Genomic DNA, 57671 nt, shown 5'->3' on the forward strand with positions numbered 1-57671 from the left:
CTTAGTGCTTAGTGCTTAGTGCTTAGTGCTTAGTGCTTAGTGCTTAGTGCTTAGTTTGGTTTGGTTTGGTTTGGTTTGGTTTGGTTTAGCGTCATTTTGGCCAGCAGCTATCGCGCGATATTTACCAGAACACACGACACAACTCCGACCAGTCCCCTCTCCCCTCCGGGGAGAGGGCTAGAGTGAGGGGACGGCGGTTTCGCCAAGCATCCAGATCGAGATACACAACCTAATCAACCTCTACTCCGCCTGCTCATCCAGCACCCACGCCACCACCGAATCCCCGATTTTCGTCCCGAACGACCCGTGCCCGCCGGCCATTTGCACGACGTACTGCTTGCCGGTCTTCTCCGACACATAGGTCATCGGCGTCGCCTGGCCGCCCGCCGGCAGCCGCGCTTTCCACAGCTCTTTACCGTTCTGCATGTCATAGGCGCGCAGGTAGTAATCCAGCGTGCCGCTCATGAAGGCCACACCACCGGCAGTGACGATCGGGCCGCCCAGCGCCGGCGCGCCGACCGGGAGCGGAATGCCCAGCGGTGCACTGTCGCGGCTGGTGCCGTTCTTGTGCATCCAGACTTTCTTCATGGTGCGCAGGTCGACAGCCGTGACATAGCCCCACGGCGGGGTCTGGCATGGCAGGCCCAGCACCGACAAGAGCGGCTCCAGCCTGACCATGTAGGGCGCACCGAGATTGGGCTGCAGGCCGGTTTCACCGCCGCCGGAACGCTCGTCGGGGTCGACTTCGCTGCGCTTGACCATGGTCGAAACGAACGCCAGATAGTTCGGCGCACCGAACAATAGCTGTCGGCTAGGATCGACCGCCACGGAGGGCCAGTTGAAGGTACCGACATTGCCCGGATAGATCAGCGAGCCCCGTTCGGACGGCGGCGTGAAATCCCCGTCGTAACGCAACTTGCGGAACTGGATCCGACACATCATCTGGTCCAGCGGCGTCCCGCCCCACATATCCTTCTCATGCAGCGGTTCGTCAGGCGCATAGCTGAGCGCCGACGCCGGCTGAGTCGGGGCGGTGAAATCACCGTAATCGGTGCCCTGCGGCACGGAAAATTCCTCGACCGGCACGATGGGCTCACCGGTGCGGCGGTCGAGCACATAGAGGTCACCGCGTTTGGTTGGTTGGATGATGGCCGGCACCTTGCCCTGCGGCCCGTCGATGTCGACCAGGGTTGGCTGGGACGGCAAGTCGCGGTCCCATAGATCGTGATGCACGGTCTGGAATTCCCAGCGCACCTTGCCGGTCGCGAGATCCAGTGCGACCAGTGTATCGGTGAAGCGCTCCGACTCGGGCGTACGCGGCTGCGCCCACTGGTCCGGCGTCTGGTTGCCGGTGGGGATGTAGACCAGACCCAGCGACTCGTCCGCTACCGACGTAGTCCACCAGTTCGGCGTGCTACGGGTGTAGTTTTCGTCCGGCGGCAACGGCTCGGTGGCGTCCGGGTTGCCAGGGTCGAAATTCCACAGCAGTCGGCCGTTGCGCACGTCGTAGGCGCGGATCACGCCGCCGGGGGAATCCACAGACCCGTTGTCGGTAATGGACCCGCCGACGATAACCAGTCTCTCGGTCACCACAGGCGGCGATGTCGGCAAATAGACGCCCAGCGCGCCCTCACCCAACCCGACTTTCAGATCCACCACGCCGGCGTTGCCGAAGTCTTCGCAGGGTTTGCCGTCTTCCACGTCGAGGGCGATCAGTGTGGCGTCATTGGTCGGCAGGAACAGCCGACGCTCGCAGCGTGCAGCGGGCTGGCTCGGCTGGCCAGTGGCCGAGGCCGCCGTGGCGTAGCGGGTCGCATCATGGAAGGCCAGGCCACGGCAGGTCATGTGCTGGTAATACTGGGCATCGCGGTTGATGTTCGGGTCGTAGCGCCAGCGCTCCTCACCGGTATCGGCATCCAGCGCAATGGCGATGCTGTGCGGTGTGCAGATGAACAGGCTGTTGCCGACCTTGAGCGGCGTCACTTCATACGTGAATTCGCCGGGATCGTTCGGACCGGGCAAGTCGCCTGTGTGGAACTCCCAGGCCTTCTCCAACTTGCCAACGTTTTCCGGGGTGATCAGATCGGCCGGTGAGTACCGGTCGCCGCGATCGGAGCCACCGTAGGCCGTCCATTCGTTAGCCTGTCGGCCCGCCTGCCCTTCAGGGTTCAAGCCCTGCATTTGCGCATCGCTGAATTGGCCCTGGATCGAGTGGTAATCCTGCGTCAGTGAGTAGCCCGCCATCAGCGCGCCAGCCACCAGCCCCAGCCCGAGCAGCCCGCTGGCGCCGTCACGCCAGACCAGCCGATCGCCGAGGTAACGGTTGACGAATGGCAGGATCAGCCACAACCCCAGGATGCACCAGAGGTCGATACGCGGCGCCAATTGCCACCAGTCGAAGCGCACCTCGTAGACCGTCCAGACCAGGGTCGCCAGCAGCAGCACGGCATACAACCAGATTGCCGCGCGGCGCCGCGCAAACAGCAAGCCGCCCACCACCAGCAAACCGATACCCGCGATCACGTAGTACCAGGACCCACCCAGTATCGCGAGGTAGCCACCGCCAATCGTCATCAACGCGCCCAGCACCAGCACGACAACGGCGGTCAGGGTGATACGCAAGGGTCGGGGCCCGTATTCGATACTCATCCAGACTCTCCTGCCAATTCGTTTTCAATTAACGGCGGGCGAAACCTTCTGAAACAAAATCTCGACCAGTTAGCAGTGGGATACGACAGCGAGGCCTTAGTTCAGCCCTTTGGCAGACGCGCTCAAGCGACGGCATCGATGGCCAGGGGCTGTACCTCGGGCCTTTTGATCACTGCGTAGATCACTCCAGTCAGCAGACTGCCCGCAAGAATTGCCAGCAGATACAGCAGCGCATAATTGATCGCATTGGGAATCAGCAGTACGAACAGCCCGCCATGGGGCGCCAGCAGCTTCGCACCGAAGGCCATCGACAGCGCGCCGGTCAGCGCGCCACCGGCGATGCTGGCGGGGATAACCCGCAGCGGGTCTTTCGCAGCGAAGGGAATCGCCCCTTCGGAGATGAAGCAGCAACCGAGCACCAGTGCGGCCTTGCCGGCTTCGCGCTCGCTCTGGGCGAATTTGCGACGGGCAAGAATACTGGCGATGCCCATGCCGATCGGCGGCACCATGCCGGCGGCCATGGTCGCGGCCATCGGTGCGTAACTCTGCGAGGCGAGCAGGCCGACGGAAAACGCATAGGCCGCCTTGTTCACCGGCCCGCCAAGATCGACGCACATCATGGTGCCGAGCAGCAGCCCGAGCAGAACGGCGTTGGAGGTGCCCATGGTGTCGAGAAATTCGGTCAGCCCGGCGAGCAGCTTCGCCACCGGTGTGCCCACCACATAGATCATCACCAGGCCTGTGAGCAGGCTGGCCAGCAGCGGGATGATCAGGATCGGCTTGAGCGACTCGACACTCGCTGGCAGCGGAATCCAGCGACTGACCGCCTTGGCCGCGTAGCCGGCAACGAAGCCCGCGATGATCCCACCGATAAAACCCGCGCCCAACGTGCCGGCCAGCAGCCCGCCGATCATCCCCGGTGCAAGACCGGGCCGGTCAGCGATGGAATAAGCGATATAGCCGGCCAGCAAGGGCACCATCAGTTGAAACGCCGTCTCGCCGCCGATCTTCATCAGCGCCGCCGCCAGGGTGCCCTCTTCCTTGAACGCCTCGATGCCGAAGACGAAGGACAACGCGATCAGCAAACCGCCCGCCACCACCATCGGCAGCATGTACGAAACCCCGGTGAGCAGGTGCTTGTAGACGCCGGTCTTCTCACCCTTTGGCTCGCCACTACCAGCACCGACCGCGGCGCCACCGCTGAGCATTGCGGCTTCCTCCAACGCCCGATCCAGCGTTGCATCGGGCTGCTTCAACGCCACACCCGTGCCGCAGCGGAACACTCGCTTGCCGGCGAAACGTGTGACATCCACCTCGATATCGGCAGCTAGCAGCACCGCGTCGGCTTCTTCGATGGCCTGGGCGTCGAGCACGTTGCGCGCACCCACCGAGCCGCGGGTTTCCACCTTCAGGTCGTAACCCTTGCGGATCGCCGCCTGCTGCAAGGCTTCGGCAGCCATGAAGGTATGCGCGACGCCAGTCGGGCAAGCCGTAATCGCGACCAGCTTGGGCTTACCAGCGACGGACGTGCTTGTCGGCTGACCATCCTGCTCCAGCACCGCCGCGGTGTCGGCGGCGCTGCGCAGAAAACCTTCAGGGTCGAGCAGGGCTTCGGAGGGTGTCGATTGCGCGACGCGCTTGCCGATGAAGCGCTGCAGCGACAACGGCCCGGTCTTGACCACGACCACCAAATCGGCGCCCGCGATCTGCGCAGCAGTAAGTGGCGAGCCGATGGCCTTGGGATCATGGACTTCCACGGCGGTCGACCAACCCAGACGATGCGCGGCGGCCTCGAGCAGGCGCGACGTGAGCACGCTGGTGACCATTCCGTTGGGGCAAGCCGTGACGATGAGAAGATTCATTCTTTCACCTCTTTATTGGAATTATGGGTTCAGCGGCTGGAGCCGGACCGCGGCTTCTAGCTCGGCGAGTTGTGCCGTGTCGGTAATGCCGAAGCCGATCTGCCCGACCGCCTGCGCAGCGATAGCGGTGGCATGGCTGAGGGTGCGTTCGGCGGGCCAGCTCTCCAGCAAGCCGTGAAGCATGCCGGCGAGCAGCGAGTCCCCAGCGCCGACGGTGCTGACCACCTGCACCTTGGGCGGATGTGCGTGCCAGGCGCTATCCGGGCCGAACCAACTCACGCCGTCGGCCCCTTGTGAGATGACCACGTGCTCAACGCCTTCGACCTGCAATCGCCAGGCTTCACGGGCAAGCGCCTGAGCATCGGCCGTTTTCATTCCGCGGGCGTCGGCCAGCTCCTCTTCGTTGGGCTTGATCAGCCAGGGCGCCGTCGCCAGTCCGGCGCGCAAAGCGGCACCGCTGGTATCCAGCGCGACCCGTGCGCCGAGCTGCCTGAGCGTGCGCAACAGCTCGATGAACCATTCCACCTGGAAACCGCGCGGCAGGCTGCCGGCCACCACCACCAGATCATGTGCAGGCGCGAGGCGCTTTAGCCTGGTCAGCAGCTCGACGCGCTCCGCCTCGGCAACCATCAACCCCGGACCGTTGATATCGGTAACTCGCCCGCCGGCCTCGGCCAGTTTGATATTGCTGCGGGTTTCTCCGGCGACGCGGACGAACTCATCGGCAAAGCCACGCGCGGCGAACAGTTGCTCGAACGCCTGCGGATTGTCCGCGCCGAGGAAGCCGGTCACGGTCAGCTGATGACCAAGATCGGCCAGCACCTGCGCCACGTTCAGCCCTTTACCGGCCGCATGAACCTGCAGATTTTCACTTCGGTTGACCTCACCGAGCCGCAAAGCAGGCAGCCGCACCGTGACATCCAGCGCCGGATTGAGCGTGACCGTCAGAACGCGAGCCATCAGCAATGCTCTCCGACGAAGGCGCGTACTTCATGCGCACCCGGCAACAGCAGAGCCTGCCGGGCCAACCGCTGGCAAACACCGAAATCCATCTCCCGCACCCGCGCTTTGACCAGCGCAATGCTGCGGGCGGATACGCTCAGTTCGTCGACACCAAGGCCCACCAGCATCGGCACCGCCAACGCATCGGCGGCCAGCTCGCCGCACACGCCCACCCATTTGCCCTGCGCATGCGCGGCTTCGACGGTCATATCGATCAGTCGCAACACCGCCGGATGCAAGCCATCGGCCTGGCCGGAAAGCGTCGGATGGCCGCGATCAATGGCCAGCGTGTACTGGGTGAGATCGTTGGTGCCGATGCTGAAGAAATCCACTTCATGCGCCAGTACCGGTGCGATCAGCGCGGCGGACGGAACCTCGATCATGATGCCGACTTGCAGATCCGCCACCGGCAGGTCCACGCGCAGGCGATCGACCATGATTTTGGCGGAGCGCCATTCGTCGATGTTGCCGACCATGGGGAACATGATCCGCAGCGGGCGGCCGTCGGCGCAGGCCAGCAGCGCGCGCAGCTGGGTTTCGAGAATGTCCGGGCGTTGCAGGCTCAGACGGATACCGCGCACACCGAGGAAGGGGTTTTCCTCGGCTGGCATCGGCCAGTACGGCAACGGCTTGTCACCGCCGACGTCCAGCGTACGCACCACCAAGGGCCGCCCTTCGAGCGCTTCCAGCACGCGGCGATACTCGGCTTCCTGGGTCGCCTGGTCCGGCGCCTGGGAATGGTTCATGAACACCAGCTCGGTGCGCAGCAGGCCGATGCCTTCCGCGCCGAGGACAACGGCTTCGGCTGTCTCCCCGGCTGCGCCGATATTGGCGGCGATCTCCACGGGATGACCGTCGCGGGTGATCGCCGGCTCCATTCGTCTCTCATCGGCCAGACGCTTGCGTTCCTCACGCTCGGCGCGGTCGCTTCTGGCCTCTGCCAGCTGCGCCTCGCTCGGCGCGACCAGCAGTTCGCCGCGCTCGCCGTCCAGCAGCAATAGCGTGTTCGCCGCCAACCCCAGCACGCCGGGCCCGGCGCCGACGATGGCCGGGATGCCCAACGCACGGGCGATGATCGCGCTGTGCGAGGTCGCGCCGCCGCCTGCGGTAAGAATGCCAGCGACGCGCTGGCAGTTGAGCGTGGCAACGTCCGACGGTGCCACTTCGTCCATCACCAGAATGTAGGGCTCTTCCGGCGCCTGCTCGGCCTCGACACCAGTCAGGCAGGCCAACACGCGACGACCGACGTCACGCAGATCCGCCGCGCGCTCGGCCAACAGCTTGTCGTGCAGCGACTCCTGCTGCTGCGCGGCGTTTTCGATTTCCTCGACCCAGGCGGCTTCGGCGCTCAGGCCTTTTTTCAGCCGTATCTGCACGTCCTCGCGTAGCGCCGGATCGCGCAGCATCGCCTGATGGGTGGTGAAGATATCGCGAATACTGGCGACCTCACTTTCACCGATCAGCACGCCGATTTCGCTGAACACGGTATCGAGCGCGGCATCCAGGCGCTGCAGCTCGACCGCTGGGGAATCGCCGTGATTGGGGTAGTCGATCACCTGCGGCTTGCGCACCAGCACCGGGCCGATGGCGATGCCGGGCGAGGCAGCAATGGCCACCACTCGTTCGCCGTCAAGAAACGCCGCTTGTTCGACAGCCTCTCGATCAGGCGGCGCGGCGAGCGACGGACCGGTGTTGTCCATCAGTTGGCCTGGCGCGGGCAAAGGTTCGACCTCCTCGCCCAAACCCTCTTCCACCGCTCGCAACAGCGCTGGCAACACATCGCCCGCTATCGAAGGCTCGGCAATGAATTCCAACACCTGGCCACGATGCGCACCCATCGCCAGCAGTTTGCTCAGGCTTTTGGCCGACACGCCGGCATTCTCGCTATTAGCCAGCCGCACGCGGATGTCGCCATCGAAGGCTTGGGCAATTTCGGTCAGCACCTTGGCCGGGCGCGCATGCAGACCGTGGGCGTTGGCCAACGGCACCTGAGCGCTCGGCCAGTCGGCGGGCACTTCGCCTCCAAGCGCTTCCAACACCACGCGGCTGGATGTCGCCTGACTCAGTTCCTGCCCACGGCCTTCGATCAGAAGATTGCACAAGCGTTCGAGCATCGCCCGATGCGCCTCGCCAAGGCTGGCGAGCACGAACAGGCCGTTAAGCGGCTGTCCCTGGTGAACCAGCGAATTGATTGGCGTGACGAAGGCCAGCCCGGGACGCTGCACCGACTGTTCGCTGCTCAGCCACCACAAACCGTCGCCCAACGGCAGCGCCTGGTTCAGCGCCAGCCCGGCATTGAAACCGGGTTCCACGCACTGGGCACGCTTGAGCAATTTGACGCCCTGCCAGGCCAGCTCGTCGAAATCATCGGCGGCCACACCGAGCGCCACCAACTTACCGTCCAGCGCCAATTCCTGCGGCGCGCCCTGCAGCAGATCGATGATCGCCTCGGGGTTTTTGGCTTTTTGCAGCGCTTCACTCAGATCGCCCTCGCCAAGCGCTCGGGTCAACAACTGCAGCAAACGCAGATGCTCATCCGAACGCGCGGCGATGCCGATGGCGAGGTAGACCTGCTGGCCGTTGCCCCAGTCCACGCCGCCGGGAAAGTGCAGCAGGCGGACGCCGGTGGTGAACACCTGATCGCGGGTTTCCGGCGTGCCGTGCGGAATAGCGATGCCCTGGCCAAGAAAGGTCGAGCCCTGCGCTTCGCGCGCACGGAGCCCGTCGAGATAACCGGGCGCCACCAGCCCGTCAGCCACCAGCACCTCGGCCAGCAAGGCCAGGGCGGCGGGTTTGTCGGTCGCCGTCTGATGCATGTGGATATGCTGGGCATTCAACTCAAGCATGGAGAACTCCTGTGCGGGCTCACGATTGTTTCTTCTGCCGGCCGGGCCGGCAGGAGGCGCTGGCATCGATGGGCTGGCGCTTATGACCGAACGGCTGCTGAAACGTTTCATCTAAGGCTGGCACATTACGCAATATTGGGTAACTCTAGAAGCCCAAGTTCATACCACCCGTCCTTCGCCCAGGATCATCGAGTTGAAACTGACCGACATCGCCCGCCTCGCCAACGTCTCGGTGACCACCGCCAGCTACGTACTCAACGGCAAGGCCGTACAGCGGCGGATCAGCCAGGCCACGGCGGACCGGGTGATGGCAGTGGCTGAGCAACAGGGTTTTCAGCTCGATCAACAGGCCGCCGGGTTGCGACGCGGGCAGTCGCGCACCCTGGGCTTCATCGTTCCCGATCTGGAAAACCCCAGCTATGCGCGGCTGGCGAAATTGCTCGAACAGCGCGCCCGTTTACGCGGCTATCAGTTATTGATCGTCGGCTCCGATGACGAGCCGGAAACTGAGCGCCAGGTTATCCAAGTGCTGCGTTCGCGCCGCTGCGATGCGCTGATCGTGGCCAGCTGTCTGCCGGCTGACGACCCCAGTTACCGCACGCTGCTCGCCAGCGGCACGCCGATCATTGCCCTCGACAGGGCGTTGGACCCGGAACAGTTCTGCTCGGTGGTCAGCGACGATCACCAGGCCGCCGCGCAGCTGACGCACTCACTGCATGTGCCGGCCGATGCGCATATCGCGCTGATCAGCGCTCGGCCCGGATTGCGCATCAGCCAGCAGCGCGAAGAGGGTTTCCGCCAAGCACTCGCTCAGCATCATGGAAAAATCAGCGTGATGCAGGCCGAGCAGTTCAGCCGCGCCTGCGGCCGTGAGCAGATGCTGGCGCTGCTCCATCGCGGCGCGATGCCCGACGCGTTGATCACCACCGCCTACGTTCTGCTCGAAGGCGTCTTCGATGCCCTGAGCGAACGCGGCCTGCTATGGCCTGCGCAGCTGCGGCTGGCGACCTTTGGTGACGCGCAGCTGTTGGATTTTCTGCCGATACGGGTCAACGCCATCTCGCAGCAACATGAGCAGATCGCGGAATTGGCATTGGATCAGGCGATTCGCGCCATCGAGCAGAACGACTATCGCCCCGGCGTGCTCGCCGTGGAGCGTGTGCTCAAGGTACGCCGCACCGCCGCGACCCTTTGAACCGGCGCTGCCCCTTGCGAGCATCGGCGCGCTGACGGAAGCTAGCCGCCTCCCAACGAGCCGCCCTCTGATGAACATCGAACAGATCACCAAACGCCTGCACGCGATCCGCGATCGCAACGACTGGCAACGCTTTCACAGCCCGAAGAATTTGGCCATGGCCGCCAGCGTGGAAATGTCCGAGCTGGTGGAAATCTTCCAATGGCTGACCGAGGACGAATCGCGCCAGCTGCCGGCCGACAAGCTGGAACATGCCGGTCAGGAAGTCGGCGACATCCTTATGTACCTGCTGCTGATGTGCAGCGAGCTGGGCGTCGACATGGAACAAGCGCTGCTGGCCAAGCTGGCGGATAACGAGCGGCGGTTCGCCCAATGACCGATCGCCATTTCGACGAGCTGGCCACACGTTTCGCCGAGAAAATCTACGGCGGTGCCAAAGGCGCGATCCGCCTTGCGGTGCTGCAGGCGGACCTCGCCGAAGTGCTGCCGCAACACCCGCTGCGCGTGCTCGATATTGGCGCCGGGCTTGGCCATATGAGCCTCTGGCTAGCTCAGCAGGGTCACGACGTCACGCTCGCCGAACCGGCCGAACCGATGCTCGAAGGTGCTCGCGAGCGCTTCGCCGCTGCCGGTCAATCAGCCACCTTTATCCAGGCGCCGTGGCAGGACATCGAAAGCCAGGTCGAGGGCCGTTTCGATCTGGTCATCTGCCACGCGGTACTGGAATGGCTGGCCGAGCCCCAGGCGATCCTGCCGGTGCTGCATCGACTGGTTGCCAACGATGGCTGGCTGTCGCTGGCCTTCTACAACCGCGACGCGCTGATCTACCGCAACCTGCTCAAGGGCCATTTCAAAAAGCTGCGCAGCCAGAGCTATGCCGGTGAACGCCAGAGCCTGACGCCGCAACAGCCGCTCGACCCGCGCGAGCTGGGTGCGCAACTCGCGCCGCACTGGCGGGTCGAATCAACCAGCGGCGTGCGCGTATTCCATGACTACATGCCCGCCGATTTCCAGGCCCGCACCGAGCCTGCCGATCTGATCGAGATGGAATTGGCCTACCGCCGCCATCCCGCCTTTGCCGGTCTCGGGCGCTACCTGCACTGGTTGTGCCGGCCTCGCTGAGTGCCGGTCGGGAGGTATTCGATGTTGACCCGTGCTGCATTGACATTGCTCTGCCTGAGCCTTGCGGCTTGCAAGGGCGGCAATCCGTACACGAGCGAATCCGCGCCGATTCCCCCCGCGCCACCCGTCGAGCAGATCCAGTCTCCGATCTACCCGGCGGCGCCGCGGGATTTTTCCAGTTATCAGAGCTGGAGTTGGCGCAACCCGCCGCCTGGTACCGCCTCGCTCGCCGGAGCGGAACTGCAGGAAATGGTCGCCGGCGCCCTCGACCAACGCGGCCTACGTCCTGCCCCGAATGATGCCAAGGGCGATGTGCAGATCAGCGCCAGAGCCAACATGGAAACGCGCGTGCGTCAGGCCTATGACGATTACGGCCCCCATATCGGGGCAGGCCGTTACGGCGGCTTCGGCAGCGGTTATGGCAGCGGTTATGGAATTGGAACCAGCGTCCCCGTGATGCGCACCTACGAAGAAGAAGTGGTCTCGGTATACATCGAAATGTATGACAGCAGTTCAGGCCAGGCCATCTGGAGCAACCGCGCCGAGTCGCGCAGCGGCGGCAGCCAGGCCGAACGCAAGGACGCCGCACGCGATGCAGTCAATGACGCCCTTGCCGACTATCCGCCGCGCTGACACCGGTTTCGAATACCCAAGGAGAATCGACATGTTCCGGCAACTGATAATGCTTCCCCTGCTGTTGCTGTTAGTCGCCTGCCAGAGCACTCAGGTGCAACGCGACTTCGATCCGCAGCGGGACTTTTCCACGTATCGCAGCTGGAGCTGGAAGGAACCAGCGTTGCAGTACCGCCCGGACGATCCACGCATCAAGAGCGACCTAACCGAGCAGCGCATCCGTAGCGCGATCAGCGAACAGCTCGACCAGCGTGGTCTGCGCCAGGCTCAGTCCGGCAGCCAGCCGGATGTGCTGATACAGGCCTGGTTCATCGTCGACCAACGCAGCCAGCAATACACCTCGTCGTCGATGGGGGCTTGGGGCAGCCCGTGGCATGGTTTCTGGGGCGGACCGATGATCACCGACACCCGCACCATTAACTATCAGGTCGGCACTCTGCAGGTGGATTTTTATGATGCAGATGATGGCAAGCTGGTCTGGCGTGGCAGCGCTGAGCAGATCCTGAGCGACGATCCTGGCAGTCCGCAAGAGCGCGCCGGGATGTTCCGCGAGACCGTCGCCAAGGTGCTTTCGCAGTACCCACCGCAGTAAACTGCGCTCCGTTCCGAATCCGGCCTGCTGCCGTGGCGGGCTTCGGACTGCCGGCTAAGGCAAATGCTTCGCCCCGAGGGCGGGATTCCTACACAAACCTTGAAACCGTGCCGAACCGTGGGAGGCGCACCCCGCGGCGAATACTGACTCAACAGCCCGTCATGACCACGGGCTCGCCAAAAGGTGGAGCGCAGTAACGAAACACCTGCAAATAGCCCCGAGAGCTGGGGTTCATCATCGATCTCCGGCCTGCCGCCCTGGTGGGCCGTCTTTGTAATCACCGGAGTAAATTCGCATGCCTGTCGTAGCCTGGTGGCTTCTCGTTCTGCCTTTGATTGCCGGGGCGTTTCTGCCGCTGCAGGCCGGTATCAACGGACAAGCGGCCAAACACCTGACCAGCGTCATGAGCGCGGCGATGCTTTCATTTGCCGTAGGCACCGTGGCGTTGATCTTTGTCGTTCTGGTCCAGCGCGATATGCCCTCGATTCAAGCACTGAAGGGTTTGAACTGGTACCACTGGTGCGCCGGCCTCCTCGGCATGTTTTTCATCGCGACTGCAGCGTTCGCCGGCCCACGCATTGGGGCGTTATTGTTCATGGCGTTGGTGCTGGCCGGGCAACTGGGCATGGCGCTGCTGCTCGATCACTTCGGCTGGGCGGGGTTTCGTCAGTCATCGATCAGCGTCGGCAAGGTTGCCGGGCTGCTGCTGATCTTAGGTGGTGTGTGGATGATCCGCCGCGGCTGATGGCGGCGAATCCAGAAACGGCTATTGGCGCTCGAAGGCGTAGAACAGGTTTGGTTCGCTGACCAGATAAAGATCGCCTTTGGCATCGAAAGTCATGCCCTCTGCCTGGGGCACGCTCTTTTCCAGCCCGGCAAAGCCGCTCCATAGCGAGCGGAAGCTGACCATCCCGCCTTCACTGTCGAGCTCCAGCATCATCTTCGCTTCGTCGCTGAGCAGCACCAGATGCCCAGTGCGCTCATCGAAGTGCACGGAGGCGAGATCGGTCGCCATGTCCTTGTCTTCGATCCAGGACTCGCGATCGATGATCTTCAGATTCAACTGGCCGTTCAGGCTGGCCTTGATGCCTTGAATTTCATACAGCTTGCGTGGCGAATTTTCTTTCACCACGAACAACCGATCACCGGCCCGATCGTAGCCAACGCCTTCGAAACCGGCATTGTCCGCCTCGCCCAGTGCCAGCGAGACCGACGCATAATCCTCACGCTGCAACGCACCGGGACGGTCCGGCACCGGGATTATCACCACCGATTGGCTGCGCTCCTCGACAACCGCCAACAGGTTGTCGCCCAGGTAGGTGATGCCCTCGACGTCGGTGAAGCCCTGCAAGGGGTAACGTTCAAGAAAATTGCCATCCTGATCCAGCGCGACCAGTGACTCGGGGTTGTTCACCACCGCCCAGAGATGGTTGCGCCGATCATCGAAGGTCAGCCCGGACAGGTTGTTGGAAACCGACGCCACCGGCTGCGCCTCGACGCGCACCTTGTACTCGGGAAGCCACAAGCTGCGTGCTTCCCAGCTGTTTTCGTGCCAGGCGGATTTCAGCCCATAAAACACTCGCTCATCCAGATGAAAGGAAGCGGCAGAATAGAGCAGGCCGGCAGCCAGTAAACCCAAGGCCCAGACCTTTGGGCGCGCGCGCGGCAACCACTGCGACTGCGCATCGGTAAGTATCGGCATCGTCTTTTCTCGTCAGAGCACTGGCGGACAGCCTACTCGGGAAGGGTTGCAATTGCATGACGACACGCAACGCAGGTGCCGATCAGCCTTGTACTGACACGCCGGCTATACGCCGGTTCAATCCAAGCCGTGGGAACTGCCAGGCTGATTGATAGCCCAATGCCCCAAGGAACGGCTGCGCTTGCAGCTACGGATCGAACGGCAGGAGAGAGACATGCGGGTGGAAAGCTTTTTCGAATGGTTGGGTCAGGCGCTCGGCACGGTAATCCGCTACATCGTCGACGCACTCAGCGGCCTCTTCGGGCTGTTCGCCGATGCCGGGGCGAACTTTCTGGAGGGCCTTTCGCGAACCTTGGGCATGGACCGCTCGCTGATCAGCCTGATCGCCCTGGCGATCGGCCTGATGTTTCTGGTGGCTGCCGCTCGCGCCTTCTTCCGACGTTCGATCATCGCCGGCGTGATTTACCTGTTTCTCGGTCTCTGGCTGCTGAGCTGGTTGATTCATTAAGCGGCAGCAGGCGGCAGGCGGCAGGCAAAAGCCTCAAGCCTCAAGCCTCAAGCAGTGACCTGTAGCCTGTAGCCTGTAGCCTGTAGCCTGTAGCCTGTAGCCTGTAGCCTGTAGCCTGCCGCCTGCCGCCTGCTGCCGCCTGCTGTATCATGCCGGGCTGTTCTGGAGCCCCGTCATGTCACGGCTGTTGACCGCCTGGCAGCACGCCCCTACCCATAAGCGGGTCTGGGCGCTGGCTGCACCGATGATCCTGTCCAACCTTTCCGTGCCGCTGGTGGCGCTGGTCGACAGCGCCGTGATCGGCCATTTGCCGCATGCGCATCAACTGGCTTCGGTTGCGGTGGGCGGCAGCCTTTATACGCTGCTGGTCTGGGTCATGGGCTTCCTGCGCATGGGCACCACCGGCTTCGCTGCCCAGGCGGCCGGGCGTGAAGATGGCGGTGCGCTGCGACAGGTATTGCTGCAAGGCCTGCTGCTCGCGCTCGGTTTCGCCTTGTTACTGAGCCTCGTCGCGCTGCCGCTCAAAGAGTACGCGCTGCAGCTGATGCAGCCGTCCGCCGAGCTCGACAACCTGACACAGGCCTACTTTCTTACTCGCCTGTTGGGCCTGCCCGCGGCCCTGGCGAGTCTGGCCCTGATCGGCTGGTTTCTCGGCACCCAGAACGCTCGCGCACCACTGGCGATCCTGCTCACCACCAACCTGATCAACGTCGCCCTGGACCTCTGGTTCGTTATCGGCCTGGACTGGGGCGTGGCCGGTGCCGCACGCGCATCGGTAATCGCCGAGTGGAGTGGCGTGCTGGTCGGCCTGGCCCTGACCCGCGGCGCCCTGTTGCGCTACCGCGGTCGTCTGGACAGCAAGGCCATGCGCCGCTGGGCGAGCTGGAAACCGCTGATGTCGGTGAACCGCGATATTTTCCTGCGCTCGCTGGCCCTGCAGCTGGTGTTCTTTCTCGTCACCGTGCAGGGCACCCGCCTGGGTGATGCGACGGTTGCAGCCAACGCGCTGCTGCTCAACGGCCTGATGCTCACCGCCCATGCGCTCGACGGGCTGGCTCATGCGGTAGAGGCTCTCACTGGCCATGCCATCGGTGCGCAGAACCGTACCGAGCTGCGCCGTATCCTGACTGTTGCGGGCGGCTGGTCACTGCTGGCGAGCATCGCCTTTGGCCTGTTTTTCCTGCTCGGCGGCGAACTGTTCATCGGCCTGCAAACTGACATTCCTGCAGTACGCGAAACGGCAATCACTTTTTTGCCGTATCTGGCGGCGCTGCCGCTGGTAGCCGTCTGGAGTTACCTGCTCGATGGCCTCTTCATCGGCGCCACCCGTGCACGTGAAATGCGCAACGCGATGCTCTTGGCCGTTGCGATTTCGCTACCATTGGGCTGGCTGTTACGGGGGATGGGCAATCACGGATTGTGGTTGGCCTTTCTCGCCTTCATGCTGCTGCGTGGTATTTGCCTGGGCAGCATCGCCCGCCGCCTGCAACGCCAGCAGCAATGGTTTACCTCGACTCATGCCGCACCCGCTGCAGCACCCTCGAAAGGACACTGAAAATGGCCTACGCCGTCGCCGCCTACCTGCACTTCGTGGCGATCTTCCTGCTCTTCGCCCTGCTAGTACTCGAGCACCAGCTGTTTAGCCAGCCACTGAACTTCAAGCGTGCGCGCAGCCTGTTCCGCGCCGATACCGCGTTCGGCATCGTCGCCGGCCTGGTGCTGGTGACCGGTGCGATGCGCGCCATGCGCTACGGCAAGGGATTCGATTACTACCTGAACAACAGTTTTTTTCACGCCAAGATCGGCGTGTTCGTAATCGTGGCCCTGCTGTCGATCTATCCCACCGTCACCTTCCTCAAATGGCGCCCGGCGCTCAAAGCCGGTCAGGTCCCGCAGCTCACCTCAACCTCGACGCGCTGGGTGAAGCTGATCATCCGCATCGAATTGCTCGCCTTACTGCTGATCCCATTGCTGGCCGCCCTGATGGCGCGAGGGTTTGGGGTAATGCCGCTGTAACGGTCCGGACGCCCGTCGACCGACGGAAACGATCAAGGCGATCGGCAGTCGACTGACAGTGCCGCGACGGCACCATAACCCCGGAGCCGACCCCATGACCGATGCCCTCAGCGTACGTCCCCTGCCTTTCGATCCCGCCTTCGAGCAGATGCCAGACGACGAAGCCCAGACCACCCAAGCGCTGACCGAAGCCTTGCGCGGCATCATGGAGACCACCTACGCCGATGGTGGCCATGCGATTCGCAGCGTGCATGCCAAGAGCCACGGCCTGTTGCAGGGCGAAATCGAAATTCTGCCGAACCTGCCAGCGGAACTGGCCCAGGGTGCGTTCGCCAGGCCGGGGCGTATGCCGGTGGTGCTGCGTTTTTCCACTAACCCCGGTGACATTCTCGACGACAAGGTTTCGACACCGCGCGGGCTGGCGCTCAAACTGATCGGCGTCGAAGGCGAGCGCTTGTCCGGAAGTGAAACTCAGGTAACCCAGGATTTCGTCATGGTCAATGCGCCGAGTTTTATCGCCGCCACACCGAAGGACTTTCTCCGCTCGCTGAAATTGCTCGCCAAGACCACCGACAAGGCACCGCGGGCCAAGCAGGCGCTCTCGGCAACACTGCGCGGAGCGGAAACCGCGCTGGAAGCCCTCGGCGGAGAAAGCAAAATGCTCAAGAGCATGGGCGGACATCCGACTACTCATATACTCGGCGAAACCTTCTATAGCGTGGTGCCACTGCTTTATGGTCCTTACTTCGCCAAGCTGAATGTTGTGCCCGTGTCGCCGGAGTTGACCGCCCTGACCGATCAGAAAGTCGATTTGAAAAACAATCCCGACGGCCTGCGCGAGGCCGTCAACCAGCACTTCGCGAAACACGGCGGTATTTGGGAGATGCGCGTTCAGCTGGCTACCGATATCGATAAGATGCCGGTCGAGGACGCCACCGTGATCTGGCCGGAAGCACTCAGTCCCTACGTCACCGTCGCTCGTATCGAGGTCCCGGCACAACCGGCCTGGACCGAAGCCCGGGCCGCGGTGGTTGACGACGACATGTCCTTCAGCCCCTGGCATGGCCTCGCCGCGCATCGTCCGCTCGGGGGCATCATGCGCTCGCGCAAACCGGCCTACGAAATGTCCGCCGGCTTTCGCGCCCGCCACAACGGCTGCCCGATGCACGAACCACAATCCCTGAGCAAGCTACCGAGCTGATCCGGCACTGATATTTTCCGAGCGCAGCGTGGATGCACATTGCGGCCTTGCTGCATTCACATCCACGTCGATGCAGAGGGCAAATTGCCTATGGTCGGAGGCTCGACAAGAGCGTTAAGGTCGACGTAAACCTTCCAGGGAAGACTCCATGGCCGCCAAGCCCAACACGACCCACCAACAGACCCACCTCGCCGTGCTCATCGACGCCGACAACGCGCCCGCCGCCATCGTCGAGGGCCTGTTCGAAGAAATCGCCAAGTACGGCGTCGCCAGCGTCAAACGCATCTACGGCGACTGGACCAAGCCCAACCTCGGCAGCTGGAAAAAGGTGCTGCTCGACTATTCCATCCAGCCGATCCAGCAATTCGCCTACACCTCCGGCAAGAACGCCACCGACAGTTCACTGATCATCGACGCCATGGACCTGCTCTACACCCGGCGCTTCGACGGCTTCTGCCTGGTTTCCAGCGACAGCGACTTCACCCGCCTGGCCGCGCGCATCCGCGAAGAAGGCCTGACCGTCTATGGCTTCGGCGAGCAGAAGACACCCGCGCCCTTCGTCTCCGCCTGCGACAAGTTCATCTACACCGAAATCCTCCGCGCCGACGCGCCCAAGAGCTCGCAGGAGCCGACAAACAACGGCGACAAATCACTTACGCCGGCATCGATTGAGAAAACCGAAGAGGAAGCCAAGACCGCCGACAAGAGCGCCCAAGTCAAATCGCAGAAAGTACCGGTGGATTTCATCGCCAAGGTGCTCAGTGACATTGCCGACGATGAAGATGACTGGGTCCATCTGGGTGCGTTAGGCGCCAACATCGGCAAGCTCCGCCCTGCGTTCGACCCGCGCCTCTATGGGTTCAAGAAACTAAGCGATCTGATCAAATCCCAACCCAAGCGCTTCGAGCTGGAATCACGCGAAACCACTTCAACTGGCGGAAAAGCGCTCTATGCGCGCAATCTCAAAGCACCCAAATAACCCAGCATGCGCCGACACCCATGGCGCATCGACGCGACATCGTCGCGCTGCCATCACCGCCAATGCCTACGGCAGCGCCCGGGCCTGACGAAGCGTGCTTTCGCGAATATATGGATGTCGATCCAATCTTTTGCAATCAATCCGTGCGGGAAGAACCGAACCCTTACCCATCGAACCCTTCTAAGCAGGCATCGACTCAAGGAGGTTCTATGACCAAGCCATTGCTCACCGCCCTTGGCATTGCGCTCTGCGCGCAGCCTGCATTCGCCCAGACGCCGAAGCCCGAAGTGATCACGCACCTGAACGGCCTGGATATCGAGGTCAGCGCCATGGGCGTGCCGACCGAAACAACCGAGGCTGGCGGTGAACTGGTGGGGATTCGGGCGGTGAAAGTCATGAACAAGACCGGCGAGACAGTGACCTGCGAGTTCCACGTGCCCGCCGATGCACGGGCAGACACCTCTGCCCCACCCGTATTCACCGTGACGCCAAACACTCAACGGGTCGAGCGGGTACCCGGCGACTATTCCCCTGATGAGCCGTTCGCCGAACTGACCTGCCGTGCCGCCAACGAGAGCATCGGCACACCAACAGCGGCGCCATCCAGCGAGCCTTCCGCCGAACCCGCCGAAGCCGAGCCAGAAGTACCGACGCGTTCTCGATAAGACGTCAACCGCGCTCGTTGAGGTTTCTCCTGCGCCACACTTTCGTGGGCGCTCAGGATTCGCTCAAGCCGTATCCGGATGCCTTGCCCTACACCGCCCTTTCGTCGCCAGAAAGCGGTAACCGCGGGCGGCGCGCAGTTCGGAAAGCTCAACGCGCCTCGGCCGCTGAGGCCACGCTTTCGCGAACTACAACAACTACAACCGCAGCGCGCCTGCCATTCATCCCGTAGCAGTGTTTTCCCGGAACACCCACGCCCAAGCATGGCCGAACGGAGACGATCCATCGCACCGGCCTCCCAGCCGCCAATACCACCCAGTCTTGGAGCTGCCATGACACGTTCGTTATCAAGCTCCCCGCGCCGCCTGGATGGGCACGCCAAGGTCACCGGTAAGGCGCGCTATGCCGCCGATCTCGCCGACAATCCTTCCGGCGACCGACCAGGGTATGGCGCGGTGGTGCAGAGTACTCAGGCCGGTGGCCGTGTGCTCGCCATCGACACGACCGCCGCCTGCGCCATACCGGGCGTGCAATTGGTGATGACCCATCTCGACGCCCCGCGACTCAAGCCGATCCAGACGCTGCCTGGCGGTGAACTCGGCCGTTTCCTGCCCATGCAGGATGACCGTCTGCATTACAACGGCCAGCCGCTGGCCATCGTCGTTGCCGACACATCGGTGGTGGCGCGGTATGCGGCGGCACGGGTCGAAGTGCGCTATGAGCCGGCCGGACGCGAGCCGTTGTTCGTACTCGACGAAAACCGCGCCGAACAACCGGAGAAGGTAGGCGCCGGCGAACCAGCGGTCACCGAGCGTGGCGATCCGGACACTGCCTTTGCAGCTACGGCAGAGCAGCTGGACGAAACCTACGAGACCGTGCCACAGCATCACAATGCGCTGGAACCGGGCGCCGCGATCGCCGCCTGGGATGCCGAGGGCAGGCTCACCGTGCACACCGCCACCCAGTATTCCTATGGCGATGCCTATGCGCTCGGCCAGGCCTTCGATCTTGGGTTGCAAAAGCCTTTTACCGAGGTGATGAAGAGCGGCGAGGCCGAACCCGATCTCGACGACAAGGTCCGACTGATCGTGCCCTTCACCGGCGGCGCCTTCGGCGGCAAGAAAGGCAACCTGCATCCCTTGCTGGCGGCGATGGCGGCCAGGCGCGCCGGCCGTCCGGTGTCGCTCGAATTGACCCGCCGTCAGACCTTCTCGCTGATGCCGTTTCGCGGCGGCACACGCCAGCGCATTCGCCTGGGCGGTGATGCCGACGGACGCCTCTCGGTGCTCATGCAGGACGCTCTGATCCAGAACTCGACGCTATCGAACTTCATCGAACCGGTCGGCGAGATGACGCCCAAGCTGTATGCCTGCGAGCACCTGCGCACCCGCCACCGTGCGGTGGAGATGGACATCAATGCGCCGAGCTGGATGCGTGCACCGGGCGTCGCGGTCAGCCAGTTCGCCATCGAGAGTGCCATGGACGAATGGGCGCATTGCCTGGGCCTCGACCCGCTGGAGATACGCCTGCGCAACTACGCTGAAGTCGAGCCGCAGGGCGGCCAGCCGTGGTCGAGCAAGTCGTTGCGCCAGTGCTATCGGCAGGCCGCCGAGCGTATCGGTTGGGCCCGGCGTGATCCGGTCATCGGTTCGATGCGCGAGGACGGTCACTGCATCGGTTACGGCATGGCCACCGCCATCTATCACGTCGCGCAAATGCCCGCATCGGCACGCGTGCGGCTGAATGCCGATGGCAGCGCAGTGGCTGCTTCTTCGACTCACGAGATCGGCCAGGGCGGCCTGACCGCCCTCACCCAGATCGCCGCCGAGGCGCTCGGCCTGCCGCTGGAGCGGGTGACGCTGGAATGGGGCGACACGCGCCTGCCCTACAGTTCCCTGACTGCCGGTTCGTCGACCACCCTGAGCCTGGGCGCGGCGATCACCGCAGCGGCCGACCAGGTGCGCCAGCAACTCGCCGAGCGGGCGGTGGAGGATGTGGCGTCGCCGTTGCACGGCCTGCCGGCCGAGGCGTTGAGGTTCGAAGACGGGGCGTTGCGCGCCGCCGATGGCCGGCGGGAGCTGGTCACCGAACTGCTGCGCCGCCATGGGCTCGACGGTGTGGAAGCCGAGGCCAGCACCGCCTCGCAGATGAAGAAACCGGTGCTCGGCCGTGGCACCTTCGGCGCGCAATTCGCCAAGGTCGCGGTCGAGCCGCTGACCGGCGAAATCCGCGTTCAACGTCTGGTCGGCGCCTTCGCCTGCGGACGCATCGTCAACCCGCTGCTCGCGCATAGCCAGTTGATGGGAGGAATGGTCTGGGGGCTCGGCCAGGCCTTGTTCGAACAGAGCCGGCTCGACTGCCGCAATGGCCGCTGGATGAACGCCGACCTCGCCGAAGCGATGGTCGCCACGCAGGCCGACGTGCCAGATATCGAGGTGCTGACGATCGAGGAAGACGATCGCCGAGGCCATCCGCTGGGCGTGAAAGGCCTCGGTGAAATCGGCGTGGTCGGTGTTGCCGCGGCGATCGCCAACGCGGTGTTTCACGCGACCGGGCAGCGCATCCGGTCGCTGCCGCTGACGTCGGACAAGCTGCTCGAGAGGCCCCCGCGCGCAGCACACTGAGCGCTGCCGCTGGCTGTGCAACGTCCGAAGCCGAGGACGCCGCTACTGCCAGAGGTTCGGCCCCCCGATTACGCGATGAGTCTCAAAGCGATGAGTCTCAAAAAAGGCGTCGAATCTGCACGCTGCGTCTGGGTGACGATGGATGCCGGGCGCTGCATCCTGGCCGAAGTCAGTGGCTGGCCGGCTGCCCTTTGCCGTCTTCGGACGAGGCATCCGCTTCGGCCTCTTCGTCTTTTTCCGTGTCCCCGCCGCTACGCAGGAGCAGCCAGCCGGCCAAGCCTGCGATCAGCGAGGCCACCATTGCGCTCGCCTTGGCCAGCGCCAGATCACCGTCCTGCTGGAAGGCCGAGCTGGCAATGAAGATCGACATGGTGAAGCCAATGCCGCACAGCGTCGCGCCGCCGATCAGTTGCCGCCAGCTGTAACCTTCTGGACCGCCGGCGAGGCCGGCCCGTGTCGCCAGCCAGGCACCGGCGGTGATGCCAATCGGCTTGCCGATGACCAGCGCGAGGATGATGCCATGCACTCGTAATCGCCGTATTCGAGCAGGGTGACTTCGGCATCCTGCGGGCCGCTGATGTGATCGCTTTGCGGATCGACCGCCGGCCACAACTGGCTTTGCGAGAGCTTCATCGGCACCGCCCCCCGATCGGTTGGGGCGGAAAAGGCGGGTCGAGGAAAAGCGCGGACATCATGGATCCTTGTGTCAGGCGGTGACGGATCGGGAACGGCGTGCAGCCACGCCGGCGTGGCACGAGGCTCTCAGAGCGCCCGGTCGAAAAAAGTGTCGAGTCCGCAGCGCTGCGCCTGGGTGACGGTGTAGGCACGCACCTCTTCGGGCCATTCGATGGCTTTCACCACACTCAAGCTGCGCAGCATGGGAAATAGCGTGACGTCGTCCCAGCGCGGGTGCTGATGGGTCGGCGTCAGGTCGACGATCTCTGTCAATCGCCTCAGCTGCGCTGAGACCTCGCGCGCCTTGGCCTCGGTGTTGGCGAGCGCTTCGTCGAAGTCGCCGATGGTTTCGGTTTTCTTTTTGCGGAAATGCTCGTAGGCCGAAGGGCTGGCGAACTCCTCCAGACCGATCTGCGTCCAGCGCGGATAACCGAGGTATTGCAGGTTCGGTACAAAAGACTCGAGACACTCGTCCAGCGCGGCGGTATCCGGCTCCTGGATCATGGGTTGGCCGTCGAGATAATCGAGGTATTTGACGATGCCCATGCTGTCGGCCATCGGCGTATCGTCATCGCGAACCAGCACCGGTATCTGGTGCTTGCCGATCAGATGGGTGATGGTCTGCTCGTCATCGGCGGGCAACACCACGCGCTCGGCCTCGATGCCTTTCAGATTCAATGCCATGCGTACTCGGGCACTAAAGGGGCAGTGGTCGTAGTAGTAGAGCTTCATCGTTCACCTCCGCACAGGGTTCAAGGAGATGACCGGAACAATCCTTTACGGTTTTGCCTTTCAGCCCACGAACCGACGAGAGGGGACGGCCCGAGAGAATCGGTACCGAATTGCTCTTCGCCTGCAATGGAACCCGACATCAGTTCAAGCGCCCGGCCATCCGAGCGGGGGAACGATAACTTTGCCCGGCGCGTCTACCTACACGTCCTCCCAAGAGCCAATGGGCATGGCTCAACTTCCCTTCCAGCCACCATCGGTAATGGAGTGCCGGATGCAGCACAGCCCCTGACAGGAGCCTCCATGCGCTCGGACGATCATGACGATTCACGCCGCAAACTCATTCAAGGCGCCGCCGCCACGTTGGCAGCTGGGATGGTCTTGCCGACATTCGCCCAGTCAACCCATTCGGGTACCACATCGCAGCCCGCTCCGGCTCCGATGAGCGACCCTAAGGCCAAGTACCCGCAGCCGCCATTCGACAAGCAGTCGCAGCCCTGGCCAGGGCTCGCCCAAGACATGCAACCGCAACCCGATCATGGCGAGACCAGCTATCGAGGGTCCAATCGCCTGGCCGGTCGCAAGGCTTTGATCACGGGCGGCGACTCGGGCATCGGGCGTGCCGCGGCAATTGCTTTCGCGCGCGAAGGCGCTGACGTGGCCATTGGTTATCTCCCCGAAGAAGAGCCGGACGCCCAGGCGGTCGTCGAGCTGATTCGCGAAGCCGGACGCAAGGCGGTCGCCCTGCCCGGCGATATTCGTAACGAAGCCTTCTGCCGCGAACTGGTGCAGCGGGCCGTCGAAGGACTGGGCGGGCTCGATATTCTGGTCAACAACGCAGCGCGGCAGAACAGCGAACAATCGATTCTCGACATCACCACCGAGCAGTTCGACTGGACGCTCAAGACCAATCTCTACGCCATATTCTGGATCACCAAGGCCGCCGTGCCGCATATGCCGGCCGGGTCATCGATCATCAATACTTCGTCGGTCACCACCTATGATCCGCCGGCCAATCTGCTGGACTACTCGCTGACCAAAGCCGGCATCGCCAACTTCAGCAAAGGGCTGGCGAAACAGTTGATCGCGAAAGGCATCCGCGTGAATGCCGTGGCACCGGGGCCGTTCTGGACGCCGCTGCAGGTCAGCGGCGGCCAGACCATGGAAAACCTGAAAACCTTCGGGGCCGACACCCCCATCGGTCGCCCGGGCCAACCGGCGGAGATCGCGCCGCTCTATGTGTTGCTGGCATCGACCGAAGCCAGTTATGTCACCGGCCAGGTCTACGGTGCCTCCGGCGGCAACGGCCAGCCGTAAGGCTGAAATGGAAGGTTTCGCCCGGCGAGTGCCGAGCGGGTTAGGTCAGCTGATAACGGGCCGACCCCATGGCCAGCAGTACCATGTTTTGCCCTTTATTTAATTCCCGCACGACGGCATTCGTAGGTCCTGCCGGATCGCAGCCACCGCTGCGCGGGGCAACGTGCGGTTTGATCGAGGCGAAACGCTGGTTCCTTCCCTACGCTTGGACCTACGCCAGGTAGCGCCTGAACCACGCCAACGTGCGATCCCATGCCAATTCGGCTGCTGCTTCATCGTAGCGGGGGGTTGAGTCGTTGTGAAAACCATGGTTCGCGCCAGGGTAAATGTATGCCTCATAGGTCTTGCCCGCCGCCTTCAACGCCTGTTCGTAGGCCGGCCAGCCTTCGTTGATGCGCGTGTCGAGCTCGGCGTAGTGGAGCAACAATGGCGCCTCGATCTTGCTTACGTCGTCCGCGTCGGCCTGGCGTCCATAGAAGGGGACCGCAGCGCCGAGTTCGGGATAGGCAACGGCGGCGGCATTGGCAACGCCGCCGCCATAGCAAAAACCGGTAATCCCCACCTTTCCGGTTGTGAGTCGATGATCCATCAGCCATTCGACGGCAGCAAAAAAGTCATTCATGAGTTTTTCTGGATCGATTGTCTGCTGCAGCTCTCGGCCTTTATCGTCGTTCCCCGGATAACCTCCCACAGAGCTCAGGCCGTCCGGGGCGAGCGCGACGAAGCCTGCCTTCGCCACTCGCCGGGCGACATCCTCGATGTAAGGGTTGAGCCCGCGGTTTTCATGAACGACCACCACGGCCGGCAGCCTACCGGTGGCATTGGCGGGACGAACCAGATACCCGCGGACCTGCCCGTGACCTTTGGGTGATGGATAGGAAACGTACTCTGGGATGATATCCGGATCGGTGAATTCCACTTGCTGGGCAAGCGCGTAATTCGGACTTAGCGCGGACAGAATGGTGGTTGCGGTCAGACCACAGAGGGTGAAAGCCCCTGCGCGGTCGAGGAACTCTCGTCTGCTAATCCTGCCGTGGGCATAGTAGTCGTACAGCTCCAGCAATTCGGGGGAAAAATCTTTAGCGGTAAGACGAACCATTTTGTTCTCCTTCTGCATCAGGTCGGCTGGCGTACAGAAGCCTAGTACCGAAACGCTTTGCGGGCCGACTCAAAAGCAAAGACCGGCCAGCTTTGCAATTTTCCCTTCCGCCTTGGCAGGACCACATCGATCCCGAACGACATGCTCACTGATGGGCTTTCAAGCCAAGGCCGGCCTCTTCGTTTGTCGATTTGCCGGCCGGACCGTCTTCGCAGCGCATCTTGGGCGGCCGCACGGGCAGGTGCATGCCGAACGTATTCATGCCGTCGGCACTGCATACGAAAACGTCGCCGCCATGCATCAGCGCAATGGCCTTGACGATGGCCAGACCAAGTCCGTGGTTGGCGCCACTGTTGCTGCGCGAAGGGTCGATTCTGAAGAACCGCTCGAACAGTCTCGGCAAGTGTTCGCTGGCGATGCCTTCGCCCGGGTTGGCGACGCCAATGCTGACTTCATCCTCCCGCTCAGTGATCCACACCCGAATGCTCTGCCCTGCGGCGGTGTGTTGCACCGCGTTGTTAAGCAGGTTGATCAACGCACGTCGCATGTGAGCCTTCTCGATCTGCACCGTTGCGTCACCGATGACCTGTACCTTCACCTGAGCGTCTTCGAGAATGAAATCCAGATAGTCCAGGGTGGTGGCGACCTCATCGGCGAGCGAAGCCGATGTCAGCTCGGTCGCCTTGCTACCCTGGTCAGCGCTCGCCAGGAACAACATGTCGAGAATGATGGAGCGCAGCCGCTCGAGTTCCTCGAGGTTCGATTGCAGGACTTCGGAATAGTCCTCCACTGATCGTCCCCGACTCAAGGCGACCTGCGTTTGCCCAATGAGGTTCGTCAGCGGCGAGCGCAGCTCGTGGGCGACGTCGGCATTGAACGACTCAAGCCGCCCATAGGCCTGCTCGACCCGTTCGAGCGTGGTGTTGAACGCGCTGGCGAACTGCTTCAACTCGGGCGGGAGCGACGAGAGTTGCAGGCGCCCGGAGAGTCGTGGCGGCGTCAGTTTCTGGGCTTCCTCGGATAGCGTGATCAGAGGTTTCAGGCCGATGCGAGCGACCCAGTAGCCCAGAGCCGCTGCCAGCAGGACGCCGGCGATGGCAAGGCTGACGAGTACCAATAACAGGTGGCGCTGGGTTTGCCAGAACGCCTCGGTGTCAATGGCGATCAAAAAACGCAAGGGTGGGCGCTGATCCTTGGCAGGCAATTCGCGTATCAGGACTTTGATCGGATAACCATAGCCATCGAGCATCAGGTCGCGCATGCCTTCCGGTCCCTGGGCGAAACTACGCAGTCGTTCGTCCGGGTCGCCAAATTCGAAACGAGGATCGTCACTGACCGCCCAGAAACGGATGCGGCTGTCTTCCTCGCGCAGGAGCGTGAGCTTGGCGCTTATCTTGTCCCAGTGCTCGAGCGTTCCATAGCGATTCAGGGCGGATTCGAGAACGCTATAACGCGCATCCAATTCTGCTTCTGGCAGCAGCCCCAGGCCTTTGCCGACCTGATGGTAAAGCGTCCAGCCGATCAGCAGGAAAATCACCGTCGCCACGAGCGTGAACAGGCCGCTCAGGCGCAGCGCGATGGAGTCAGTAGACACGACGGTCTTCCAATACGTACCCCATGCCACGGATGGTGTGCAGGAGCTTGTGCTCGAAGGGCCCGTCGAGTTTGGCACGCAGACGCTTGATCGCGACTTCGACGACGTTGGCGTCGCTGTCGAAATTGATGTCCCACACCGTTTCGGCGATCGCAGTTTTCGACAAGATTTCCCCGTGGCGCCGCGCCAGTACGCTGAGTAGCGAAAACTCCTTGGCGGTGAGTTCAAGGCGAACGTCAGCTCGAGTGGCCTTGCGGCTGATCAGGTCGATCCAGAGGTCGGCAATGCTGATCTGTACCGGCTCGTGGCCGCCGCCGCGCCGCGTCAAGGCTTGCAAGCGGGCAACCAGTTCGAGGAAGGAGAAGGGCTTGCCGAGATAGTCATCGGCTCCTTCGCGCAGGCCCCGAACGCGATCTTCCACCCGTTCGCGGGCTGTGAGCATGATCACCGGCGTCTGCTTGCGTGCACGCAAGCTGCGAAGCACGCCAAAACCGTCGAGCCCGGGCAACATGACGTCAAGGATGATTACCGCGTAATCGCGCTCAAGCGCCAGATGCAGCCCTTCGATACCGTCACCCGCGCAGTCCACCGTGTAGCCTTGCTCGGTCAAGCCCCGGTGCAGGTAACCAGCGGTTTTCTCTTCGTCTTCGATAACCAGAACACGCATGGCCCAGCCTCAATGATTTGTCGCTGGCTGCAAGATCGTCTTGCGCCGATGGAATAGCCGCTCGAGCCACAAGTATATGACCGGCGTGGTGAACAGCGTCAGCGCCTGACTGACCAACAGGCCGCCCACCACCGCCATGCCCAGCGGCTGGCGCAACTCGGCTCCGGGACCGGAGCCGAGAATCAGCGGGACCGCGCCGAGCATTGCTGCAAGCGTCGTCATGATGATGGGCCGGAAGCGGGTAACGCATGCCTCGTAAATGGCATCCTGTGGCGACAGACCACGGCTGCGTTGCGCGTCCAGGGCGAAGTCGATCAGCAGAATGCCGTTCTTCTTGACGATGCCGATCAGCAACACCAGCCCGATCAGCGCCATGATCGTGAAGTCCTGACCGAACAACCAGAGCATCACCAACGCGCCGAGCCCGGCCGAAGGCAGCGTGGAAATGATGGTCAAGGGATGGACGAAACTTTCGTACAGCACGCCGAGGATGATGTAGACCGCCACCAGCGCAGCGAGAATCAGCCAGGGCTGGCTCGCCAGCGAACTCTGAAAGGCCTGCGCCGCGCCCTGAAAGCTGCCACTGATCTCGGCTGGCATGCCAATTTCGTTCTTGGTTCGGTCAAGCATGCTCACCGCATCGCCAAGCGCCACCCCGGGGGCGAGATTGAATGACAGGTTGGACGCCGGAAACATGCCGTCATGGCTGATCGACAGCGGGCCGCTGACGGGCGCATCGACCCTCGCTACCGCGGACAGCGGCACCATTTCGCTGCTCAACGGGGACCGCATATAGAAATAATCGAGGCTTTCAGCCCTGCCACGCTGATGCCGGCTAAGTTCGAGAATGACGTTGTACTGGTTCGTCTCGGTCTGGTATTCGCTGATCTGCCGCTGACCGAAAGCGTCGTACAGGGCCTGATCGACGTCGTTGGTGGTCAGGCCGAAGCGTGCCGCAGCGGCGCGGTCGATGCTGATGTGCGTGGTGCTGCCCCCCAGTTGCAAGTCGTTAGAGATGTCACGAAATGCCGGATTTCCCCGCAGCTTTTCGGTCAAGAGCTGCGTCCAGGTATTGAGCGTGGGCCCGTCGTTGCCCTTGAGCACATACTGATACTGGCTGCGACTGGGACCCGCACTGAGATTGATGTCCTGCCCGGCACGCAGATACAAGACGACACCCGGCACCGCCCTCAGTTTGCCCCTTACTCGATCGATGAAGGCGCTGGCGGAGACGTCGCGCTGGCGGCGATCCTTCAGCGCTATCCAGAAGCGTCCGTTGGCAATGGTCTGGTTGCTACCGGTCACGCCCACCGCATGGGTAAACGCTCTGACCGCCGGGTCTTCGCTGAGGATTTTCGCCAACGCCAGATGTTTTTCGACCATGTCCGGGTAGGAGATGTCGGCTGCCGCCTCGGTAGTGCCCAGGATGAATCCGGTGTCCTGCACGGGAAAGAACCCCTTGGGGATGAAAACATAGCCCGCGATTGCCAATACCAGCGTCAGGCTGAACAGCCCGAGCATGATCCTCTGATGCGCAAGCGCACGGCGCAACCCGTTTGCATAGCGGCCCAGCAGCCGCTCGCCGAAACCGGGACGCCGCTGCGCGTCATGATCAGGAGCGCGCATGAACAGCGCGGCGAGAGTCGGCGCCAGGGTCAGGGAAACCACCACGGAAATGAGGATGGTGGAGGTGGCGGTCAGCGCGAATTCTTTGAACAGCCGCCCTACCACACCGCCCATGAACAACAGCGGAATGAACGCCGCGATCAGCGAGACACTGATCGAAATGACGGTGAAACCGATTTCGTTGGCCCCCTTGATCGCCGCCTCGCGCCTGCCTTCCCCAGCCTCCAGGTGGCGGTGGATGTTTTCCACCACCACGATCGCATCGTCCACTACGAAACCCACCGCGATCACGATGGCGACCAGGGTCAGGTTGTTCAGGCTGAAACCGAGCACATACATCAACGCGAGTGAGGCGATCAGCGACACGCCAAGCACGCTGGATACGATCAGGGTTGCCGACCATTGCCGCAGAAACAGCGCCATCACGCCGATGACCAGCACCACCGCGATCAGCAGCGTGATTTCCACCTCGTGCAAGGAGGCGCGAATAGTCTCGGTACGGTCGTTGAGAACAGTCACTTCGATCGACGCGGGCAGAAGGGCCTGCAAGCGCGGCAGCTCGCCCATAATGCGATCCACGGTCTCGACGATGTTGGCGCCGGGCTGACGCCTGATCACGAGGTTGAGGCCTGGTTCATCGCCCGACCAGGCTCGCACGTAGTCGTTTTCCGATCCGCTCGTAACCTGCGCCACATCATTCAGGTGCACCGGAGCACCGTCGACGTAGGAGACGATCAGCTGCTCGTATTCCTCGGCCTGGAACAGCTGGTCATTGGTCGAGATCGTGGAGATGCTCGACTCGCCATAGAGGGCGCCCTTGGCCAGGTTGAGGTTGGTGTTCTGAATCGTCTGGCGAATGTCGGCCAGAGTGAGGCCGACCGCCGCCAGTTTGTCCGGCGATGCCTGCACGCGAATGGCCGGGCGGCGCTGGCCGGTGATATTGATCAGCCCCACCCCTTCGATCTGACTGAGCTGCCTTGCCAGCACGGTTTCGACCTGATCGCTCAATTCCGTCGCAGGCATCAAGGCGGAACTGACGGTGAGAATCAGCACCGGGCTATCGGCGGGATTCACCTTTCTCCAGGTCGGCAGGCTCGGCATGTCCTGTGGCAGCTTGCCGGCCGCACTGCTGATTGCGGCCTGCACCTCCTGCGCAGCGGTATCGATGCTCTTGTCGAGGGAAAATTGCAGTATCAGGTTGGTCGAGCCCAGTGCGCTGCTCGAGGTCATCTGCGTCAGGCCGGAAATCGCGCTGAACTGCACTTCCAGCGGTGTCGCCACCGATGACGCCATGGTTTCCGGGCTGGCACCCGGTAACTGCGCGGTCACCTGAATGGTCGGAAACTCCGCCTCTGGCAAGGGGGCCACCGCCAGCTGGGGATAGGCGATCAAGCCCATCAGCAGCATGGCGAAGGTCAGCAACAAGGTCGCGACCGGATGATGGACGCACCACGTCGAAACCGAACCCCTGTTCATTGCTGCGCCTGTATGGCGAGTGTCTGCCCCGAAGGCTCTCCGAGCACTTCGACTTTCGTGCCCGGCTTCAGTCGTGATTGACCATCGCTGACCAATACATCGCCGGCTTGCGCGCCCTCGATGATGACGGTCTCGCTGTCGCGGTAGACCACCTTCACCGGCAGCACTTCGGCGACATCACCGTTGAGCCGATAGACGAAGTGATTGTTCAGGCCGCGCAGCACTACGTTGGGCGGTACGACCAATGCATCGCGGTAGAGCGCGGTCTGCACCTTGACGTTTACCAGCTGACCCGGCCAGAGGTTCTGGTCGTCATTAGCGAACTCAGCCTTGGCCCGCAGCGTGGCGGTGTTGGCGGAGATCTGATTGTCGATCAGGGTGAGGCGGCCTTCCCCGAGCATGTTCTGCGCCGACTTTTCATCACTGATGAAAGCCTGGACGATTGCTGATTCCGGCGCATCGAGCAGCCGCCTCAAGGTGGGCAACATTCCTTGCGGCAGCGAAAACTCTACGGCGATGGGGACGATTTGCGTGACCGAAAACAACCCATTGGCATCGCTCATCCGCAGAAAGTTGCCCTCGTCCACGTTGCGAATGCCCACCCGGCCTGCAACCGGCGATCGAATCTGGGTGTGGGACAGTTGCACCTCGGCTGCGGCAATCGCGGCCTTGTGCCCCGAAACCGTAGCCTTGAGTTGATTGAACAGCGCCTGCTGTTGATCGAAGGTCTGCCGTGATACGCCGTTGTCGGCAATCAACAAGCGGTATCGCTTGAGATCGATTTCCGCCCCATTCAATTGCGCTTGGCTTTGCCCCAATTGAGCCTTGGCCTCGGCGAGGCTGGCGCGGATCGAACGGTCATCCAGGGTGGCAAGCAATTCGCCCGTTTTCACCCACTGCCCTTCCCGGACGTGGAGGCGCGTCAGCATGCCATCGACCTGCGGACGGATCACCACGCTGTGCAGCGAAGCCACTCGGCCGATGCCGCTTGCATAGGCCGCTACATCCTGTTTCTCGACGGCCACCACCCGCACTGGAACCGCGACGGGGATGAGCGCCCTGGTAACGGCAGGTCCGCTCGATAGCCAACTGCCTGCGATAGCCAGGGCGATCAATCCGCCTAAGGCTGCAATTGCTTTGGTTCGGGTACGCATCAATAGGACGCCAGGCAAGACCAATGGATTTTTTATGGCTCTCTTATAACCTGCCGGACCGGTCAGCAGAATGACCACCAACTGACAGCGCTGTCAGCAAAGCGGCCGGCCCGCGCGAGCGGACAAGACCACCTTGGAGTGTCATCGATGCGCCGCTAGCGGCTGCGGACGCACTGGAAGCTTGCACCAGCAAGGCCACACCGTCGGCCATCAGATCTAAAACTGCGCTTATCCAGATGCTCGCCGTTCGCTGGCATCGCATTACATGCCGCTAAATCAGACTCAAAGGTAAATCCAGCAACTGAGGGGCAAAACACCATAGCCGGCGGCAAGGCAACGTGGTCGGGCTCTGCCAAATACTCGGGACACAAACAGAACAAGAGTCCCGCAATGAACATGTACCAACCCACCGAACGGAACGAGGCCGGGCAGATCGGACGTTCCCAGGCTCGCGTCGAAGATGCGGCGCTGCTGCGCGGGCTGGGCCGCTATGCCGATGATATGGCCACCCCGCCCGGCACCCTGCACGCTGCCATCGTTCGTTCACCCCATGCGCACGCTCGCATCATCTCGGTCAATGCCTCGCCTGCACTGGCCATGAAGGGCGTGCATGCCGTGCTCACTGGAGAGGACGTCAAGCGTTGGGCCAACCCTTTTCCGGTAGGCGTTCGTGCGCCCATGGAACATTGGTGCCTGGCGGTGGACAAGGCCCGCTATGTGGGCGAGCCCATCTGCGTGGTCATCGCAGACGACCGTTATCTGGCCGAAGATGCGCTAGACGCGGTTCAGGTCGAATATGAGCCGCTGCCACCGATCATCGATCCAGAAAAGGCCACCCACTCTGATGCGCCCGTGCTCCACGAGGCGGTGGGTAGCAATGTGGTCAACGAGCGCAACTTCCGCTACGGCGATCCGGAACACGCGTTCGAACATGCGCCTCACCGGGTGTCGATCAAGGTTCACTACCCACGAAACTCCTGCACCCCGATCGAGTGCTACGTGGTGCTGGGACATTACCAGGCCGCCACCGGCACCTATGACGTCCTTTCCAATTTCCAAGGCCCCTATGCGCTGCACTCGGTAATGGCCCGCGCGCTGAACGTGGCAGGGAACCGTCTACGCCTGCGCACGCCGCCGGATTCAGGCGGCAGCTTCGGCATCAAACAGGGAGTGTTCCCCTATGTAGTGCTCATGGGTCTGGCGTCACGCAAAGTTGGCGCCCCGGTCAAGTGGGTCGAAGACCGGCTGGAGCACTTGCAGGCCTCATCCAGCGCCACCAACCGCGTATGCGAGATCCAGGCAGCAGTCGAAAGCGATGGACGCGTGGTCGCCTTGCACTACGACCAGATCGACGATTGCGGTGGCTACCTGCGCGCGCCGGAGCCCGCCACCTTCTACCGTATGCACGGCAACCTGTCCGGCGCCTATGCCATTCGCAACCTGTCGGTGCGCAACCGCGTGGTGCTCACCAACAAGGTGCCAAGTGGGCTCAACCGCGGCTTCGGCGGCGGCCAGGTGTACTTCGCACTGGAGCGCCTGATGCATGAGGTCGCGGTCCAGCTTGGTCTGGACCCGCTGCAGGTCATTCGGCGCAACCTGGTTCCAGCCGGCGTCTTTCCCTATCGAGCTGCCGCCGGAGCGCTACTCGATTCAGGTGACTATCCCGCAACCGTCGACCTCGCCATTCGGGAGGGTGGACTCGACGAACTGCTGCGCCGCCAGCAACAGGCACGTGCCGAGGGCCGCCTCTATGGCATCGGCTACACCGCCGCAGTCGAGCCGTCGATTTCCAACATGGGCTACATCACCACCGCGATGACGCCCGAAGAACGGCGCAAAAGCGGTCCCAAGAACGGTGCGGTCAGCACGGCCACCGTCAGCGTTGATCCGCTTGGTGGCGTGACCGTGCATGTTTCTTCGACGCCCCAGGGCCAGGGCCACCAGACCGTCGTTGCCCAGATCGTGGCGGAGGTGCTGGGTGTGGCGCTCGACAGCATTAACGTCAATGTTGAACTAGATACCGGCAAAGACGCCTGGTCGATCGCATCGGGTAATTACTCCAGCCGCTTCGCCGGCGCTGTCGCGGGCTCTGTGTACAACGCCGCGGTAAAGATCCGCGAGCGCATGGCTGGCATTGCGGCCGCGATGTGGGATGTATCGGCCGATCAGGTGCGCTTCGCCGGTGGCAAGGTATTCGTCACGGACGGCCCCAGCCAGGCTTTCCATCGTATTGCCGGCTCGACCCATTGGTCGCCAGGTCTGCTCCCCGAAAATGAAGGTGGTGGGCTACGCGAAACCGCCTTCTGGACGCCGCCTCAGCTGACCGCTCCAGACGACAACGACTGCATCAACAGCTCGCTGTGCTACGGCTTCATATTCGATTACTGCGGTCTGGAAATCGACCGAATCACCGGCGAGGTCCATATCGATCGGTACGTCACCTGCCACGACGCCGGTCGAATCCTCAACCCGATGCTGATGGACGGGCAGATCCGCGGCGGATTCACCCAGGCCCTCGGCGTCGCACTGATGGAAGAGTTCGCCTATGGCGAAGACGGCAGCTTTCTTTCGGGCACCTTCGCCGACTACCTGGTGCCGACGGCGCCAGAGGCGGTGGAACCCCTGATTCTGCATATGGAGACGCCCTCGCCTTTCACCCCGCTCGGCGCCAAAGGGGTGGGCGAAGGCAACAACATGAGCACCCCCGTGTGCATCGCCAACGCCGTCGCCGACGCGCTCGGCCGCTCGGATATCAAGCTACCGCTGACACCCTCGCGCGTGCGCAGCATGATCGGCATCGACGAGCCGCCGCCGCCCGAAGGCGTCGCGCTCGAAGCACCACGGGTGGCCGGGGGCTCGGCGCTGCAAGCACGGGACTCAGTGGAAATCCCAGCGCCACCGCAACAGGTTTTCGATGCCTTGCTCGATCCGGAGACGCTGCAGTCGATCATTCCTGGTTGCCACGCGCTCGAGTTGGAAAGCACGAACCATTACCGCGCCGATGTCACCGTCGGCGTTGGAATGATCCGCGCTCGCTTCGCAGCGCGCGTCGGGCTCACCGACCTGGACCCTCCGCACTCGCTACGCCTGTCCGGCTCGGGCAACAGCCCGATGGGCTCGGCGACCGGCAGCGCCAAGGTCACTTTCATCGAGCTGGAAAACGGCCATACGCGACTGGAATACGCCTACGACGCAGCCGTCAGCGGCAAGGTCGCTGCCGTGGGCGGACGCATGCTGCAGAGCGCCTCGAAAGTAATCATCGGCCAGATATTCACCCGCCTGGCTGCACGCCTGACCGGCAAGCCGGCAAATACCAGCCCGTGGCAACGGTTGCTCGCTCTGCTGGGCATGGGAGGTGCGAAATGAAGCCTGCTGCATTCGATTACGTCCGCGCCGACAACAAGCGCGAAGTGCTGCAGTTGCTCGCCGAGCATGGCGAACAGGCCCGAATCATCGCTGGCGGCCAGTCGCTCATGGCTGTGCTGAACATGCGCCTGGCACAGCCGAAAGTGCTAATCGACATCAACCATGCGAGCGACTTGCATTACCTGAATCTGGAAAAAGATCGCCTGGTGGTCGGCGCCGCGGTGCGCCAGGTCGAGCTGATGGATCGTCCAAGCCTGGGCGATGAAGTTCCTCTGCTGGCCCAGGCCATGCCTTGGATCGGCCATTTCCAGACGCGTAATCGCGGCACCGTCTGCGGCTCGGTCGCCCACGCCGACCCCAGCGCCGAACTCCCCCTGTGCCTGGTCACGCTTGGCGGCACCGTGGTGCTGGAGTCACTCAAGGGCAAGCGCCGAGAAATCCCGGCTGCCCAGTTTTTTCAAGGCGTATTGACCACCGAGAAACGCCCCGACGAGCTGGTCGTAGAAGTGCATTTCCCGCTTCGTGAGCCAGAGGTTAGCTACCGCTTTCGTGAGATTGCCATGCGCCACGGCGACTTCGCATTGGTCGCGTTGGCCGCCTGTATTCGCCAAGACCATGTGGATTTGGGCATCGGCGGCGTTGCCGACCGCGCCGTCCTGCGTCGGCTGCCACTGGGCACGGAACTCAAGGACGCACTCAACGCTTTTGCCTGGTCGCTCGGCGCACAGGACGACGTACATGCCAGCGCCGCCTACCGGCGTCAGCTGGTCCGCGAACTGGGCCAGCAACTGATCGAGGAAAAATCCCATGCACGCGCCAGCTGATCAACGTTTCGCCATCAGTCTCGAGCTCAACGGCCGGCAGCGCGAAGGCCGCGCCGAACCACGTATGCAACTGTGCGATTTCCTGCGCCACGAGCTAGGCGCCACAGGTGTGCATGTGGGCTGCGAGCACGGCGTATGTGGCGCCTGCACGGTGCTCGTCGACGGCGTTGCCTCACGCTCCTGCCTGATGCTCGCGGTGCAGGCCCACGGGCAGCGCATCGACACCGTCGAATCGCTGGCCAAAGACGATGTGATGAATGACCTGCAACAAGCATTCAGCCGTCATCACGCCCTGCAATGCGGCTTTTGCACGGCAGGCATCCTCATGTCATGCGTCGAGTTCCTAGAGCGCGTCCCAAGCCCTGACGAAACCCAGGTACGCGACATGCTCTCCGGCCACCTGTGCCGCTGCACCGGTTACACCGGCATCGTCAAGGCGGTGCTGGAGGTCGCGCAGCAGCGGCAGACCCCACAACCACAACAACAAAACGTGGAGACCTCCGACAATGTTTGATCTTGGACGCAGCTTCCTTGCCGCGGTCGAGCGCCGGCCGAAGACGGTGGCGATCAGCGACGGCGAGTTGAAGAAAACCTACGAGACCTGGTTCGTCGATATCCAGAACGCCGCCCACGGCCTTGAGCGACTGGGCCTGAAAAAAGGCGATCACCTGGTTGCCGTCATGCAAAACCGCTGGGAGTTGGCGACTTTGCATTGGGCCTGTCAGTTCGCCGGCATCATCATGACGCCTCTGAACTGGCGTTGCAGCGCCGACGACTTGAGCTGGTGCATCAGCGATGCCGAAGCACGCGTGGTGATTCATGACGACTCGGCACACGAAGCTGTCAGCGCCTGCGATTTCAAGGGTGTTCAATGCATCAGCACCGGCCTGCCAACCAACGGCAACGTCATGAGCTTCGAGCAACTGATTGCCGACGCCCCAAGCGAAACAATCCTGCGTGCCGGCCCCGAAGACTGGTCGCTGATGCTCTACACATCCGGCACCACCAGCCGCCCCAAAGGCGTACCCCGTAGTCACCGTGCCGAACGCGCCTCCGCCGTCGCGCACGTGGCGCAGAATCTGTATGGCCATGAAGAGCGCACATTGGGCGTGATGCCGCTGTATCACACCATGGGCGTGCGCTCATTGCTGTCGATGGCATTGCTGGACGGCCATTTCGTCTGCGTGCCGAAGTTCGATGTCGAAGCCACGCTGAACGCCATCGAGCGCGAGAAGATCACCAACCTGTACTTGGTACCGACGCTTTATCACATGCTTATCGAGCACCCTGCGTTCAGTCCGCAGCGTGTCGCCAGCGTGACCAAGCTCGGCTTCGCCGGCGCGCCGATGAGCGATGGATTGATGCAACGGGTCGAGGCGGCATTCAAGCCCGAACTGTTCGTCAATCACTACGGCAGTTCCGAGATCTATACCTTTACCATCGACCAGAAAGCCAGCAGCAAGCCTGGCTCGTCGGGCCGTAGCGCGCTCAACCAGCGCATCCGTGTCGTGGCGCTGGACGCGCAGTCGGCTGACGACCTGTGCAAACCCAACGAGGAAGGCCAGATCATCGCCGACCTCGCCAGCGACGAAGCCTTCGATGGCTACTGGAAGCGGCCAGAGGCGGATGCCAAATCCATTCGCGACGGCTGGTACTACACCAGCGACACGGGCTATTTCGATGAAGATGGCGACCTGTTCGTCACCGGCCGTGTCGATGACTTGATCATCACTGGTGGCGAAAACGTCAGCCCCGCCGAGATCGAGAATGCGCTGTCCCTCCACCCCGCAGTCGAGGAAGTGGCCGTGGTCGGCTTGCCGGATGAACAGTGGGGCAAGCTGGTGGCTGCCTTCATCAAGCTCCGCCATCCGGTTACCGAGCAGGAACTGGACGCCCATTGCGTCTCGTCCGGCCTGGCGCGCTTCAAGCGCCCACGTCGTTACGAATTCATTGACCAGATCCCCAAATCTCCCGTCGGCAAGGTCTTGCGCCGCGTACTCGTCGCAGAGTACGGCCAGCCCGTAACCGCCAACTGAACCCCCTTTCGCACGTAGGAACATCAGAAATGAACAGCCAGCAGATCGCAAAATTCTTGGAAACCCCTTTTGACGGCTTCACCGTCGAGCTCAATACCGACCACGAGCGCGCCGACATCATCCTGGGGCGCCCACCGTTCAACGTCATCGCCATGAGCCAGCGCGATACGCTGCGAGAAGTGTTTGAAGCACTGGATGCTCACCCCGATGTGCGCGTCATCGTCCTGCGCGCCGAGGGCGAGCACTTCTCCAGCGGCGGTGACATCAGGGGCTTCCTCGAAGCATCTCCCGAGCATGTCTCCAAACTGGCCTGGAACGTTGCCGCGCCGGTCCGTTGCACCAAGCCGGTCATCGTAGCCAACCGCGGCTACACCTTTGGCGTTGGCTTTGAGCTGTCACTGGCGTGCGATTTCCGTATCGCATCGGAGACAACCCGTTACGCCCTGCCTGAGCAGAATCTCGGCCAGATTCCGGGTTCAGGTGGTTCCGCGCGGCTTCAGAAAATCATCGGCATCACCCGCACCAAGCACATGGTCATGCGCGCCAAGCGCATCACCGGACAGCAAGCCTACGACTGGGGCATCGCCACCGAGTGCGTACCGGATAACGAATTGGAAAGCACCGTGGACGCGCTGGTTGATGAGCTGCGCCGGTTCTCGCCGCTGGCCCAGCGCACCGCGAAGAAGCTGATCAACGACAACGAAGATTCGCCGTTGACCGTCGCCATCGAGATGGAAGGCCACTGCTACAGCCGTCTGCGCAGCTCAGCTGACTTCAAGGAAGGCGTCGAAGCCTTCCACAGCAAGCGTCCGGCGGTGTTCCGCGGCGAGTAAGCGACACCCAAAAGCAAAACGTAACCGAGCGTTGCGTGCCGCCTGGCCAATGCATTTTTGATCAAAGGAATGCGTGCCACGCAACAGCCGGCGCAGGTTTCTCCGCCGGCTGCATGCGTTTGGCCTGGATGCGCGGCTAAGCGAATGGGTCCCGGCAGCAGCTGCAGATAACAACAAACAGAGGCACCACGATGCTCAACGATACGACTCCTTTGGTGAATGATCTGCCAGACGCCAAACCCGGCAAACCATCGCTGCGCCAGATACTGAACAGCAAAACCATCAGCGTCGGCCTGGTCGCGGCTGTTTTTGGCTGCACCGGCCCCGCATTGGTGGTGATCAAGGCCGCCGAGGCCGGGCAACTGAGCGCTGGTCAGACGGTCGCCTGGTTGTTCTCGATCTACGTGCTGGGCGGGCTGCTCAGCCTGTTCCTTGCGCTGCGGTATCGCCAGCCAATCTGCGGCGCCTACACCATTCCCGGCGCTGCGATCCTCGCTACATCGCTTGTGGGTATTAACTTCAGCGATGCTGTGGGCGCTTTTATCATGAGCGGCCTGCTGGTCCTGCTGCTCGGCGTGTCCGGCCTGATCGGCAAGCTGATGCGGTGGCTGCCGATGCCTATCGTGATGGCAATGATCGTGGGGGCCATGATTCGTTTCGCCACCGGGGCCGTCGATTCGGTTGCCGCCATGCCCTTGATCGCAGGCTCCGCGGCGCTGAGCTTCTTTCTGGTCACGCGGTTCGTCAAATCGGTGCCGCCGGTAATGGTGGCCGGCATCATTGGATTCGGCCTTGCGCTGGCGATGGGTCAAATACAGCCCGCTGATGTCGATGTTGCTTTCGTGATGCCCGTCTTTACCGCACCCACCTTTTCGCTGGATGCCTTTCTGGCCATTACCATTCCGTTGACCGCACTGGTCATCGGCGCCGAAAACGCCCAGGCCGCGGGCGTGCTGATGGCCGAGGGCTACCGTCCGCCCATCAACGCGATGACAGTGCTCAGCGGCATCGGCGGCATACTCGCCGGCCTGCTGGGCGGCCACAACGCGAATATCGCCGGACCAATGACCGCGATCTGCTCATCCGAGCAAGCGGGCGAAGACCCGCAGCACCGCTACGGCGCGGCACTGGTCAACGGCGTGCTGTTCGCTCTATTCGGATTATTCGCCGGCCTCGCCGTACCTTTCATTCTGGCGCTGCCAAAGGCGCTGATCATGATCGTCGCCGGGTTGGCGATGATCGGCGTGCTGCTTAGCGCTCTACAACAGGCCTTCCGAAAAGGCGGCGCTTGCCAGATTGGCGCCTTCGTCGCCCTTGCGGTGGCCATGAGCAACTTTTCACTGATGGGCATCAGCGCGCCTTTCTGGGCGTTGCTTTTCGGCGTGCTGGTGTCCTGGCTACTGGGCGAAATCAAACCTTGAATGGGCGCGCCGAGCACCCATGCGGCGCGCAAACAGCCGGGCCAGCGCGGCGCGCTGCTCACCAAAGCGTGCGCTGATGGCCCGTATCAGAATTCATTAATATTCACCCATTTAGCGCTGAACCTAAGATGGAGTCAGCCACAGAGCCAGCTACTACCGCAGCATCCATAACAATAAGTAGAGGCGGACATGAACGACCCCGAGCTTTTTCAGCATTTCCTGACAGACCCTGCGTGTTCACTCCGACGGCCTCTGTTCGATATAGCCAACCCCGTCTCCACGGCGAAGGCATCCCAAAAAAATAACAAGCGTCTCGCCAAGCCCGTTGAGCCTGCCACCAGGCTAGCCGCTGCGTATCGGCATCCCGTCAGCCAACGTTCGGCATTAGCCGACCACGGAGATGGCAGAACATCATGAAAAGCCTTCTGAATCCTGCATCGATCGTTGCGCTCTGCTGGGCGGCCTTCCAGATTCACATGGTTTACGGCGAGCCTCTGGAGCTGATAGTCGCCGTACCCATTCATGTCATGTTTGGCGTGGTGCTGACCTTCATCACCCATCCGCTGCGCCAAGACAGCCGGGGCAAGCTGTCGCTTGCCCGTGCCTCGGATTACCTGCTGGCGGCGGTCGCGGCGGCGATCGCCGCGTACTATCTGGTTAACGCGGAGCGGCTAGTTACGCGGATCGCCATGGTCGATCTGCTGGAAAAATGGGACTTCATCGTCGGCATCGCAACCATCGCCCTTGTGGTCGAGGCGGTACGCAGGGCACTGGGAATGGGCTTGACGGTGGTCATCCTGGTATTCCTCGGCTATCAGTTCATCGGTCCCGCGCTACGCGATCTGCCAATGCTGAGCATCATCGGTCATGGTGGTGAACCGACCATGATGTTCCTAGAGACTTTCCTCGACCTGCAAACCATGCAGAACGAAGGCGTGTTCGGCATTCCGAGCATCGTCTCCTACAACCAAGTGTTCTATTTCTTGTTGTTCGGCGCTTTCCTGCAGCTGTTTGGTGGCGGCCAGCTGTTCATGGACTTGTCGGTGCTGTTGGTGGGCCGCTTTCGCGGCGGCATGGCCAAGGTATCCATTGTCTCTTCGACGCTGTTCGGCTCCGTGAGCGGCAGCGCCACCGCCAATGCCGCGGTGATGGGCATGTTCACCATTCCGGCGATGAAGAAGTCGGGCATGAGTTCCGAAGAGTCCGCTGCGGTCGAGGCCGCTTCGTCTACCGGCGGGCAGTTGATGCCACCGGTCATGGGCGCAGCGGCGTTCCTTATCGCGCAATTCATGGGCATTCCTTATGCCCAGGTCGCCATCGCCGCGCTGATTCCCGCACTGCTGTTCTATGTCGCGCTGTACTTCGTGGTGGATCTGCTGGCCCGCCGCAAGGGTCTGACAGCACTCAAGCTGAGTGAGATGGACACCAACTGGGCCAGCGTTTTCAAACGCCTTTACCTGTTCATTCCGGTGGTCATGTTGGTCTATCAGATCATGGCTGGCCGCGCCTTGAGCTCCGCCACGCTGGAGGCCATCTGGGTGACCATCGTTTTCGGATTGATCACCCGCGTTTGGGGCGGCTTCAGCGCGGAGGGCGTCAACGGCGCGGTCAAGGCCACCGCCAACGTATTCGTGGATTCGCTGAAAGCGCTGGATTCCGGCGCACGGGGCGCCATTGCCGTGGCCATCCCCTGCGCCGGCGCAGGCATCGTTGTCGGTATCGCGTCGATGACCAATCTGGGCCTGACGTTCGGCTCGTTCGTCACTGCACTATCGGGCGGCATGCTGATTCCCGCGCTGCTGCTGGTGATGTTGATGGTCATCGTCATGGGCATGGGCATGCCCACTACCGCCGCTTACATCATGGGCGCAATCCTGGCCATTCCCGCGCTGGACAAGCTCGGGATTCCAGCATTGTCGTCACACTTTTTCGTCCTCTACTTCGCAGCCCTGTCGATGGTCACGCCACCGGTGGCGCTCGCCGCCTTCGTAGCCGGAGGGATCGCCAAAGCCAACGTATGGAAGACAGGCTGGATCGCGTTCCGCTACAGCCTGGCCGGCTTCCTGGTGGCGTTCGCCTTCGTCTTCAGCCCGGCGCTGCTTTTGCAGGGCGAATGGACCGAAATCCTTCCCGCCGTCGCCACCGCGATCATCGGCTGCTACGCCCTGGCTGGCTGCGTAGCGGGCTACCTGAGGGCCAGAAACACACTAATCGAGTCTTTCCTGCTGTTCGTCGCTGCCGCGCTGCTGATTGCGCCGGTAATCAAGGCATCGGCAGCAGGTCTGGTTCTGTTGGCCTTGGTATGGGCCTGGCAGATCCGCAAGGCAAGGGCCGCCTCGAGCGGCACTTTGATGGAGAGCTCAAAAGCTTGAGTTCAACGCTGGTTCAGCTCAGCTGTCTGGCAAACGTTTCACCCATAAAGAGAACAAGAAAATGATTAAAGCATTCAAGAAAAACGCACTGCCTTTCATTCTCGGCGGCTTCCTCGCCTTCTCCGGTACGGCCTTTGCCGCTGACCCGGTAAACGTCAAATTCGCTGCCGGGCCGACCGGCACCACCTGGTACGCCTACGCGGGCTCCCTGCGCACCGAGATGCTCGACGGCCTGCCGCAGGGTTCGACCGTCGACATCCTCGGCACACCCATGGCCATCGCGAATACCAAGCTGCTGGCGGCCAAACGCTCGGACATCGGCCTGATCTTCCCGCCGGTCGTCTCCTGGGCGGTACAGGGCTTCGGGCCGTTCGACAAGAAAATCGGCAACGTGCTCGGTCTGGTCGGCGGTCTCGACCAGTACTACCAACGCATCACCGTGCAGAAAGACAGCCCCATCACCTCCATCGCAGAGATCAAGGAGAAAAAACTTGCTGTGCGTATCGGCACTGGCCCGCAAGGCAGTCTGAATGAGTACATCAGCAAGCTGATACTCGAAGCGAACGGGCTGACCTACGAGGACATCGAGAGCTTTGGTGGCAGCATCAGCAAGTCCAGCCTGAGCATCCTGCAGGACCAGTTCGGCGACAAGCAGATCGACATGATCATCGGCATCACTACCGAGGGGCACCCGAACACCGCCCAGCTTTCGATCGCCCCCGGCCAACGCTTCATCAGCCTGAGCGAGGAGGCCGTGAAGTTCCTCGAAGGTTACGGCTTCGTGCGCGCCACCATGCCCGCCAACATGTTTGAAGACCAGACCGAGCCGGTACAGGGTGTAGGCTTCAGCACGTCGCTGTATGCCAATGCTGCGGTGTCCGAGGAGGATGCCTATCAGATCACCAAGGCGGTAATGGAGCGTCGTGAAAACCTCCAGCGCTCGTTCGGTTCCATGAAAGGCTGGACCGCTGAAGGCTCCGCCACCGAAATCAACCTGGCCACGCCGCTGCACCCGGGCGCGAAGAAATACTACGAGGAAGCCGGACTGCTGAAGTAAGCCACGCCCACCGTCTTGCAGGAGCGATCGAATGACCGGCAACCCCGTAACAATAACCGGCGGGCAGGCAATAGTTGAGCTGCTGCGACGCAATGGCGTCGACCGCGTTTTTACCGTGCCCGGCGAAAGTTTCCTGCCGGTCCTCGACGCACTGCATGACGCACCGGACATCGACTTGGTGGTTTGCCGCCAGGAAGGCGGCGCCTCGATGATGGCCGAAGCGTATGCCAAGACCACCGGACGCCCCGGGGTCTGTTTCGTCACTCGCGGTCCCGGCAGTGCCAACGCAATGGCCGGCCTGCACGTGGCCTCGCAGGACTCGACGCCGCTGCTGGTGTTCGTCGGTCAGGTGCCGCGCGGCTTCCAGGAACGTGAAGCCTGGCAGGAAGTGAATGTGAAGGCGCTGTTCGGCTCAGTCGCCAAGTGGGCCTCGGATATTCAGGAGGCCGAACGCCTGACCGAATACCTCAACCGCGCCTTCGCTACCGCTCAGTCTGGGCGACCCGGTCCGGTAGTGCTTGGCCTGCCAGAGGATCTGCTCTACGAAACACTCGATCCGGTGCGGGCCGGACCGGCCCTCATTGCTCAGGGCCATCCCGCGCCTGGGGATATGCGCCGTCTGGCTGAGCTGCTCTCATCCGCTCGTCGTCCGCTTGCCGTGTATGGCGGTTCGGGCTGGACGCCCGAGATCCGCCAGCGCCTGCAAACCTTCGCCGAGGCGCACGGCTTGCCCGTGGCTACCGCGTTCAGACGTCAGGACCGCTTCGATAGCGGCAGCGCCCATTATGTCGGCGATGCGGGCCTGGGAATGAACCCGCGCCTGGCCGAACTCATCCAGAGCGCGGACCTGCTGATCGCGGTTGGTACACGACTCGGAGACATCACCACACGCCATTACGAACTGGTAAACGTGCCGAATCCGGCCCAGACACTGGTGCATATCCATCCTGCCCCCGAGGAACTCGGCCGGGTCCACCAACCGGACCTGGCGATCTGTGCAAGCGTAGGCGCCTTCGCACAGGCCACGACGGATCTCGAACCACCGTCCCCGCCGCTTGACGAGGCGCGCAGCGTCTGGCTGGAAACCGCGCGCAAGAATTTCCTTGATTGGACCCAGCCAACCACGATTGCCGGCCCGCTTCAGCTCGGCGAAATCGTCGCCTGGCTGGGCCGCACACTGCCGGACGATGCGGTGCTGACGAACGGAGCCGGCAATTACACGCTCTGGCTGCATCGTTTCTTCCCCTACCTTGGCTGGGGCAGCCAGCTTGCGCCCACCTCTGGCTCGATGGGTTACGGCCTACCGGCGGCAATCGCAGCAAAATTGGCAAATCCGCAGCGCCCGGCCGTATGTTTTGCCGGAGATGGCTGCTTTCTGATGACGTGCCAGGAGCTCGCGACCGCCGTGCAGTATCGTGCCAATGTGATCGTCATCGTGGTCAACAATGGCTCCTACGGCTCGATTCGGATGCATCAGGAAAAACAATATCCCGGTCGCCGCTACGGCACTGACCTGGTCAACCCAGACATGCTCCAGTTGGCACAGGCATTCGGTGCCGGAGCCGCACGCGTGGAGCGGACCGAGCAGTTCGCCGATGCATTCGAACAGGCGCTGGCCGCTGATCGCCCGTTTCTCATCGAACTGATCATCGACCCGGCAATACTCAGACCCTGAGCCCAGAATCAGCTGCTGAGCCATCGGGCTAATTACAAGCGATCGTCGAAGGGGGAGCTGCTGCAAAGCCCCACCCCCTCACCCCAGCCCTCTCCCTCAGGGAGAGGGGGCCAGTCCTATGTGAGCTGACAGACAGAAGTCGCTTCAAACGTATGCCTCTACCGGTCAAGCCCATGCGCTGCAAAGCAGAACGCCACGCTGCGGAAAAGCAGCAAGGCCAACGCGCAAGCTGCAATCACAGCAATACCCTGGCGCCGGCACGGGACAGTCCCCTCTCCCTCCGGGAGAGGGCTAGGGTGAGGGCCTGCGGCGTCGCGCCGGATGACAATCCGCCACGGCACGCACGCAGCCCCCTGCCCATGGCTGCGTCATAGGCAAGCTATGATCAATGCATCACCGACCCGCCGTCGACCACCACGGTCTCGCCGGTCATGAAGGCACTGTCATCCGAAGCCAGGAAAAGCAGCAAGGCCAACGCGCAAGCTGCAATCACCGCAATACCCTGGCGCCTGCACGGACAGTCCCCTCTCCCTCCGGGAGAGGGCTAGGGTGAGGGCGGGCCTGCGGAGTCGCGTCGGATGACAATCCGCCACGGCACGCACGCAGCCCCATGGCCTGGCTTCATCATAGGCAAGCTGTGATCAATGCATCACCGACCCGCCGTCGACTACCACGGTCTCGCCGGTCATGAAGGCGCTGTCATCCGAAGCCAGGAAAAGCAGCGGGCCAATCAGGTCTTCAGGCATCTGGTCGCGCTTGATGGCGCGGCTGGCGATTACCGGTGCGGTCAGGCGCTCACGCATCTCAGCGTTGGCCACCACGCCCTCGCTCAACACCAGCCCCGGCGCCAGCGTATTTACCGCAATGCCATGGTCACCCAGTTCACGCGCCAACGCTCGCGTCAGCGCCAGAATCGCGCCTTTCGAGGTGACGTAATGCAGCATGTTCGGCGTGCCCTTGAACGGCGTACCGGATGAAATATTGATGATGCGCCCGTAGCCGCAATCCTTCATGTACGGCGTCACCGCCTTCGCGCAGACGAAGGGACCACGCACGTTGACCGCCATGACCTTGTCCCACTCGCCGACATCGATCTCATCGAACGACTTCATTTTCAGCGAGGCATAAATCGCCGCGTTGTTCACCAGCACGTCGATCCGGCCGAAGCGCTCCATGGCCGCCGTCGCCATGGCGGCAGCGGACACCTCATCGGATACATCAGTCATCACCGATATGGCCTGGCCACCCGAGGCCTCGATTTCGTCCACCACGGCGGATCCGTCGAGCACATCGGCTACAACGATATGCGCACCTTCCGCCGCCATCGCCTTGGCATAGGTGGCGCCGATACCCTGCGCGGCTCCGGTGATGATGACCACCTTGTCTTTCAATCGAGTCATAACGTTCTCCAGTCAGGGGCCGGCCCCATGGGCCGGGATCAGGCTTTCGACCTTGCAGGTCTTGTTAAAGGAATGTCGTCACCAACCCCGGCTGCCAGGCGATGAGTATCATCACCAGCAGCGTGATCAGCAGGAACGGCAGCAGTGGCCGCATGATGTCGCCTGGGCGACATCCGGTGACCCGAGAGGCGACGTAGAGCGCCGCGCCAACGGGCGGGGTCAGGAGTCCGAGGGTCAGGTTGATGCACATGATGACGCCCAGGTGATAGGCGTTGATGCCATACACCGACTCGGCCACCGGAAGCACGATCGGCACCAGAAGAATCAGCGCGGCGATGCCATCGATCACCATCCCGACTACCAGCAGCAAGGCAATGAGTAGCAGCAGGTAGACGAACGGATCGGAGGTCATGCCCTGCATGATTTCGCCCAGTTGCTGCGGAATCTGCTCGTAAACGATCACCCAGCCGAACACTGCCGCAGCCGCGACCAGCGCCAGCACCACACCACTGTTGATGCCCACGCGCAGCAACATGTCGCCCATTCTGTCCAGCTTCATCTCGCCATGGGCGAAACGACCGACGATCACGGCCATCGCACCGCCTACCGCGGCCGCTTCCGTTGGCGTGGCGATGCCGCCGATGATGCTGCCGATCATTACTACCGGCACACTCAGTGACGGCACGCTACCGAGGATGTTCTTTATCTTCTGCGCCCGGCTCAGGCGCTCGCTCGGCGGGTACTGATAAAAGAACCCGAGCACAGCAATGACTAGAATGAAGCCGCCTGTCATCAACAGTCCCGGGACGATACCGGCGATGAACAGGTCGCCGATGGATATCTGCGCCAGCACCCCGAAAATCACGAACAGCATCGAAGGCGGAATGACGGGCGCGAGCAAGGCACCGGCCGCCGTCGTCGCAGTCGCGAAGTTGCGGTCGTACCCCTTGCGTTCCATCTCCGGCACCATCACCTGCGACATCACCGCGACCTGAGCATTGGCGGAGCCAACGATCGAAGCCAGCATCATGTTGGCGAGGATATTGATGTACGCCAGCCCGCCGCGAACCGAACCGAGGAAAACCGAGGCCAGCGCCACCAGGCGTTTGGTGATCCCGCCCTCGTTCATCAGCTCGCCAACCAGCATGAACAATGGAATGGCCAGCAGACCGTAATTGTCCAGGCCACCGAAGAACTGTTGCGGGTAAGACAGGAACAGCACGCTGTTGCCACTGAGCTGGATATAGGCCATCGCGCTCACCGCGAGGACCAGCGCGATCGGTACGCCAACGAACAGCAATACGACAAAGATTCCAATGACCATGCTTATTCTCCGGCGCCGGCAGCGGATGCTTCGGTGCGCAGCTCGGACTGCGGCGTTTTCCAGGTGTCCAGCAGATTGGCCAGCGCATGAACACTGCTGCTCAAGGCCACCACCGGCAAGATCAACCAGAACCAGAATTTGGCGATACCGAGCGTCGCCGTCGGCTCCTGATAGACGTAATTGAAGGAGTTGGCCGCGAACGCGTCGAAATCGAAGCCACTGCTGATCAGCAGCAATGGATCGAACCACAGATAGCAGAGCACCAGCAGGGCGACCGCAAACCCCAGCACGACCAGATCGGACGCACACTTGAGCGCCTTTCTGAGCCCATCCGGCACCGCATCGGCCAATAGGGTCACGGACACCGCGTCGCGCGTCTTGAGGGTTACGCTAAGGCCCAGCATTGCCACCCAGACCATGATCAGTACGGCCAGCTCATCGAGCCAGAAGATCGGCGTTCTCAACGCCCGGCCACCGACATTGATCAGAATCAAGAACGGCAAAACCAGGACCAGCGCCCGCAGCGCTCCCCGCTCAATTCGCCCAATGCCGTTGCTCAGCGCGTGAATCATGTGCACTTCCCTAAGTGGATAACTATGAGCGCGTCACCCGAAGGCCGCTGCCTCCGGGCGAGGTTGGATTCAAGGCGCAAGGGCCGCCGCTTCCTTGCGCAGATCGGCCAGCACGGGGGTCTTTTTCATCCAGATGTCTTCCCACTGCTGCAGCTTGTCGCCAAAGAACTCGGGGCCTACCCGCACCAACGTGATGCCCGCCTCTTCGATACTGGCTTGCGTCTGCGCTTCGGACTGCTCGTATTGCGCGGTCAGGCTGTTCAGATGCTTGCGGGTCAGCTCGCGAATCAGCGCGCGATCTTGTTCGCTGGTTTGTGCCCAGATGCGACCGGACATCAGCCCGATTACCGGGAACATCATGTGATTGCTCTGCAGCACCGACTTGGCGCGTTCGTGCAAGCGCAGCTTCCAGATCAATTCCAGATCGGCATCCACGCCGTCCACCTGACCGTTGGCCAGGGCGTCATAGACGTCGGTGATCGGCATCGGCGTTGAGGCGGCGCCGAGCAATCGGTAGAAATCCTGCACCGGCGGGAACGGTGTAATGCGAATCTTGCGACCCTCGACCGCTTCGACACTTTCCGTGGGGAAGGCATTGAGCATGAGGCGCATCCCCGCCACGCCATAACCCAAGCCCACAACACCAGCCTTGGCAGGCAGTTGCGTCAGCATGCCCTGGGCGGAGGGACCATTGAGCAACTCGCCGGCCTGAACCACATCTTTCACCAGGTACGGTGCGAACAGCGCGCCGAAATCAGGCACCCGGTTGGCAATCTCGGCGGTGGTCATGAATGCCATATCCAGCGCGCCTGTCTGCAGTTGCTGCAGCATCCGCGCCTCGCTTCCCAACTGCCCGGCGGGGAATACTGAAACGCTGTATTTGCCCCCGGAACGCTCCTTGAGCTCCTCGCCCATGGCCTGGGCGGCCTGCGTCCAGGCATGCGTTCCCGGCACGATCAGGCCAAGCCGCAAGTCCTTTGCGCTAGCCCCAACGCTGGCGAGCAAGGCAGTAGCGGAAAAGAGCGCACATATCCATTTTGTTGTTTTTTTCACTGTGGTCACCTGTGGTTTACGAGCATTCAGGGGCAGCGATGGAACCGCATCGAGTATCGGTGTCCGCCATGAGCCGTTGCCTCGACCCGGCAAGCTGTCCGGGCTGACGCGAATGGATCAGGCGCTGCGTGGTTGCTGAGCGGATTCGAAAGCTGCCGGCAACTGATCGGCGCGCGTTTCCGCGAGCTCGTCAGTACATTCGTGGCAAGCGAGAGGGAGGAGATACGGTCGGATATTGCGTGTAAGAAAAGCGCTCACATGACGACCCCTGTTTATTTTTATTAGCCAAGGCGATCGATCCGAAGGCGCTGTCGATTCTTCGTGAACGCCGCCTATCGCCTCGTTGGTCAGCAGAACCTAGCCCAGGCCAGCGCCTGCGTTCCATTAGTGAATAGTGATCCGGGCAATCAGTGAACGTTATAGCTACAGGCGGAGCGCCATCGCTCCGCTCGGAAACGGAAACTGCACAAGGGCATCGCCGTCACTGATGAACCACATCAGAAAACCTTAATAGGCAGCTGTGGCGCTGACTCCTAGCATGGCCAAAAGAACAATCAAGAGAGAGCCATACTATGCCGTCCAAGCCTTCCCACTCGGTCGAACGCACCGGGCCAGCTCTTCCGGTCGGAGCCAGCCTTCGCGACTGGCTGGACCATTTGCAGCAAACCCAACGGCTTAGCATCGTTCGCCCCGGAACGGATCTCCGCTTCGGCGTCGCGGCCATCGCCAACCGCCTCGACGGGCAGAGCGCATCCGTGTTTCTCGAACCGGGCGACCATCCGATTCCAGTCATTTCCGGCCTGCTGTCGGATCGTCAATGGATGGCCGAGGCGATGGGCGTTGAGTCGTCACAGGTCCTGGCCCGTTTCGAAGACGCCAGCCTGAACCCGCTGCCCTGGCGGGAAACCGAGGACGCTGCCTGCCAACAGGTCGTGCATCGAGACGTGGATCTGCTGGCCCAACTGCCCATTCCCACTCACAACGAGCATGACAGCGGTGCCTACATCACTGCGGGCCTGCTGATCACGCGTAATCCGCGCACCGGCGTGCAGAACGTGTCGATCCATCGGTTACAGGTCAGCAGCCGCAACCGCCTCGGCGCACTGCTGCTGCCTCGACATGCGTTGGCGTATTTCCAAGAGACCGAAAGCGTCGGCGAAGACTTGGAAGTTGCGGTGGTGATCGGGTGCGACCCGCTGACGCTGATGGCGTCGCAGGCGATCGTGCCGATCGATCACGACGAGTTAGAGATCGCCGGCGCGCTCCATGGCCACCCGCTGAACGTGGCCAAATGCGTGACCAACCGCATCCGGGTACCCGCCGATGCGGAAATCGTCCTCGAAGGGCGGCTGCTGGCGAATACTCGCGAAGAGGAAGGTCCCTTCGGCGAATTTCCTCAGTATTACGGCGAGCGCGCCGAGCGGCATGTAATCGAAGTCGACGCAGTTACTCACCGCCAATCGCCGATGTTCCATACCATCGTTGGGGGCGGCCTCGAGCATCTGCTGCTGGGCGGGATTCCGCGCGAGGCGACGATGCTGGCCCATCTGCGGCGCAGCTTTCCATCGGTCCGTGACGTGCATCTGGCCCGCGGAGGTGTGTGTCGTTATCACCTGTATGTACAGATCGACAAGCGCTCCGAAGGCGAGGCGAAGAATGTCATCCTCGGTGCACTCGGCGGGCACTACGACATCAAACATGTGGTCGTGGTGGATACCGACGTCGACATCCACAACCCCACCGAGGTCGAGTGGGCGGTAGCCACGCGCTTCCAGGCCGACCGCGATCTGATACTTATCCACGAATCCCAGGGTTCGAAGCTCGACCCCTCCACGCGCGACGGTATCGGCTCGAAGATGGGTTTTGACGCCACCGTGCCCCTGTCTGCTCCGCCCATGCGCTTCACGCGCATCAGGGTACCGGGGGAAGCCGAAGTGGAACTCGACGAGGTCTGCCAGTTGGCCGGCAACGATTGGCAGCAGCTCCTTGGCCGCTCCCAGGACGACTGAGCATTTAGCGGAAGCAGAGCTACGGCGCGCTTGTGATGGTGTGCTGCGCACCGGATTTTGCCGATGAGCCAGACGAAGCCATCAGCTGACAGCACAAGCCAGGTCCAGCGCGCGCATCAAGGCACAGCCGTCGAACGGCTGATGAATTCGAACAAGAAAATGCCCGAGAGGAGAAGCAGATGCAGGTCCGACATTTCATTGATGGAGAATGGTGCGAGAGCGGTCAGTGGAGCGAAAGCCTTGACCCAGCCAATGCCGGCATCATCGGCCGGTTTGCAGACGGCGGACTGCACGAGGCCCAGGCCGCGGTCGATGCGGCCGCACGCGCTTTTGCGGACCCGCAATGGTCACAGAATCCACGCCTGCGCCAGCAAATCCTGCTGGACTGGGCCGCAGCCCTGAAGGACCGCCAGGAAGAGCTGGCGAATCTGCTTACCCGCGAGAATGGCAAGGCGTTGGCGCAGTCGCGTGGCGAAGTGGGCGGTGCCATTTCGGAAATCCTCTACTACGCAGGGCTCGCCCGGCACATTCCGGGCCACGTGCTGGAAGTGGCGCCAGGCGAGTTCTCAACCATGCTCCGCGAACCGGCCGGGGTCGCGGGCTTGATCATCCCTTGGAACGCTCCGGCCGTGTTGTTGGTACGCGCGCTGGCCCCTGCACTGGCCGCCGGCTGCACCTGTGTGATCAAACCGGCGCCACAAACCGCGTTGTTCAACGCCGCCTTCCTCGAACCCTTGCTGCAACTACCGACGCTGCCGCGCGGCAGCGTGAATCTTTTCGCGGAAACCGGCCATGCGGGCGCCGCCTATCTGGTCGCGACGCCTAAAGTGGATGTGCTCAGTTTCACCGGCTCCACGGCGACCGGCACGCGGATCATGCAGGACGCGGCTCCGACGATGAAGAAGCTGTCGCTGGAACTCGGCGGGAAGTCCTGCTGCCTGGTGTTCGAAGACACGGTCATCAGTACCGTGGCGCACAAGCTCGCCGCCGCCGCTACGATTATTTCCGGCCAACAATGCACCGCCGCTCGCCGGGTTCTGGTGCACGCCAGCCGCCTGGCGGACATGAAAAAAGCGCTCACGGCCGCGCTTTCCGGCATCCGCCTGGGCCATGGTCTGGAAGCGACCACACAGATGGGACCGCTGATCGACTGGCGCTCGCGGGATCTGGTGGGCCAGCGTATCGCCGAATCAATGGAGAGCTGCGACGAGGTACTGCTTGCCGGTGGCCAGCCGGGAGGTGCACTGAGCGCAGGCGCCTTCCTCTCACCAACGCTGATCGCTCATCGCGACAGCGGTGCGTTTTTCTGCCAAGAGGAAATCTTCGGGCCGCTGCTGATTCTCGAAGCCTTCGAAGATGAGGCCGAAGCAATTGCTCGCGCCAATCACACGGAGTTCGGCCTGTCAGCAAGCGTCTGGACCCACGACACTGCCCGCGCCATGCGCGTCGCTCGCGCGTTGCGCAATGGTACGGTGTGGATCAACGACCACAACAAGCTGTTCGCCGAGGCGGAAACGGGTGGCTATCGCAAGAGTGGATTGGGCCGGCTCCACGGTTACGACGCGCTTCTGGATTTTACAGAGCTCAAGCACGTCTACCAGAATGTCGGCACCCTGTAGGTAGCCAACACACCGAGGTCAGAGATGGAACTGCGCCAACTGAAGTACTTCACCTGTCTGTATGAAGAGGGTTCGGTCACGAAGGCGGCGCAGCGTCTGAACATCGTGCAGCCAGCGCTCTCGATGCAGATTGCCAAGCTGGAAGAAGAACTCGGCCAACCCCTGTTCGACCGCACCCCCAAAGGCATGACGCCAACCGAAGCCGGGGTCCAGGCCTACCGTTTGTTCATGCCGATCCTCAGCGAACTGCTGGAGGCCCGCCAGACGTTGATCGATCGCAGCGGCAAGATCGGCGGGCGGATCAATGCGGGGCTGATTGCCTCGGCTGCCAATCAGGCGCTGGCCAGTACCCTCGCCTATTTTGTCGAACACCATCCGGACGTCGATCTGCAGGTGAGCTACGGCTACAGCCAGGATCTGATAGATCGAGTGCTGTCTGGCGCGCTGGACTTCGCCGTCATCAATCAGAGCTTCCAGCAGGAACACCTGAACCGCATCGATATCCTCGACGAAGAACTGCTTGTCGCAACCGGGGCCAGCACCCGGCTGCACATGCCAACACCCGTGCCGCTCGCGGCATTGGCTCAATTGAAACTGGTGCTACCCTCTCGCCGCCACGGGCTGCGCATCGTGATCGACCAGGCGCTCGCCGCCCAAGGGCTGGAGTTGGCGCCACACCTCGAGCTCGACGACTTGACGGTAATCGAGAGTTTTCTGCGCCGCAGCGACTGGATCAGCGTGCTGCCGGCGACGGTATTGCAGCGCGGGCTGGAAGAAGGTGCGCTGCGCGCCTATCCGCTTGCCAGCCCCGGAATCACCCGTCGGATGGTCTGCGTGCACGACAGCCGGCGACCACTCACGCCTGCCGCCACGCTGTTCGTCGACATCATCAGCAAGACGCTGGGCACCGCTCTCAATGCCATCCATTTCTATAAGGAAGGCGCGATACAGGACACCGATCATGATCTCAGCTAACCCTCGCCCCCAGCGGCTCATCATCGGGATATCGGGCGCTTCGGGTGCGATATACGGTGTGCGCCTGCTGGAGCTGCTGCGCGACACACCGATCGAGACCCACCTGATGGTCACCAAGTCGGCGCTGATCACCCTTGCTCACGAAACCGGTCTGTCGTGGTCGCAGCTCAAGTCCATGGCAACGGTGAGCTATTCCAACCAGGACATAGGCGCAGCCATTGCCAGCGGATCATTCAAGACCATGGGCATGATCATCGCTCCTTGCTCGGTACGGACCATGTCGGAAATCGCCAGCGGGGTGACCTCCACCCTGCTGACTCGCGCGGCGGACGTCATTCTGAAGGAGCAGCGCCGGTTGATATTGATGGTGCGCGAGACGCCGCTGCACCGAAACCACCTGCGCACCATGACCGAACTGGCGGAACTGGGCGCGGTCATCGCGCCACCGGTCCCGGCTTTCTATGCGCGCCCGACATCGATCGATGACATGGTCAACCACACCCTCGGGCGCGTGCTGGACATGTTCGACATCGAGCTTGGCATCGTCCGCCGCTGGCGTGACGAGCCAGAAGCAGTCCCAACCCTGGATGAGATCGAGACGGCGATGGCCGACGAGCAGGGTTGAGATGAATGCCGGACAAGGTGGCGTGCAACCAGGCTCGATCGCTCTAAGTCGGGAGCGTGGCCAGAAATTGGCCGATCAGCTCGAGTGTGCTATCCCTGGCCTGGTTCTGCGGAAAATGCCGGCAGTTGTCGAGCAACTCGACGCGGCTATTGGGCACGTGATGCGCTATCAGCGTCATTTGCTCGGTGGTTGCATATTCATCGTCCCGTCCCTGCAGCGCCAGAACAGGTATTGCAATGCGCGGCAGATGGTCGAGCAGATGCCAGCCGGTGAAGTCCGGTTCCAGCCAGGTGTCGCTCCAGCCATGAAAAGCACCGTCGGTGTTCCTGCCGTGATAGGCGCCAAGCTGCTCGCGCAGGCCGCCTTCGAGGAACTGAGCGACAGTCTGGCGGATACCGGCGAGGCTCGCCGGCTCGACCGTGACGTGAGGCGCGAGGGCCACCACGCCGCGAACGCGCGGGTCATTGCGTGCGGCGTAAGCCAGGGCGATCGAAGCCCCATCGCTGTGGCCAACCAGCACCACTTTGTCGAGTCCAAGCGTCTCGAGAACCTGAGCCAGCTCATCAGGGCCGGCTTCGCTCAAGTAATCCAGCCGGCGTGGCAGCGGCACCGCGCTCGATCCGCCATAGCCTTGGCGGCTATAGGCAAGAATCGACAGCCCGGTCGACGCGGCGAGCACATCGGGAAAATCCTTCCACAGGGCGACACAACCCAGCCCTTCGTGCAACAGAACCAGCGTTGGACCAGTCGAATCCGCGTTGGACAACAGCCGATACTCGAGCATGGCCGTACCGGTATCGAGAAGGGAGCAAGGCGACATCCCGCAGGCTTCCTGATAGAAAAGGAAGTGAAGGGTAACCGATTATCACGGCGCGCCAAGGCGCTGGCCGCGACCAGGGGAAACATGCATGCAACATCTTGATCTGCAAGTCATCGAGCAGGCCCTGCACTGGGTACGGGGCGGTCACGAGCTATGGCTGTGCACGGTCCTGTCGACCTATGGATCGGCGCCGCGGGCGCCGGGCGCGCTGCTCGTTGCCCGAGCCGATGGCGCCCATGTCGGTTCGTTATCTGGCGGCTGCGTCGAAGAAGAGTTTCTTCACAGCCTTGCGCAGGGCGAACTACGCGCGCCAGCGCAGATCATCCGTTACGGTGAGAGCGACGATGATCGGCGCCGGCTCCGCCTGCCCTGCGGCGGCATTCTGCAGGTGCTGGTCGAGCATCATGTCCCGAGTGAAGCATTGGCAAATCACCTGGAAGCCTTGCAGGCTGCGCTACAAGGCCAGCGCCGTCTCCTGCGCCGCGTGAATCTCACAACCGGGGGCGCCGAGCTGCTGCCCGATCACGGTGGTGAGCAGACCTGCCTCAAGGATGAACATGCGGAAATTCGCGTTGGCCCGGCTTTGCGCCTGTTGCTCGCCGGCGTCTCCCCGGTGGCGCAAGCATGCGCCGGCTTCGCAAGGGCCCTTGGTTGCGAGGTGATTGCCTGCGACCCCCGCGAGGAAGTGCAAGGGATGCTGATCGAGGGCATCGAGATCAAGCCCGTGTTGCCTTCCATGTTTATCGCCTCGGGAGGATGTCACGAGGCGACTGCGGTGGTCGCGTTGACCCATGATCCGCGCATCGATGACCTCGCCCTGATGGAAGCCGTACGGACGCCGGCGTTTTACATTGGCGCCATGGGCTCGCGACAGACTTCATCCAAGCGGGCGGAACGGCTGCAGCGCGTCGGCGGTCTGAGCCTGGAGCAAATCGAGCGCATCCACATGCCTATCGGGCTGGATCTAGGCAGCAAGACCCCAGCCGAAATCGCCCTTTCGGTAATGGCCGACGTATTGCGCGTGTACCGAGGCAAGGCCCGTGATGCGCTCTGACGTCATCGGTCTGGTTCTCGCCGCCGGCCAAGCGCGTCGTTTCGGCGCCGACAAGCGCCTGGCCCGCCTCGGTAATGGCCACGGCGTGTTGGAGGCGACCTTGCAAACAGCGGGATCAGTGTTTTCCGAACTGGTGCTGGTGTTGCGTCCAGATGATCAGCGCTCGGATTATCGATTACCGCCAGGTGTGCGTGTCGTACATGCCGCGCGTGCCAAGCAAGGAATGGGTGCAAGCCTGGCGGACGGCGTGACGGCTATTGCCCAGCAACCGGCGCAAGCTGTCGCCATCCTGCTGGGTGACATGCCCTGGATCACCACCGCCACGCTGGTGCAGTTGGCCAAGGCGGCGACGGAAGATGGCATCGTCCAGCCGTGCCATCTGGGGCGGCCGGGTCATCCGGTGCTGTTCGGTCGTCATTTCTGGCCGCAGCTTTGCGCGTTGGATGGCGATAAGGGTGCAAGCGCCCTGATCGCTCGAAATCCGGCCGCTCACCTATTGATCGACGTCAGCGACCCGGGTATCTACCTGGATATCGACGTGCCGTCCGATCTTGCATCTGCTCCCGAATCCGCCGGCTTCCAAACGCCGGCCTCACCTTGAGGCGCTAACGATGTCCATTGCCCAACGTGTATTTCACGGGAAGTTCGGTCGGGTTGCCCTTCTAGACATGAACCGACCGCTCGTGACTCATTCTCATCACGAAT

Annotated in this window: 47 protein-coding genes and 1 pseudogene (1 of these 48 running past the window's edge); 30 read left to right on the forward strand and 18 right to left on the reverse strand. The window is 62.3% G+C overall.

Translation table 11 applies throughout. From position 1 onward, the window contains the following. Positions 1-240: 240 nt before the first annotated feature. The 4 genes from AC2LD7_RS04155 to ptsP form a co-directional block, all read right to left on the reverse strand. The gene (locus tag AC2LD7_RS04155; RefSeq protein ID WP_484596589.1) at positions 241-2649 is read right to left on the reverse strand and encodes a glucose/quinate/shikimate family membrane-bound PQQ-dependent dehydrogenase; all 2409 of its coding nucleotides are present in this window, start codon (positions 2647-2649) and stop codon (positions 241-243) included. Positions 2650-2771: 122 nt separating this feature from the next. After that, a complete protein-coding gene (locus AC2LD7_RS04160) occupies positions 2772-4511 on the reverse strand; it encodes a PTS fructose-like transporter subunit IIB (protein ID WP_484596590.1) in 1740 nt (579 codons plus the stop codon). A gap of 21 nt (positions 4512-4532) precedes the next feature. Then, positions 4533-5471 (reverse strand): 1-phosphofructokinase, encoded by a 939-nt coding sequence (pfkB, locus tag AC2LD7_RS04165; protein WP_484596591.1) that lies wholly within the window; start codon positions 5469-5471, stop codon positions 4533-4535. Further along, the gene (ptsP, locus tag AC2LD7_RS04170) at positions 5471-8359 is read right to left on the reverse strand and encodes a phosphoenolpyruvate--protein phosphotransferase (RefSeq protein ID WP_484596592.1); all 2889 of its coding nucleotides are present in this window, start codon (positions 8357-8359) and stop codon (positions 5471-5473) included. Before ptsP ends, pfkB begins: the two co-directional genes overlap by 1 nt. 193 nt (positions 8360-8552) lie before the next feature. On the opposite strand from ptsP, the gene cra reads away from it, so the two are divergent. The 6 genes from cra (at position 8553) to AC2LD7_RS04200 (ending at position 12646) form a co-directional block, all read left to right on the forward strand. Beyond that, positions 8553-9554, forward strand: coding sequence for a catabolite repressor/activator (gene cra / locus AC2LD7_RS04175; protein ID WP_484596593.1), 1002 nt, complete (start codon positions 8553-8555; stop codon positions 9552-9554). A gap of 70 nt (positions 9555-9624) precedes the next feature. Then, positions 9625-9930 (forward strand): nucleotide pyrophosphohydrolase, encoded by a 306-nt coding sequence (locus tag AC2LD7_RS04180; protein ID WP_484596594.1) that lies wholly within the window; start codon positions 9625-9627, stop codon positions 9928-9930. Then, entirely contained in the window at positions 9927-10676 is a 750-nt protein-coding gene (locus tag AC2LD7_RS04185) for a methyltransferase (protein WP_484596595.1), read from the forward strand. The genes AC2LD7_RS04180 and AC2LD7_RS04185 overlap by 4 nt, the downstream gene beginning before the upstream one ends. A 21-nt stretch (positions 10677-10697) precedes the next feature. After that, on the forward strand, positions 10698-11309 hold the full coding sequence (locus AC2LD7_RS04190; RefSeq protein ID WP_484596596.1) for a DUF4136 domain-containing protein: 612 nt from the start codon (positions 10698-10700) through the stop codon (positions 11307-11309). Between the two features lie 31 nt (positions 11310-11340). Beyond that, a complete protein-coding gene (locus tag AC2LD7_RS04195) occupies positions 11341-11901 on the forward strand; it encodes a DUF4136 domain-containing protein (RefSeq protein ID WP_484596597.1) in 561 nt (186 codons plus the stop codon). Positions 11902-12196: 295 nt separating this feature from the next. Next, a complete protein-coding gene (locus tag AC2LD7_RS04200) occupies positions 12197-12646 on the forward strand; it encodes a DMT family transporter (protein WP_484596598.1) in 450 nt (149 codons plus the stop codon). Between the two features lie 21 nt (positions 12647-12667). Here AC2LD7_RS04200 and AC2LD7_RS04205 read toward each other — a convergent pair whose 3' ends face one another. After that, complete coding sequence (locus AC2LD7_RS04205; protein WP_484596599.1) at positions 12668-13603, reverse strand: SdiA-regulated domain-containing protein; 936 nt, start codon at positions 13601-13603, stop codon at positions 12668-12670. A 214-nt stretch (positions 13604-13817) separates the two neighbouring features. On the opposite strand from AC2LD7_RS04205, the gene AC2LD7_RS04210 reads away from it, so the two are divergent. The 7 genes from AC2LD7_RS04210 (at position 13818) to AC2LD7_RS04240 (ending at position 21594) form a co-directional block, all read left to right on the forward strand. Next, complete coding sequence (locus AC2LD7_RS04210) at positions 13818-14111, forward strand: hypothetical protein (protein WP_484596600.1); 294 nt, start codon at positions 13818-13820, stop codon at positions 14109-14111. Positions 14112-14286: 175 nt separating this feature from the next. Continuing rightward, positions 14287-15666: an MATE family efflux transporter gene (locus AC2LD7_RS04215; RefSeq protein ID WP_484596601.1), complete on the forward strand. Its 1380-nt coding sequence runs from the start codon at positions 14287-14289 to the stop codon at positions 15664-15666. A 2-nt stretch (positions 15667-15668) separates the two neighbouring features. Further along, positions 15669-16127, forward strand: coding sequence for a DUF2214 family protein (locus AC2LD7_RS04220; RefSeq protein ID WP_484596602.1), 459 nt, complete (start codon positions 15669-15671; stop codon positions 16125-16127). Between the two features lie 94 nt (positions 16128-16221). Beyond that, the gene (locus tag AC2LD7_RS04225) at positions 16222-17328 is read left to right on the forward strand and encodes a catalase family protein (RefSeq protein WP_484596603.1); all 1107 of its coding nucleotides are present in this window, start codon (positions 16222-16224) and stop codon (positions 17326-17328) included. A gap of 148 nt (positions 17329-17476) precedes the next feature. Next, on the forward strand, positions 17477-18307 hold the full coding sequence (locus AC2LD7_RS04230) for an NYN domain-containing protein (protein WP_484596604.1): 831 nt from the start codon (positions 17477-17479) through the stop codon (positions 18305-18307). 209 nt (positions 18308-18516) lie between these two features. After that, positions 18517-18972 (forward strand): hypothetical protein, encoded by a 456-nt coding sequence (locus AC2LD7_RS04235; protein ID WP_484596605.1) that lies wholly within the window; start codon positions 18517-18519, stop codon positions 18970-18972. Between the two features lie 330 nt (positions 18973-19302). Then, positions 19303-21594, forward strand: coding sequence for a xanthine dehydrogenase family protein molybdopterin-binding subunit (locus AC2LD7_RS04240; RefSeq protein ID WP_484596606.1), 2292 nt, complete (start codon positions 19303-19305; stop codon positions 21592-21594). Positions 21595-21763: 169 nt separating this feature from the next. Here AC2LD7_RS04240 and AC2LD7_RS04245 read toward each other — a convergent pair whose 3' ends face one another. Together AC2LD7_RS04245 and grxB are read right to left on the reverse strand one after the other, a co-directional pair. Continuing rightward, on the reverse strand, positions 21764-22120 hold the full coding sequence (locus AC2LD7_RS04245; protein WP_484596607.1) for a Na+/H+ antiporter NhaA: 357 nt from the start codon (positions 22118-22120) through the stop codon (positions 21764-21766). Between the two features lie 236 nt (positions 22121-22356). Then, on the reverse strand, positions 22357-23001 hold the full coding sequence (gene grxB, locus AC2LD7_RS04250; protein WP_484596608.1) for a glutaredoxin 2: 645 nt from the start codon (positions 22999-23001) through the stop codon (positions 22357-22359). 300 nt (positions 23002-23301) lie between these two features. Between grxB and AC2LD7_RS04255 the strand changes: the two genes are divergently transcribed. Next, a complete protein-coding gene (locus AC2LD7_RS04255; RefSeq protein WP_484596609.1) occupies positions 23302-24315 on the forward strand; it encodes an SDR family oxidoreductase in 1014 nt (337 codons plus the stop codon). 211 nt (positions 24316-24526) lie between these two features. Here AC2LD7_RS04255 and yghX read toward each other — a convergent pair whose 3' ends face one another. The 5 genes and pseudogenes from yghX to AC2LD7_RS04280 form a co-directional block, all read right to left on the reverse strand. Then, on the reverse strand, positions 24527-25414 hold the full coding sequence (yghX, locus tag AC2LD7_RS04260) for a YghX family hydrolase (protein WP_484596610.1): 888 nt from the start codon (positions 25412-25414) through the stop codon (positions 24527-24529). A 232-nt stretch (positions 25415-25646) separates the two neighbouring features. Continuing rightward, positions 25647-27008: pseudogene (locus tag AC2LD7_RS04265) on the reverse strand (heavy metal sensor histidine kinase); the annotation flags it as partial. Further along, positions 26998-27675: a heavy metal response regulator transcription factor gene (locus tag AC2LD7_RS04270; protein ID WP_484596611.1), complete on the reverse strand. Its 678-nt coding sequence runs from the start codon at positions 27673-27675 to the stop codon at positions 26998-27000. The gene AC2LD7_RS04270 and the pseudogene AC2LD7_RS04265, both read right to left, overlap by 11 nt. A gap of 9 nt (positions 27676-27684) precedes the next feature. After that, complete coding sequence (locus AC2LD7_RS04275; RefSeq protein ID WP_484596612.1) at positions 27685-30777, reverse strand: multidrug efflux RND transporter permease subunit; 3093 nt, start codon at positions 30775-30777, stop codon at positions 27685-27687. Beyond that, entirely contained in the window at positions 30774-31931 is a 1158-nt protein-coding gene (locus AC2LD7_RS04280) for an efflux RND transporter periplasmic adaptor subunit (protein WP_484596613.1), read from the reverse strand. The genes AC2LD7_RS04275 and AC2LD7_RS04280 overlap by 4 nt, the downstream gene beginning before the upstream one ends. 390 nt (positions 31932-32321) lie before the next feature. Between AC2LD7_RS04280 and AC2LD7_RS04285 the strand changes: the two genes are divergently transcribed. The 9 genes from AC2LD7_RS04285 (at position 32322) to AC2LD7_RS04325 (ending at position 45515) form a co-directional block, all read left to right on the forward strand. Then, positions 32322-35297 carry a xanthine dehydrogenase family protein molybdopterin-binding subunit gene (locus tag AC2LD7_RS04285; protein ID WP_484596614.1) on the forward strand — a complete coding sequence of 992 codons (2976 nt, stop codon included), beginning with the start codon at positions 32322-32324 and terminating at the stop codon, positions 35295-35297. Then, a complete protein-coding gene (locus AC2LD7_RS04290; protein ID WP_484596615.1) occupies positions 35294-36121 on the forward strand; it encodes an FAD binding domain-containing protein in 828 nt (275 codons plus the stop codon). The genes AC2LD7_RS04285 and AC2LD7_RS04290 overlap by 4 nt, the downstream gene beginning before the upstream one ends. Further along, positions 36105-36635 carry a (2Fe-2S)-binding protein gene (locus AC2LD7_RS04295; protein WP_484596616.1) on the forward strand — a complete coding sequence of 177 codons (531 nt, stop codon included), beginning with the start codon at positions 36105-36107 and terminating at the stop codon, positions 36633-36635. Before AC2LD7_RS04290 ends, AC2LD7_RS04295 begins: the two co-directional genes overlap by 17 nt. Then, the gene (locus AC2LD7_RS04300) at positions 36628-38157 is read left to right on the forward strand and encodes an AMP-binding protein (RefSeq protein WP_484596617.1); all 1530 of its coding nucleotides are present in this window, start codon (positions 36628-36630) and stop codon (positions 38155-38157) included. Before AC2LD7_RS04295 ends, AC2LD7_RS04300 begins: the two co-directional genes overlap by 8 nt. A gap of 29 nt (positions 38158-38186) precedes the next feature. Beyond that, complete coding sequence (locus AC2LD7_RS04305) at positions 38187-38990, forward strand: enoyl-CoA hydratase/isomerase family protein (RefSeq protein ID WP_484596618.1); 804 nt, start codon at positions 38187-38189, stop codon at positions 38988-38990. 191 nt (positions 38991-39181) lie between these two features. Then, on the forward strand, positions 39182-40411 hold the full coding sequence (locus tag AC2LD7_RS04310; protein WP_484596619.1) for a benzoate/H(+) symporter BenE family transporter: 1230 nt from the start codon (positions 39182-39184) through the stop codon (positions 40409-40411). Positions 40412-40824: 413 nt separating this feature from the next. Next, positions 40825-42783, forward strand: coding sequence for a TRAP transporter permease (locus AC2LD7_RS04315; protein ID WP_484596620.1), 1959 nt, complete (start codon positions 40825-40827; stop codon positions 42781-42783). Between the two features lie 61 nt (positions 42784-42844). Beyond that, complete coding sequence (locus AC2LD7_RS04320; protein WP_484596621.1) at positions 42845-43840, forward strand: TAXI family TRAP transporter solute-binding subunit; 996 nt, start codon at positions 42845-42847, stop codon at positions 43838-43840. Between the two features lie 31 nt (positions 43841-43871). Beyond that, positions 43872-45515: a thiamine pyrophosphate-binding protein gene (locus AC2LD7_RS04325; RefSeq protein WP_484596622.1), complete on the forward strand. Its 1644-nt coding sequence runs from the start codon at positions 43872-43874 to the stop codon at positions 45513-45515. Positions 45516-45900: 385 nt separating this feature from the next. Here the strand turns inward: AC2LD7_RS04325 and AC2LD7_RS04330 are convergent, their stop codons facing one another. The 5 genes from AC2LD7_RS04330 to AC2LD7_RS04350 form a co-directional block, all read right to left on the reverse strand. Beyond that, entirely contained in the window at positions 45901-46008 is a 108-nt protein-coding gene (locus tag AC2LD7_RS04330) for an SDR family oxidoreductase (RefSeq protein WP_484596623.1), read from the reverse strand. Between the two features lie 148 nt (positions 46009-46156). Further along, a complete protein-coding gene (locus AC2LD7_RS04335) occupies positions 46157-46915 on the reverse strand; it encodes an SDR family NAD(P)-dependent oxidoreductase (protein WP_484596624.1) in 759 nt (252 codons plus the stop codon). Positions 46916-46979: 64 nt separating this feature from the next. Continuing rightward, a complete protein-coding gene (locus AC2LD7_RS04340; protein WP_484596625.1) occupies positions 46980-48239 on the reverse strand; it encodes a TRAP transporter large permease in 1260 nt (419 codons plus the stop codon). 2 nt (positions 48240-48241) lie between these two features. Next, the gene (locus AC2LD7_RS04345) at positions 48242-48811 is read right to left on the reverse strand and encodes a TRAP transporter small permease (protein ID WP_484596626.1); all 570 of its coding nucleotides are present in this window, start codon (positions 48809-48811) and stop codon (positions 48242-48244) included. Between the two features lie 69 nt (positions 48812-48880). Continuing rightward, positions 48881-49864, reverse strand: a complete 984-nt coding sequence (locus AC2LD7_RS04350) for a TRAP transporter substrate-binding protein (protein ID WP_484596627.1) — start codon at positions 49862-49864, stop codon at positions 48881-48883. A 572-nt stretch (positions 49865-50436) separates the two neighbouring features. On the opposite strand from AC2LD7_RS04350, the gene AC2LD7_RS04355 reads away from it, so the two are divergent. From AC2LD7_RS04355 to AC2LD7_RS04370, 4 genes are all read left to right on the forward strand, one after another. Further along, complete coding sequence (locus tag AC2LD7_RS04355; RefSeq protein ID WP_484596628.1) at positions 50437-51873, forward strand: UbiD family decarboxylase; 1437 nt, start codon at positions 50437-50439, stop codon at positions 51871-51873. 179 nt (positions 51874-52052) lie between these two features. Continuing rightward, positions 52053-53492, forward strand: coding sequence for an aldehyde dehydrogenase family protein (locus AC2LD7_RS04360; protein WP_484596629.1), 1440 nt, complete (start codon positions 52053-52055; stop codon positions 53490-53492). Positions 53493-53516: 24 nt separating this feature from the next. Continuing rightward, positions 53517-54467 (forward strand): LysR family transcriptional regulator, encoded by a 951-nt coding sequence (locus AC2LD7_RS04365; protein WP_484596630.1) that lies wholly within the window; start codon positions 53517-53519, stop codon positions 54465-54467. Further along, on the forward strand, positions 54454-55092 hold the full coding sequence (locus AC2LD7_RS04370; RefSeq protein ID WP_484596631.1) for a UbiX family flavin prenyltransferase: 639 nt from the start codon (positions 54454-54456) through the stop codon (positions 55090-55092). The genes AC2LD7_RS04365 and AC2LD7_RS04370 overlap by 14 nt, the downstream gene beginning before the upstream one ends. Positions 55093-55135: 43 nt before the next feature. On the opposite strand, the gene AC2LD7_RS04375 is transcribed toward AC2LD7_RS04370, so the two are convergent. Then, positions 55136-55912 (reverse strand): alpha/beta fold hydrolase, encoded by a 777-nt coding sequence (locus AC2LD7_RS04375; protein WP_484596632.1) that lies wholly within the window; start codon positions 55910-55912, stop codon positions 55136-55138. 88 nt (positions 55913-56000) lie between these two features. Between AC2LD7_RS04375 and AC2LD7_RS04380 the strand changes: the two genes are divergently transcribed. The 3 genes in view from AC2LD7_RS04380 to AC2LD7_RS04390 are tightly spaced (at most 10 nt apart) and all read left to right on the forward strand, a layout consistent with a single transcriptional unit that may run on beyond the window. Continuing rightward, on the forward strand, positions 56001-56966 hold the full coding sequence (locus tag AC2LD7_RS04380) for an XdhC family protein (protein ID WP_484596633.1): 966 nt from the start codon (positions 56001-56003) through the stop codon (positions 56964-56966). Further along, entirely contained in the window at positions 56956-57567 is a 612-nt protein-coding gene (locus AC2LD7_RS04385; protein WP_484596661.1) for a nucleotidyltransferase family protein, read from the forward strand. The genes AC2LD7_RS04380 and AC2LD7_RS04385 overlap by 11 nt, the downstream gene beginning before the upstream one ends. Before the next feature lie 10 nt (positions 57568-57577). Beyond that, positions 57578-57671, forward strand: partial view of a helix-turn-helix transcriptional regulator gene (locus tag AC2LD7_RS04390; RefSeq protein WP_484596634.1) — the start only. It continues 779 nt past the right edge of the window; the window shows 94 of its 873 coding nt (coding positions 1-94); its start codon is at positions 57578-57580; the stop codon falls past the right edge of the window.

The organism is Stutzerimonas sp., assembly GCF_982611455.1.

What these genes read in the sequence shown, in the direction of transcription:
- AC2LD7_RS04155 (WP_484596589.1), bottom strand. Translation starts at nt 2,649, where the DNA reads ATGAGTATCGAATACGGGCCCCGACCCTTGCGTATCACCCTGACCGCC.
- AC2LD7_RS04160 (WP_484596590.1), bottom strand. Translation starts at nt 4,511, where the DNA reads ATGAATCTTCTCATCGTCACGGCTTGCCCCAACGGAATGGTCACCAGC.
- pfkB (WP_484596591.1), bottom strand. Translation starts at nt 5,471, where the DNA reads ATGGCTCGCGTTCTGACGGTCACGCTCAATCCGGCGCTGGATGTCACG.
- ptsP (WP_484596592.1), bottom strand. Translation starts at nt 8,359, where the DNA reads ATGCTTGAGTTGAATGCCCAGCATATCCACATGCATCAGACGGCGACC.
- AC2LD7_RS04180 (WP_484596594.1), top strand. Translation starts at nt 9,625, where the DNA reads ATGAACATCGAACAGATCACCAAACGCCTGCACGCGATCCGCGATCGC.
- AC2LD7_RS04185 (WP_484596595.1), top strand. Translation starts at nt 9,927, where the DNA reads ATGACCGATCGCCATTTCGACGAGCTGGCCACACGTTTCGCCGAGAAA.
- AC2LD7_RS04190 (WP_484596596.1), top strand. Translation starts at nt 10,698, where the DNA reads ATGTTGACCCGTGCTGCATTGACATTGCTCTGCCTGAGCCTTGCGGCT.
- AC2LD7_RS04195 (WP_484596597.1), top strand. Translation starts at nt 11,341, where the DNA reads ATGTTCCGGCAACTGATAATGCTTCCCCTGCTGTTGCTGTTAGTCGCC.
- AC2LD7_RS04200 (WP_484596598.1), top strand. Translation starts at nt 12,197, where the DNA reads ATGCCTGTCGTAGCCTGGTGGCTTCTCGTTCTGCCTTTGATTGCCGGG.
- AC2LD7_RS04205 (WP_484596599.1), bottom strand. Translation starts at nt 13,603, where the DNA reads ATGCCGATACTTACCGATGCGCAGTCGCAGTGGTTGCCGCGCGCGCGC.
- AC2LD7_RS04210 (WP_484596600.1), top strand. Translation starts at nt 13,818, where the DNA reads ATGCGGGTGGAAAGCTTTTTCGAATGGTTGGGTCAGGCGCTCGGCACG.
- AC2LD7_RS04215 (WP_484596601.1), top strand. Translation starts at nt 14,287, where the DNA reads ATGTCACGGCTGTTGACCGCCTGGCAGCACGCCCCTACCCATAAGCGG.
- AC2LD7_RS04220 (WP_484596602.1), top strand. Translation starts at nt 15,669, where the DNA reads ATGGCCTACGCCGTCGCCGCCTACCTGCACTTCGTGGCGATCTTCCTG.
- AC2LD7_RS04225 (WP_484596603.1), top strand. Translation starts at nt 16,222, where the DNA reads ATGACCGATGCCCTCAGCGTACGTCCCCTGCCTTTCGATCCCGCCTTC.
- AC2LD7_RS04230 (WP_484596604.1), top strand. Translation starts at nt 17,477, where the DNA reads ATGGCCGCCAAGCCCAACACGACCCACCAACAGACCCACCTCGCCGTG.
- AC2LD7_RS04235 (WP_484596605.1), top strand. Translation starts at nt 18,517, where the DNA reads ATGACCAAGCCATTGCTCACCGCCCTTGGCATTGCGCTCTGCGCGCAG.
- AC2LD7_RS04240 (WP_484596606.1), top strand. Translation starts at nt 19,303, where the DNA reads ATGACACGTTCGTTATCAAGCTCCCCGCGCCGCCTGGATGGGCACGCC.
- grxB (WP_484596608.1), bottom strand. Translation starts at nt 23,001, where the DNA reads ATGAAGCTCTACTACTACGACCACTGCCCCTTTAGTGCCCGAGTACGC.
- AC2LD7_RS04255 (WP_484596609.1), top strand. Translation starts at nt 23,302, where the DNA reads ATGCGCTCGGACGATCATGACGATTCACGCCGCAAACTCATTCAAGGC.
- yghX (WP_484596610.1), bottom strand. Translation starts at nt 25,414, where the DNA reads ATGGTTCGTCTTACCGCTAAAGATTTTTCCCCCGAATTGCTGGAGCTG.
- AC2LD7_RS04270 (WP_484596611.1), bottom strand. Translation starts at nt 27,675, where the DNA reads ATGCGTGTTCTGGTTATCGAAGACGAAGAGAAAACCGCTGGTTACCTG.
- AC2LD7_RS04275 (WP_484596612.1), bottom strand. Translation starts at nt 30,777, where the DNA reads ATGAACAGGGGTTCGGTTTCGACGTGGTGCGTCCATCATCCGGTCGCG.
- AC2LD7_RS04280 (WP_484596613.1), bottom strand. Translation starts at nt 31,931, where the DNA reads ATGCGTACCCGAACCAAAGCAATTGCAGCCTTAGGCGGATTGATCGCC.
- AC2LD7_RS04285 (WP_484596614.1), top strand. Translation starts at nt 32,322, where the DNA reads ATGAACATGTACCAACCCACCGAACGGAACGAGGCCGGGCAGATCGGA.
- AC2LD7_RS04290 (WP_484596615.1), top strand. Translation starts at nt 35,294, where the DNA reads ATGAAGCCTGCTGCATTCGATTACGTCCGCGCCGACAACAAGCGCGAA.
- AC2LD7_RS04295 (WP_484596616.1), top strand. Translation starts at nt 36,105, where the DNA reads ATGCACGCGCCAGCTGATCAACGTTTCGCCATCAGTCTCGAGCTCAAC.
- AC2LD7_RS04300 (WP_484596617.1), top strand. Translation starts at nt 36,628, where the DNA reads ATGTTTGATCTTGGACGCAGCTTCCTTGCCGCGGTCGAGCGCCGGCCG.
- AC2LD7_RS04305 (WP_484596618.1), top strand. Translation starts at nt 38,187, where the DNA reads ATGAACAGCCAGCAGATCGCAAAATTCTTGGAAACCCCTTTTGACGGC.
- AC2LD7_RS04310 (WP_484596619.1), top strand. Translation starts at nt 39,182, where the DNA reads ATGCTCAACGATACGACTCCTTTGGTGAATGATCTGCCAGACGCCAAA.
- AC2LD7_RS04315 (WP_484596620.1), top strand. Translation starts at nt 40,825, where the DNA reads ATGAAAAGCCTTCTGAATCCTGCATCGATCGTTGCGCTCTGCTGGGCG.
- AC2LD7_RS04320 (WP_484596621.1), top strand. Translation starts at nt 42,845, where the DNA reads ATGATTAAAGCATTCAAGAAAAACGCACTGCCTTTCATTCTCGGCGGC.
- AC2LD7_RS04325 (WP_484596622.1), top strand. Translation starts at nt 43,872, where the DNA reads ATGACCGGCAACCCCGTAACAATAACCGGCGGGCAGGCAATAGTTGAG.
- AC2LD7_RS04335 (WP_484596624.1), bottom strand. Translation starts at nt 46,915, where the DNA reads ATGACTCGATTGAAAGACAAGGTGGTCATCATCACCGGAGCCGCGCAG.
- AC2LD7_RS04340 (WP_484596625.1), bottom strand. Translation starts at nt 48,239, where the DNA reads ATGGTCATTGGAATCTTTGTCGTATTGCTGTTCGTTGGCGTACCGATC.
- AC2LD7_RS04345 (WP_484596626.1), bottom strand. Translation starts at nt 48,811, where the DNA reads ATGATTCACGCGCTGAGCAACGGCATTGGGCGAATTGAGCGGGGAGCG.
- AC2LD7_RS04355 (WP_484596628.1), top strand. Translation starts at nt 50,437, where the DNA reads ATGCCGTCCAAGCCTTCCCACTCGGTCGAACGCACCGGGCCAGCTCTT.
- AC2LD7_RS04360 (WP_484596629.1), top strand. Translation starts at nt 52,053, where the DNA reads ATGCAGGTCCGACATTTCATTGATGGAGAATGGTGCGAGAGCGGTCAG.
- AC2LD7_RS04365 (WP_484596630.1), top strand. Translation starts at nt 53,517, where the DNA reads ATGGAACTGCGCCAACTGAAGTACTTCACCTGTCTGTATGAAGAGGGT.
- AC2LD7_RS04370 (WP_484596631.1), top strand. Translation starts at nt 54,454, where the DNA reads ATGATCTCAGCTAACCCTCGCCCCCAGCGGCTCATCATCGGGATATCG.
- AC2LD7_RS04375 (WP_484596632.1), bottom strand. Translation starts at nt 55,912, where the DNA reads ATGTCGCCTTGCTCCCTTCTCGATACCGGTACGGCCATGCTCGAGTAT.
- AC2LD7_RS04380 (WP_484596633.1), top strand. Translation starts at nt 56,001, where the DNA reads ATGCAACATCTTGATCTGCAAGTCATCGAGCAGGCCCTGCACTGGGTA.
- AC2LD7_RS04385 (WP_484596661.1), top strand. Translation starts at nt 56,956, where the DNA reads ATGCGCTCTGACGTCATCGGTCTGGTTCTCGCCGCCGGCCAAGCGCGT.